We start from the raw sequence: 57,671 nt of genomic DNA on the forward strand, positions 1-57,671 counted from the left end.
ACTTTCTTCTCAGCCATTGATGTTGATCTGTGTTCAGTTCCCGATGTGCTCTTATTCATCGTTTTGCTCCCTTGGTTTGGATGTGTTGGATCCCTGGCACAGTTAATTCCGCCACTTCATAAACTTGTAATCCAGAAAATCAACAAGCAAGAAGAGGACAAACCCCACCAAGCTGAACAGCATAATTCCCGCATACATTTCCGGATAATCCAGTCTTAACCAAGCATCCATGATGAAAAAGCCCATACCATGCTCGGTACCATAAATCTCCGTGAAAAAGAGGACAGATATCGCCGTTCCAAGCGAAATACGAATCGTACTCAGAATGACTGATAGTGCACCCGGCAGTGTCACATGCCAGAATTTCTGCACTGTACTTGCCCCTATACTCGTTAAGACATCATAGGTATTCTCAGGAATAGCCTTCACACCATCCCTAACCGAAATGATAATCTGGAACAAGAGAATCAACATAATCATTAAAATTTTAGATGTTTCACCAAGCCCAAAGAATAACATCACAACCGGAAGCAGAGCAATTTTTGGAACAGGATAGGTTAAGTAAACCACAGGGTCCAGCAGCTTATTCCAAGTCAGCGAACGTCCCATCAGAAGACCAATGAGCAGCCCAATGATTAACGCAAGCACTACACCTGCAAAAATTCTGAACAAGCTATACCCCACATTCAAAGCAATATCCTGTGCACCCAAGTGAAACATAGCGTTATACACTGCGAATGGACTAGGCAAAATCGAATGATTCATAAGCAAATAGGCAATATACCAAACCACATTCATACAAAAGAACACAAATACCAGTCTTATTATGTGATGAATCCGACTTTTTCTCACCATATCTCCTGCATTACCTTTCTGATTCGCTTAGTCTGCTCAAAGAAATCTACACTGTCCCGCTTATCCTCATGCTTCATATGAAACACCAATTGATTATCGATAATTTCCGGCATTTCTTCTTTGTTAGATGGCATGACAATAATTTTCTGTCCCAGCAGAATAGCTTCTTCCACATCATGGGTAACAAATAGGGTAGTCGCGGGATGCGTCAACCAGTTATCCAAAAAGAGAAGCTGCAGCGTTTCCCGCGTAATCGCATCCAGTGCGGAGAATGGCTCGTCCAGCAGCAAAATGGTGGGCAAAATAGCGAATGCTCTAGCGATTGCCACTCTTTGCTGCTGTCCCCCACTGAGAGATAGAGGATAACGATCAGCTAAATCAGAGATTCCCATTGATGAAAGCCACTGATTAATCTGGTTCTCCCGTTCTTGCTTGGTGGTGCTCGCAGTATGCGAGATTTTCATTGCGATTTGAATATTATCATGTACAGTCTTCCATGGGAGAAGCCCATAGTTTTGTGGTACCAGACCGATCAGAGTTTCTTTATCATGCACGGATTCTTCATTAAAAAGTATTTGCCCCTTATAGCTCGGCAGCAAACCTGCGATCGCCCGTAGTAACGTAGATTTCCCGCTGCCAGAGGGTCCGATGATCGTGTAAATCCCATGCTCTGGCAAAGATAAATCCATCTGTCCTAAGGCCAGTTGACCCGTCTTGTACTCTACTTTAAGACCCTTAATGACGAGTCCCTTATTTTTTGAATTGGACATCAGAAATCACATCTTCAGCCGAGATATTTTTGCTAAGCAAACCTTTTTCCCGTGCCCATGCAAATGCAGCTTCTACTTCTTTCACATCCACTTGATTGGCAGGAACATAATCAGGCACCTTAATCTCATCTTTCAACGTTTCTGGATAGCCAACTTCTTTGATCACAAGATCGATATATTCGGATTGATCATGAGATTTCATATACGCTACAGCCTCGTCATAAGCAGCATACATATTCCGAATCGCATCTGCCTTAGCATCAATAGCATTTTGTGGGAAAGCCAATACAAATGGATTCACTCCCGCGGTATGCGTGGAGCTAAGCACGCGCAAGCCTGAGGTTTTACCCATAGTTACAAATGGTTCAGGCAAAATAGCTGCATCCGCCTTATTGTTCTTAAGCAATTCTAAACGGGTAGGGATTTGTGGAACCTCAGTTACCGTAATATCATCCTCCGTCAAACCCGCTTGTTTCAGCATCATCGCCACCGTATATTGTGTGGAAGTATTTTTGGACAAAATCACGGTTTTGCCTTTCAGATCCTTCACATCTTGGATGGCGTCATTCCCAGTCAATAAATCGAATTCACCAAAAGTTGTACTAGTGATCTTCACATCCAGCCCAGCTTCATTGTAGATAGAAATCGCAACTAGATCAGCGCTGATCCCCTCCAGCTTACCAGCTTGAAAAGCGACATCACGATCTTTTGCACTCTTGAACGTTTGAATGTCTAGGTTCACTCCATGTTTCTTATCAAAGCCTTGCTCATGAGCAATCACAAAAGGAATAGCATCAATAGAAGGCAGTAAGCCAAGCGACAAAGTAACAGGTTCTTTTGAAGCCTCTGCTGCGTTTCCCTCTGTCGATGTTGTATTCGTGTTATTCTTTGAACCACAACCTACTGCAAGTACAGCAATGACAACGACCATCATCGACAACATCAACATCTTTTTTAAAGATTTTTTCTTCATAAAACTCTCCTACCTCCATTAATCTTTCTATAGTAGACATGCCTCTATTCTTTGCAATCTGCAAAAGAGCATGCAAAAAGCCCTTAAGCTGTTCCAGGACGCTTCAGGTATTGTAATTTTACATCAGTCATCACAGCTTGTATATTCATAAATTAAAATAGTTAGATTTATCACATACTAAGATGCAAAAAATCCGAACCATCCTGCAAGGAATCTCCCCTGCAAATTGCTCCGGATTTTCGCTACCTACACCTCATAGTTCACTACATAATTCTGTAGCTCTGTATTGTAGAAGCCGATACTATACTCAGTTACCTTACCCAGCTCATCATAAGAATAGCGTGTTCGTTTCAGCAAAGGACACTTCTTTTCCAATAGTAGGATCTCCTCTACCTCAGGCGGAGGGACAGCAACAGAAAATTCATCACGTAGCCTCTCAAGGGAAACACTCCGCTCTTCAAGCAGCTCATACAAGGACTGGGCATTCAAATCAAGTAGATCCAAATCATCCATACCATTTACTAAATAATGCGTGTAATGAACGTATGGATTATCATTGAGAGTGTATATGCGTTCCAAGCGTAAACAATGTTCGCCGAATAAACGGTACGGTTCACTTCCGACCTCATTAAATACTCGCTCCGCCTTCAGCCATTGCTTCCGAATTTGGTGCCCTTCATCCACCAGAATTTCTGTGAATTTTTTCCATTTGGACAGCTTGGAGGATGAGGTATTACGGATCACCTTCGTCCCCTTGCCGCTCCCTTTCTCCAGAAATCCTTCTTGGACAAGCTCCTGAATGGCACCGCGTACTGTGATCTTGCTGACATTGAATTCCTGCTCTAGCTGAGGTTCGGAAGGAATATTTAATCCTATAGGATAGACTCCGTGTAGAATCCGATCCTTTATAATATTTGCGATTTGCAAATATAAAGGCTTATCTTTTCGGGACAAACTCAAGAGGTTCACTACCTTTCTACATCGCCTACGGATAGAGTCATAGCTCGAAGGACATCCGCTTCTGAAGCCATGGGAGTGTCGCCCTCGACAGTATGAGCTAGCATACTAGCGGTAGCGGCAAACTGTACGGTCTGCTCAGGTGTAAATCCTGTTAGCTCGCCATGCACAATTCCGCTCGTATAGGCATCTCCAGCCCCTATTCTATCATAGACGAGAAATCTCAGCGTATCCGAAAAGAAGAAGCTCTGATTCTTATAAAGAAAACCACGCAGTGAATGTGAGTTGTCGCCATGAATACTGCGATGGGTGCCAGCGATCACCGAGATATCGTACTGCTTCGCAACTACCGGAATAAGTTCGAGCAATTGCTCTTCACGTTCAGCTTGTGCAGTACTCATCCCTAAGATATGGATCGCGTCCTTCTCATTCATCATTACGATATCGGCCAGCTGCAGCATCTCCTCGTAATGCGGCTTCGCTAGTGAATATCCTTCCGCTCCCCACAAGGACGGACGATAGTTGCAATCAAAGATCACTGTTCCACCCTGCTGCTTGACCGCTCTAGCTAAAGATTTCATGTGATGACGCACACTTTCGTTCATAGCCAGCGTAATGCCGCAGAAATGGATCACATCGAGACTTCGAGCAATCTCTTCATAATGATATGTTTCCTCAGGAGCCGTGTTGAAGCTGCTCTCCAGACGATTGCTGTAAGTCACCTTGCTTGGACGTGCACCAAATCCATTCTCCAAGAAATACAAGCCTAGATATTCTCCTCCTCGCATAACGAAGTTTGAAGAAATCCCCAGCTTACGCAAATGCGCCGCAGCGGCTTCCCCCAAAGAAGTATTCGGCAAACGGGAAACCAAAGCACCTTCATGCCCGAAGCGTGCCAGTGCAGAGCTGACATTAACCCCGGTGCCAGAGAATGAATAGTTTAAGCTGTTTCCTTGTGATAGCAGCTGAACTCCCGGCACCTGCAGACGCATCATCACTTCTCCGAATGCCCCGATTCGTTTAGGCATATTTATCTGTCAGCCTTTTCATAATTCCAAGTAAATCACGTACATCCTGGATCCGGGTCTGGCCCGATTCTTTATCGATAATGGATGAGTAGACATGCGGAATCACTTGTGGCACCCCTGCTTCAAGCGCAATTTCCAATATTGCCTCGAAATTGTCCATATCAATCCCACCGGTAGGTTCGAGTGCAAACCCTGCCTCAGCACAGGCCTTAGCGACAGAGCGGTATTCCTCTTCACGGCTTAAACCCTCCATCGGGAAATACTTCAGTGCATTACCACCCATATCACGAACTAGCGCTATTGCTGATGCTATAGGTACAATCGCCGCTTCACTCTGCGCAGCGCTGAAAGGTCCTGTAGAAATATTCACATAACCAGCGTGACCGGAAGGGGCGATCATGCTGTTGATCCAGCTGTCCTTCCCGCCAAGATTAGCGCGCGTAGCTCCAACCACCGGGAACACCTGGTTAATATGACTCCCCGGATAATGCTTAGCAATCTCGGCTACAATTGCCGCTTGGCGATTATCTCCTGCACCTAAGCCAATCGATACCGCATCTTCAATCTCTTGACCATACTGCTTCATGGCTGTTACGGCTTCTTCTGCCGTCTTATAATCCTTAGAGAGCACACCGACCAGCACATATCCTTCCGCCGCTTCATAAATCGCTTTAGCATTAGCGATATCTTTTGCGAGTACATTTAATGCGGTGCGGCCCTTATAAAAACGTTGTGAAATCGTCGTCATCTTATTGTCCCCCTATTAATTTACGAATACTGTCTACAATCACGAGCAGATCATCCCCCAGAAGCGGCCGTGGGTCAATATCGAAATATCCCTGCTTCACTCCATAGTCGCGGGTATAGATCGCAATCTCGCCTTGCTGCAACCCCTCTACCAATTCCTTCGCCGTAATACCGGCCTGCTGTGGATCCACCTGAACTCGGCCGCGATAGATGGCACGTCCCGCCTCATCCTGCACAATGGTTACACGAATACCAGGAAGATCATTCAGCACCATCAGTGCCTGCAAAGACGCTTGCTCGATGTCACTTCTGTCTTCCTTCACCATGTATTCCTCCAAAGCTTGCAGCAGACCAAAGGTTGTTTCTTTACCCACTTTCATACTGCGTCCTATTCCATACAATTGGACCTTAACCCATTCCACATAACTACGTTTACCGGCAATGATTCCGGAAGTAGGCCCTTCAATGGCCTTGGACCCACTATAAATCGCCAGGTCAGAGCATTTCACATATTTACAGAGGTCTTCTTCCGCTGCAGCATCAACGATTAGCTGCACCCCTTTACGCTTGGCGATCTCCCATGCTTCTTCAACAGACAACATATTTTTCTGCACCGCATGGTGGGACTTCACATACAGAATAGCAGCAGTCTGCTCACCAATAGCGTCCTCTATATGTTCAGCCCGGCCTTCATTCGCATAGCCTACCTCAATTAGTTTACCTCCACCTAGATAGACCATCGTTTCCACCGGAGCTCCGTACTGTACATTATGACCCTTTAGAATGATGATTTCATTGCGCGGAATGACCTCTTGGTGCAGACGTTCACTGCGGCGGCGGTTACCTTGGGTCACTAGCGCCGCAACGGACAACGCAATACCACTGGAGGCTGAGTTGACGATAATCGCTGCTTCAGCACCGAGAATACGCGCCGTGTAATCTCCGGCTTTATCTACCAAATCCGCTATTTCTACGTAATTCTGTCCACCTTGCTTCATCGCATTCATCACAGTATCAGTAGGAGCCGACACCCCCAGAATGCTCATTCGACCGCTAGCATTAATTACGCGTTTAAGCCCGTATTTCGCATTTAATGAATTCCCCACCTATAACCACTCCTTTTGCGTGAATTACTTTATCCGCCACTCTTTCTTCCCCTTCAGAATCAATAAGCACAGTAGGTTCATGCTGCAAGGTGAACAGGGTCAGGTTAGCAGGATCACCTACCTGTATTCGGCCTAGCTCCGGTCTGCCCAGCCATTCTGCCGCATTTGAAGTAACCGCTGCCATAATCTCATCCAGAGCATAGCCCAAACATAGAAACTTGGAAAGTACATTAGACATGCTAAAGACAGGTCCCTTCATCCGGTTCACTCGATAGATATCCGTGCTAATCGTATTCAGTCCTATGCCGTTACGTTTAGCAGCCTCAGCTACCTTAAAAGAGAAACTTGCTGTTCCATGCCCCACATCTAGATGAACTCCTCGTTCGATAGCCTCAGTCAGTACTTGAAGCGGCTGACCGTCTGCAGCAAACAAATTATTCTCTTTTCCGTTGAGATAATGGGTAACAATATCCTTTTGCTGCAAAAGAGGCATAACCTCTCTGATATCTGGCGGTGCTGAACCGATATGTACCATTAAGGGCAGCCCTGTCTCCAATGATAGGCTTCGTGCAATATGCAGCGGCTCAATTCCGCTAGGCCCGACAACGCTCTTGCTGATCCTAGCCTTTAATCCTACGATCATCTTCCCGTAAGTTCGGATAGACTCCAAAACCTTCTCCTTATCAATCCATTCCAAGTTGGATAACTCATCAATTCTTAGTAGTCCAATCCGCGAGATATTCAAGAACGCCAGCACATTCGTCTTAGCTAGAGATGCGTCCTGAACCAGATCACCTATCCGATCCGCCCCACAGCTACCGGCATCTACTAGAGTTGTCACCCCTTGCCGGACACCGATCTCATCAATCTCATCGCCATACGGATCAAATTCGCGAAAAGCATGCACATGCATATCAATCCAACCACTGGATACGTATGCACCTGAGCCTTCCCACATCTGCCCCCCACGACCCTCACCTGCCGGAGTGATCTCAGCGATTCTTCCATTCTCGATTACAATGTCGATCTCTTCTCCGCTAACTCGTTTCACCTGACGGAGCACGTATCTTTCATCCATTGTTCTCACCTTTTTCCATATAACATTATAATGTTTAAAATACCACGAATAGTACAGGAAGTAAATATAACGTTATAATGTTTATGGATAAAAATAGACGGGACTGTCACAAAATTAGAGCAGCCTACTTATGTGAAGAATTCTTTTTGAGAGTAATTAGGGAAAATCTCCCTGATTATAGCCGATGATTGCTTTAAATGAAAAAAATTAGGGAATTCCTCCCTAAAAATCGGGGTAATATCTATATTCACCACCGAATCAGATAAATTAGAGGGAGATTTTCCCTAATTATTAGTCATATAAGCAAAAATCGCAGAATTTCAGGGAGATTTTCCCTAATTATCTATCAGTTTGGCCATCTCTTGCCCACAATCTACTGAGGTAAGCTGCAAATGACCGAAAACGCAGAGCAGCGATCCTCCAATACAAAGGAGAATCGCTGCTTTCTTAATCTATGAAATTAATAACCCTACATGTATCTTAATAACAGCCTTCTTAATCTTCATACCCGACTGACCCATCCCAGGTCTGTGTACATCATGCGGGAAAAAGACAGCGAACATACCCGGCTTCAAAGTTAACAAAATTTCTTCAGTTGAGGGAGGATAAAGCGCATAATCTGCATCGGCATCGTAAGGCTTAGTAGCCTCGATCTCTTCTTGCAGCGGTGACCAGCCGATCGTTTCTTCACCCTCGATCAGATAATGCACATCAATGTAAGACTCATGCTTTTCAGCAACCTGTTCCTCTAGCGACTTCGCCTCTAGCGCCATAATCGAAACATAGATCTCGTTCCCGCGGATCTCGATTCGCCCGAGATCCGGTTCGTGTTGTAAGATGACTTTCAATTCCTCAATAGCCTCTACAATGACTGAATTCTCATATCTGCTATGCTCTTCCCAAGATGACAATGAACCTAAGATCATAATGTCTCATTCTCCCCACATCTCAATTATCTTACAGAGGTTGTTCAAAAAGTCCGCTTTTGACCACGAAGTAGCCTAAGAAGCTTACTCGACATCGAATATTGAATTCAGGCGAATCTTCCGGTGCTCACGTAGCTTCCACTTCCACTACGCTACGTTCCTCAGTTTCTACCTTCATCCAATCTTCTTGGTGCTGAAAACCATACTTTTTGAGCTCGCACTTATAGGAGCTTTTCACTAACTGCCGCAGCAGTTGTTTCTTTATTGATAATGGACTGCTCGCTAGTTTTTTTGAAATATTCCACATATAAAATATCCAGCAGATAGAGCTGTGAGATCTTAGCAGATAATGAACCGCCCTGCAGAGGGCCCTCATTAGCACCACATAGTAAGGTTAGATCCGAATACGATGTTAAAGGTGACTTTTCAAATCTCGTAATGGACACCACTTTAGCGCCTCGTTCCTTCGCCTTTCTTGCGACCTCAATACTATCCTTCGTTGAGCCGGAATAAGAAATGATTACAGCGACGTCTCGCTCAGACATTAGCGCTGCTGACATCATCTGAAGATGTGAGTCCATCAAACATTCTGTTTTGTTTGTAATGCGCATAAATTTAATTTTGGCTTCCATTGCCGTGATTAGAGAAGAGCCAACGCCGAAGAATAATACACGTTCAGCGTTAATCATATAATCAATAGCTTCATTGATCTTCTTTATATCAATTAAATTATAGGTCTCGTTCAGTGCACTTACATTTGTGGTCAGCACTTTGGAAGCCACTGCTTCAGTCGTGTCGTCCATTAGAATTTGATCCGTAAGCTGCGGGATCTCATTCTCCACAGTGATACTATGAGCTAGTGCAATCTTGAACTCTTGGTACCCTTTATAACTTAAAGATTTGCAAAATCGAAAGATACTTGATTCCCCTACATCGCACGCATCTGCAAGATCAGTAATGGACATGTAGACAACACTTCTCGTGTTCTCCAGGACGTAGTCCGCTACCTTCTTCTCCGTATTCGTCAAATTATTGTACTTGGAATGAATAGAAGTAAAAATACTGATTGTTCGCAAATAAGCCCCTCCTTTACAATGGTTTAATATGCGAATAAAGAGGAAGCTCCTAGCAAGCCTGCCTTATTCCCAAGTGAGGCCTTAACAATTCTTACACCTGCAAAACTCTCCATAATTAAAGACTTTGTCCGTTCTTCTACCCTTTGAACTAAATCTTCTTGCTCCATAACACCACCCCCAATGATTATAGCGGATGGATTAAAAATATGAATAATAGAGGCTAAGCCCGCAGACACCTCAGTTATCCAAGAATCCAAGATCTGTTTCAGAGCTTCGTCCCCGTTGTGTATTTTATCAAAAAGAACCTTCCCGTCTACACATTCGGGATCTGCCTGCTGAGCCATCTTGACTAAAGCGGTGGTTGAAGCATACTTTTCATAAAAAGGCAGTCCCTCCACCGCATCTGACAATGGATGTGTAAGGATATGGCCAAATTCGGCCGCCACTCCATCTGCTCCTTTATAGATTTGGCGGTTCATTACAATTGCACCGCCGATGCCCGTGCCAAACGTCAAGCATAAGAAATTGTTAAAGTTCTGGGCAGCACCATAATGAGCTTCACCTAATGCTGCTGAATTCACATCGTTCTCTACCATAACAGGTTTATGAAAATGATTTGTTACAATTTCCTTAATCTTCATCCCTGTATATCTAGGTATATTTTCGTTAGCATAGACAATAAATCCTTCTTCAGCATTGACTTGACCAGCCGTGCTTATAGCGATGGCATCAAAATCATCATATTCTGCAATTTTCACAAGCAATCTTGCGACTACATGCGGACCGCCCAAATCACTTTCTGTTGCATACTCTTTAAAATTATCAACATTCCCATACTCATCGCAAATACACATTTTGGTGTTGGTACCGCCAATATCTACGGCTACAATTCTCATTCCCATCTACCCTCTCTGGCATTCTACTGAATAGCGCTCACAAACCTTTTTGTAATCTCCATTGGTCTTGTAATCGCTGAGCCAACTACCGCTGAATAGACCCCTAAATCAAACATCGTCTTCAGTTCTTCGGGCGTAGAAACGCCACCTTCAGCTATCACAGGCACAGAGAAGTTGCTTACGATTTGTTTGACTAGCTCGAAGTCTGGGAGTGAACGGTCTTTAGTGTATGCTGTATATCCGCTTAAGGTCGTTCCCACAAGATCAAATCCCAGCTCGACAGCTTTAGCCGCTTCTTCAAATGTAGAGCAGTCTGCCATAAACAGCTGATCTTTGTAGGTCTCTCTTATGTTAGGAAATAGTTCTGAAATGGTAGATCCATCTGGTCTAATTCGGTCCGTCGCATCCATAGCAATGATATCTACGCCTTCGCGGTAAAGCTCATCTACTTCCTTCAGGGTTGGTGTTATAAATACTTCTGAACCTTCATATACCCTCTTGATGATCCCGATGATGGGTAGATTCACTGTTTTCTTGATTTCTTGAATATCAGCTACGCTATTAGCCCGAATGCCGGAGGCACCGCCCAAGTATGCTGCATATGCCATTCTCCCCATAATAAACGGACTATGCAGCGGTTCTTCGGGTAAGGCTTGACTAGAGACGACTAGTTTATGTTTTATCTTTTTAAGTACATTATTTTCAGTATTCATCAGTAACCCACTCCACTTTTTTATTTATTCTTTAACTGCTCCTGCAGTAATCCCATTGGTGAAGAACCGTTGGAATAACATGAACACTAGCAACATCGGAATTGCAGCAATGGTGGCTCCGGCCATTTTATATGCGAAATTAGGATTCAAATCCTGCATTAAGGTCGCAGTACCAACCATTAATGTTTTCATTTTGTTCTCTTGGCCTATAACCAGCTGCCACAAGTAATCATTCCAGACTTGCACGAAATTCAGAATAAATAAGGCTCCAATACCAGGTTTAATAATTGGCACCATGATGCGAGTAAAGATTCTCCATTCATTTGCACCATCTATTCTCCCAGCTTCTCTTAAAGCGTTAGGCGTTAAATCGAAGAATCCTTTTAACAGGAACACTCCAAATGCACCCGCGACGTTCGGCCAAATCATACCGTTATAGGAATTCACCATTCCAAATTGCTGTGTAATCCGGAATAAAGGCACAATCATAATTTCTTTAGGGATCATCAAGCTCGATATGAAGATAATGAAGATGATATCTTTACCTTTAAAATTGATCTTTGAGAAAGCATAAGCTGCCATAGCGCCTACAATAATAACGATAATCGTAGATACACCTGAGACATAAATACTATTAAACGTCCATCTCAAAGCCGGTTGGTTCTGAAACACATCTACATAGTTGGAGAATGTAATCGATTTAGGCCACCAGTCTGGAGGCATCTTCACAACATCTGAACTGTTCTTGAGCGAGCTTGTGAATAACCAATACAATGGAAAAAGATTAAGGAGCGCGAAGAGGACAATGATAACATTCGATATCACATCAAACTTCTCTCTCTTCTTCTTGTTTCTAATTTTCGACATGTTGTATTCCCCCTCACTTCACCTTAATCATGCTTCGCAGCTGAGGCACAGATAATAATAATGTAATCACGAACATGATAACGCCTACCGCAGAAGCTACACCGAGTTGATTGTACTTAAATGCATTATTGTAAAGGTAGTACATCAAGGTTACCGATGAGTTGTTCGGTCCGCCGCCGGTTAATAGCTGGATGACTACAAATATTTTTAGAACAGCAATAATATTGATAATCGTAATATAGGTCGTTGTAGGTCCTACAGAAGGAATGAGGATCTTCGAAATCACTTGCCATCTGCTTGCACCGTCGATTTCTGCTGCTTCAAAAAGCTCTTTAGATACACCAATCATCGAAGCTATATACAGAATAATGGCTTGGCCTACGTTCGTTGCGAAGGTCACAAAGATAACCACCGGCAAAACCGTCTTTGGATTTCCTAGAAGATTGATCGTCCCAAAACCCATATCTTTATAGATAAAAGAAATAAGTCCGTTAGCAGGATTCAACAGGAAGCTCCACACCATACTCATAACAACCATGGATACCATGACCGGAATATAATAGCTTCCTCTTATAAAGGAGACGTACTTAGCGTTCTTATCAAATACAGCCGAGGCAACGAATAGTGCAAAGCCCACGGTAAGTAGAACGATAAAGACTACGAAGATAATCGTATTAAAGGTAGCTTTAAAGAATACCGGATCATTAAACAATGTGGTGTAGTTAGCCAGACCCACAAACTTCTCACTATCATAATTAATTTGGTATAAACTCAGGCGCATCCCTTCTAAGATCGGATAGACAAGAAAGGCTAAGAATACTATCATCTGAGGTAAAATAAACAGATAACCTGTAATATTCTCTTTTAGGTAATTACTACGTAGTTTCATATCGTTTACCTTTCTAATTAACAGCCCTTGGAGCCTCTTCAGACTCTGAAGGCTGTTAATCGTTTATTGTTTACCTGTTCTTAGATTATTGGAAAATGACAGAGCTAGCTTTATTCGTATCAATCACTTTATTACCATTGGTCTGATAATCTTGTACAAACTGTTCTGGTGTCTTTGCTCCCATGTAAAGCGCCTGCAGATCAGGGTACAAAACTTCTCTTAATTGGCTATATCCTGGAACGTTACCCGTGAAGTTGAACAAATATTTTGAATTGGCATCATAAGCAGCAAAGAGTGGATTCTCCGACTTCAGTTCTTCGGCCACCGAGCTTCTCACAGGGATACCATTCTTAGAGGATTTAACTAATTCAGGATCACTTGAAAAGAACTTCACGAAATCTTTAGCGACTTCAGTCTTCTTCGCATCTTTGGACTTAAATACACTAGCACCCACTACATAAGTAAAGGATAGAGGATCTCCGCTTTCAGACGGAATATTAGCAAGACGCATATCAAATTTAGGAGAAGTGCCGGATTCCATATTTGCTTTTGAGCCATTGAACAAGATTGGATTGGTGAAACTGATCGCTAGCTGCTGATTCTGGAACATGGCATTGGCGTCATTGGAGGATACAGATTCTGCACCTGGATTTGTATATCCACCGTCATATAGTTTTTTCAACCATGTAGCAGCTTTAACACCATTCGCATCATTCAGAATAATGTTTCCTTGATCGTCAAAGAACTTATTTCCGAACATTCTTAAGTATGCAAGGTTCCAAGTATCTCCTTGGTTATTCACAGCGTACAGTGCCATTGGATAAGCATTAGAATATTTATCCTTCGGAAGATCATTTTTCAGACCGTCCAAGATTTGTTGATATTCATCCAAGTTCCAAGTCTTAATTTCGGACTCTCCACCGATGAACTTTTCTAAACCAGCCGCTTTAAACATGTCTGCGTTATAGACCAAAGTACCTGGATTATGTTGGAATGGATAGAAGTACACATCTTTTCCGAACGTTACTGCATCCCAGTAATTTTGTGCGATATCACTTTTTGCGTTATCATCGATGATGTCTGTCAAAGGCTCCAACGCACCACGGTGAACATAATCGCCCATAGGGAATACGCTTTCAAAGAAGACATTCGGCGGCGTACCTCCGCTCAAGTTAACATTGAGGAGTTGGTCGCGCTGATCCCCGGCAATGACTTCGACTTGAATGTCGGCATCATATTTGTCGTATTGCGCTTTGAACTTCTCAGCAGCGGCTTTAAGGAAACTATCATAGTCAGCACCGCTTTCGGTTGCATCCACAACACCCTTCCACTGAGGGGTCAGCCATACTTTAATTGCCACTTTTTCCTTGCCTGATGTAGAAGCATTATCGGATTTATTAGAGCTTGCTGCATTGTTACCAGAACATCCTGAAATTAGTGAAATAATTACCATTAATGCAACCATTGTCGAGAGTAAACGTTTCTTCTTCATTAATAATCCTCCCTAAAAGTTTTGTTAGTATTATTTTTTCTGAATCGCTTCGTGTTTTGTAAGCCAGTCCAGAAACAAACCCTAATCTAAAATCCGTTTGACATGATTTTGCACCAGATCAGCCATGTTTCGATGTCCTTGTATATCAAGATGCATGTAGTCAATTTCATTCATCGATACATATTCTCTGGAATCCATAAAGTGGATATCTGTGCCCTTAAGCAACGCTGCAAGATGCTGCGATAGCTCCATAGATTTCTCGCTACAATTACTTCCCATCGGCTTACCAATGGGAGTATGGATATACTCTGCCCCAATAGGGGGAGGAGCGATCACAAGTACTTCTGGAGCTTTTCCCGCGTGTCCTGCCCCGCTCCCTTTAGCTTTAAGAGCAAGTCTAACAATACCTTGAGCGATGTTATATGAAGTGAGTGCAAATCTTTCTTTCGTATCATTCGTTCCAAGCATGATCACAACCAAGTCAAGCGGTGCATGTGACATGAGGCATGGATAGAGATAAGAAATTCCGGCTAACCCTTCAAATAACGGATCCTCACTGACACTCGTTCTACCGGGAAGCCCTTCTTCTATGACACGATAAGAGTCGCCCAGTTCTGTATCCAGAAGCCCTGTCCAACGGATTTCATCCTTAAACCTTTGGTCAGTCTCTGCGTCGTAGCCCCAAGTATTGGAATCGCCAAAGCATACGATCGTTCTCTTCATTGCATTAACCACAATATTTTTCGATCGCTTGATCAATCAATTTCATAATGTCTGCGATTGGACCAGCATCTTCAGCGGCTATCCCTTCAAGTGGTGCTCTTACACTACCAATGTTTACGCCTCTTAATCTCAGAACCTCTTTAATTTCCGCATACATAGAACCCTTGAGGGAACAAAGCGCGATGATGATATCGTTGATATCACTTTGAAGTTGTCCTGCTTCCTCAAACTTGCCGGCAAGAACAAATTTATTAGCTTGCAAGAACAGCTCCGGCATAACAGCATAAGTGCCACCAATACCTGCATCAGCTCCCATAATTCTTCCCGCAACATATTGTTCATCCGGTCCATTAAATACCACTACATCTTTTCCACCCACTCTTTTGAAGCGTTCAATATCCATAGGTGGCATAGAAGAATTCTTAACACCGATAACCTTTTTATTAGCAAGCAGTTTCTCGAATAAAGCTGGGGTTAGTGTATATCCCGTAGTCTGAGGGATGTTGTAAATGATGAACGGTAGAGGAGTTGCCTCCATAATATCGCTCCAATATTTAGTTACTGCGCTATCTGGTAATTTAAAATATATAGGGGGGATTGCGGATAGTGCATCATATCCTAAGCTCGCCGCATGTTTTGCTAATTCGATACTATCTCTTGTAGAAGGCGCACCTACATGAGCGATCAGCGTCATTTTACCTTTCAAGTTGTTAGCTACGTAGCTAAGTACCGCTTTGCGTTCGTCCAGACTCTGGTAGATACATTCTCCAGAACTGCCTCCCACATAAACACCTTGAACACCTTTTTCAAATAAATAATCACATAAGGCATGCGTACGGGATTCCGAAATATTCCCTTGATCGTCATAGCAAGCATAGAAGGCAGGTATAATTCCGTGGAACTTGGTTAGTGTCATTGTTTATTAATCCCCCTTAAGATGTGAGCGGTTTCTGTTCTACATATTCAAGATATCACTTAAATTTAATTCTGTAAATTATTTTCTCTATTTTTTATAAAATAAAATTTATTTCCACCAGAAAAGGTTCATTAATAGAAAAACATTTTCTTTTAAGTGAATTTTCTCAAAAATAAGATCTTATTCCCTATATATAAATAGATTATCGCACTATATATGCGGCCCTAGTTATTATCAGAGTATCACTATCTACCGCTTAAAAGTCAGTTCTCCCATTTGGTGCTTATTGGATAATAAGTATAGCTTTTATGGATAATGTTCTATTTATTTGATCCCGCCAAAAATGTCCTTATCCGGGAGACACTTCTCTTTCAACGGCACACAAAACCTAATTAACACACAATGTTCACTAATAAAACTGTGTTTTTACGGTGGACATATCTTTAAAAAACTAATATCTATGTTATAATGAAAGCGTAATCAAAACAATATAAAATATATTGTTTCTTCGCCAAAGGAGGCTGGAGGAAATGCTAGCAGGTCTTAAGGAACTTAAAAATTGGGTAACGGAAAATTGGAATCCAACGATGAATTCAGGTAATGAGGATTATCAAAAAATGGAATATTCCGTGCAACGTCATTTGCACACTCCAAGATCCCCAAAACCACTTACCTATGAAGAAGAAGCTCGTATCAAGACAGTTAAATTCCATTAATCTCACTACATTTAGATACAGATTGACCCTATAATAGAATCTTGTCCTAAGGCCGCCAGATCCGGAAGTCATTCCAGTAGAGCGGTCTTTTATTATGTCTTGAGATTATGTAACGAAAAACCTTTTCCATATTGACTCAATTACTTGAATCAAATCCATACCAAAAAACCTCCCTCTCCATGACAGCATCCCATCACTTCGAAAGAGGCTTCCTAGTATCATTTTATCTTATACGACATTTCTTCTTTTTTCTGCAAGTCCGAAAGCTTGACCGTCTGACCTGCGTTCAATCTCGAATGTTCCGACGCGAATGCGATCAAATGGCTCTGCAGGGATGCCGTCGCCGAGGTCAAGCCTTGCGATGGATTGCTGTCAAATTGACGCACAATCCGCAGGAATGAGCTCACCATACGGTCATCGCCGCCTCCATGACCATCGCCTTCCACATTGCAGCCAATCTCAACCTTCTCACCCGATACATAGCGGTACAGCGTGAAGGATCCTTTGTCCATATCCCCGATGATCTCGCCTTGTGTTCCCATAATTTGAACCCGACGCGTGCCGCTCTGTGTCAGCCCTGACATGATGAACGATGCATTCGCTCCATTCTCGAACTCCATGTTGACTACCTGGTGATCCACGACATTATTATCGCAGCGATACACGCAGCGACCCCACGGTCCTTCCTTAAGCGCCTTCAAGATTCCCTCTTGCGACAAATCATTCGTCATATAGCGTGCCCAAGGGTGTTCCGGAGGCTGAATATATATTTTCATCGCCGAGAAAGCGCATTCCTTCTCAACCTCACAGCCGTTGATACAGCGATCCGCGGAGCCTTCCGGAGCGTTCTCCGGCCTGAAATGCAGTAATGATCCGTACGAGCTCACGCTTGTACACGGTTGATTCATAAGCCATGAGATGAGATCCAGATCATGGCATGATTTGGCCAGGATCATGGGACTCGTCTCCTCCGAATTGCGCCAATTCCCGCGGACATAACTGTGTGTCATATGCAGGTAGCCCACATTTTCGGTTAATTGAATCGTACCTATCGTTCCGAGTTCACCGTCTTCGATGCATTTTTTGATCCCAGACCAGAACGGGGAATATCGCAGGACATGGGTTACGACGAGCAGTCGCTTATACCGAAGCGAAGCTTGCTCCAATTCGATGCATTCTTCCATGGAAGGAGACATCGGCTTCTCTAGCATGACATGATAGCCTAGCTCCATCGCTTTCATCGCTGGTATATAATGCATCCGATCGAGCGTAGCAATTATCATCACGTCCGCAATTTGACCCTGATCAAATACTTTCTCCCAAGAATTGTAGACATGCTCTGGAGCAATTCTATGAATCTCTGCAAATCGATTTCTACGTTCATCATCCGGCTCAGCTACGGCAACAATCTTTAATTCATTCGGAAACTTCTCCGCGTAGGGCCCATAAATATATCTCCCTCGACTGCCAGCGCCAAGTAATACAGCTGTTAATGTTCTCAAGACTATTCCTCCTCTTGCGCACCTAATGTACTTCCATTGTAAGGCGGTAGGAACGGAGGCAAAAGAGATCGTTACTGACATTTCATATACTTTTATTGACCTTGATTCTGTATATGGGTCCTTGTCATACGGAAATCTTGCGGCGTTGTTTCGTTCTGCTTCTTGAAGAAGCGAATAAATGCAAGCGCTGAGTTGTACCCCAGGGCAGCAGCAATTTCATTCACTTTCATCGATGTGTTGAGCAGCATATTTTTTGCGATCAGGTTACGATAGTCGTTCACATATTTAGATAACCCTATTCCAGTGATTTGCTTATAAAGCCGGGACAAATACGATGGATTCAAGCTCACGTAATCAGCCAGCGCATTTAAGGAAATATCAGTGGAAATATGTTCTTCAATATATCGATGTACCTTATTCACGACCTCTGTCGGCAATTGCGTACCCCGCAGCGCATTCCATTCGAAGAAGCACTCCGCCATTTGCGAGAAGTATTGAATCAGCTCCGACCATGATGCGGAATCTCCATAGCGATATAACTTATCCAAATCCATCAGCGTATTGATGTAATCCCGAATTTCCCCATTCTTATGGATATAGAACAGAAAAATAGCTGAAAGCGAATGATACAGTTCGATCTTCCGCTCATTCGGCGACTCCTTATCATTCCAAATGAACATTAGTTCGGCATACAGCTTGTTGAATTGCTCCCGATGATTATTCTCGAGACAAGACATCAGCAATTGAACACGGGCGTGATAGAAGGCATCGTGGTAGTTCCCACTCAGATCACCGTTCACTTCTCTTTGAATGTCTTTATCAGTCAATATGACCTCATTAAATAATCCATGTCCTTGTACCAGGCCGTATTTGATCGAGTGGAACCGATCAGATATGTTATCCCATGTCGTTGCTTCACTTCCAAGAAGGAAAGAAACCGATAAACTCAGCAACCTCTTGCAATTTCCCTGCACAGTCTCCAGAATACCGCTCGTATACCGATGAGCTCTGATCCAATCCTGATCCCCATATTCGATAGACGATCCATCCGGGATTTTCGGTTGAATCATCCAGACGATTTTGGATAACTCGAATACAACGGAATAACATCTGACCTGCGTGGACAAATACTCATCGCAAATGTTCTGTACGGCGTAAGTCAACAATGCTTTATCCGGCGTCGTGAACATTTCTTTCCATGCGTCTACCCTGCCTATGAGCAAGTAAACCGGCAATGTCGCATCAAGCCGGATATCGATTTCTTTGAACGCCTGCTTTAATTGGCTATCCGATACATGCTTGCCTTGAAAGAGCTCCCACACATACTCTTTTTGCAGGGAGGGCAATGCCAGTCTCATTTTGGATTGCGCTCTAGCGATCATCTGTTCTTGGTTATTTTCTTCTTCAATTTTCTCAATCGCCCGTTCTACGGACTGAATAATTTTCTCATCACTTTCGACCTTCAGAATATAATCGAACCCACCGTACGTAATTGCGCTCTTTGCATAATGAAAATCATTATATCCTGTTAAGAAAATAACTTTGCAGGCCGGCCACTGGGATTTGATTTCCCGAAGCAATTCAATCCCTTCCAGTCCAGGCATCTTAATGTCGGAAATCACGATATCAATACGATGATGAGAAAGTACCTCCAGTGCTTCTTCACCTGAATATGCCTTCATAACCTCGAGTTGCAAATGATCGGTCTCATTGAATAGCTCCAGAAGACCATCGACAATAATGGGAAGATCATCGACGATTAGCAGTCGGTACATGCTGATTCCTCCTCTAGTTCGTGCTCAGATTGATTTTTACTTGAAGTCCACCAAGAGCAGAACGTGACACGGTAATGCCATATTCCTCACCGTACCGCAGTTGTATTCTGCGATGCACATTTATGATTCCGGTTGTTTCCTCCATCCGAATCGTGGATTGACGCAGTCGCTTCTGAAGCTGTTCGATCTCCGCATCGGAGATGCTTCGGCCATTATCTTCGACATAGATGGAGAATACATCGCCCACCCGCTCACAATGAACCCATAGCTCACCCTGCTGAATCATATTGCCCAAGGCATGCTTATAAGCATTTTCGATGATCGGCTGCAGAATCAGCCTCGGCACGAAGAGATCGGGAACATCACCTTCGAACTTGACTTGAATACGATCTCCGTAACATATGGTTTGCATGTCTACATACGTGCGAGAATGATTGACCTCCAGCCCCAGCGGAATATCATCCTCGTCATCGCGAGTAATAAACTGAAAATATTGTCCGATGTACAGGCAGAATTGATAAGCCTTTTCCTTCTGATTCTCAGATTTAATTAACCGGCACAATACAAAAAAACAATTATATAAAAAATGAGGATTAATTTGCGATTGTAATCGTTTCAGCTCGGAACGCTGGTTCCTGATTTGCTGCTCGTAATTTTCCTCGATTAGTGTTTTCAAGGATCGGATCGTATTATTAAAAGCTTGGTACAAATACCCGAACTCATCAGCTCCACGATCGATCACGATCGGTTCCAGCCTATTCTGCTGAACGCGCCGAAAGGAATGCACAAGTTTCATTAATGGCCGATAGATAAATCGTAATAGAAAGTAAGAGAAGAAAACGACAATACCCACAGCTAGCGCGCAAGCCCACCAGAACAATGTTCGATAGATCTCAAGAGAACCCAAAATCGTCTCTTCGGGAATGCACATAATCGAATAGGAATTCCAGAGACTGGAGTATTTATATACCGTAAGAAACCGTTTACCATTATACATAATCGTTTCGTATCCTTCGTTTTTTTGCAATTCCCGCTTATCTGCAGCGAAGGATTTCATTTGTTCCAGCAGTTCCGGATCCATGTTACTCTCGATCTCCCAACCACGTTCCAGATTGAGCAATACGCTCTGTCCACCACGCGAGCTGCCGATTTGAGATAACGTTTCTCTGATTTTGGTAGTCGATAATTCAACCGCTACGATATAAATCGGATTTTTAACGGTATTAATGGGATATTGCATGGAAATAAATAACCGATCGTTCCAGTAAATGAAAGGTTCTTCGTATAATCTCTTGTTTTGCTGCATAGAAGCATATTCCTGCTTATTCATCGAGGTTTCAAATTTATTGCTAAGAATCGTTCGGTCGATAAGAGGGATATACGCCCTTGCTTCTTGAATAAATGGACTTGAGTTCTTCATCAATTCAAGCCGTCTTTGGATATCTAATATTTTTTGCGCACGATCGTAATAACTCATGTAATTGCCTGTAGTTGCTATTTCCATCAAGTCTTTGTCCATCACATAGTTCGGCAAATAACGGCTGATCCGGTCTGCTTCCTTGTCTAGTGAATCCAGATAGAAGCGAGTCGTATTTAGAATTGACTCGGAAATTTCACTCCGAATATTGTCCGAGCCCTTCTCATTAATCAACCAGGTAATCGCCATGAGCGGAAACAAGGCTGCCAGAAAGGCAGCCATTATTTTCTGGAATATAGAGGAATCTTTAATCAAGAATCGGATTTTCATCGTTTGTTCTCCTGCAATGCAATGTCTTAGTTTGAGTGCCCTATTTTATTCTTTGACACTCCCCATCACAATTCCTTTAATGAAGAACCGCTGCAAGAACGGATACACGATTAGAATCGGAAATGCTGCTACGAAAATTTGAGCGGCTCTGCTCGTACGATCGGACAATTTGAGCATTAATTCTGCCCTCTCAGGTTTAATAAAGCGGAAATCCATTTTGATAATGATCGTCTGCAGGAAGGTCTGCAGCGGATAATTCTCGGGATGATTCATGTAAATCATACCGTCAAACCAGCTATTCCAATGCCCCACCATGGTGAAAAGACCTGTCGTTGCCAATGCCGGCAACGATAGCGGCACATATATTTTCCATAAGGTAGTAAATTGACCCGCCCCATCGAGCAGCGAAGATTCCTCAAGTTCTTTGGGCAGACTGCGATAGAAATTCAGCAGCAGAATAACGTTGAACACCGTGACCGCTCCTGGCAGGACCAAAGCCCAGATCGTATCGAGCATCCCAAGGTTCTTCACGGTTAAATAGTTTGGAATAAGCCCGCCACTGAATAAAATCGTGAATACGAAGAACCATGAATAGAAGGTCCGCAGCCGAAATTGGCGAGAATCTTTGGATAATGGATAGGCCGTGATAATCGTCAGGAACATGCTGATTGTCGTTCCCATAAGGACCCGCTGAATCGATACCCAGAATGCACGTAAATATTCAGGTTTTCCAAATACGTTAGCATAAGCAGCCGTTGTGAATTCAACTGGCCACAGGATGACTTTTCCGGCGGATGCTGCCTGCCCGGAGCTGAACGAGAGCGCCAAAATATGAATAATAGGCATGAGGCATAACAAAGATACGGATGCCAGAGAAATGAAATTACATATCAAAAACAATTTCCTTCCGAATGATCTGTTAGTACGCACGATGTATCTCCCTTCTGGATTACCGACGATTGCATTAGAAAATGCGGTAATTCGCTACACGATAGGCTAAGATATAGGACATAGATACGAATACGAAAGAGATGACTGATTTCAGTAGTCCTACGGCCGTAGCGAAACCGAACTGTGCTTGCTCAATCCCCATACGATATACGAAGGTATCGATAATATCCGCGCTCTCATAGACCGGAGGACTGTATAGATTGAAGATTTGATCAAATCCGGCATTCAGTACATTCCCGATACTAAGCGTAAACATGAGAACGATAATAGGAAGCATCCCCGGCAGCGTCACATGTAACGTCTGCTTAAAGCGTCCTGCGCCGTCGATCTCCGCTGCCTCGTACAGTGACGGATTAATACCGGTAAGCGCAGCCAGATAGACAATCGTACCAAATCCGAACTCTTTCCATACATCCGATATGACCATGACATAAGGGAACCATTTATTGTCTCCCAGGAAAAAAACAGGGTCGATACCAAACAAGCCAAGCACTTGATTGAGAATACCGGAAGATGGAGACAATACATCGATTAGAATACCGCTTAACAAGACCCATGATAGAAAATGCGGCAAGTACACGAGTGTCTGGAAGGTCCGTTTGACCCATTCTTTCCGCAGCTCATTCAGCAGTATCGCTATGGTGACCGGAACGACCATGCCTGCTACAATTTTCATCACCGCAATGTATACTGTATTGAAGAATATCCGGCCGATATCGGGGTAATCCATCAGTAACTGAAAGTTTTTAAGACCAATAAATGGTGAGCCGAACAACCCTTTATTCGGTACGTATTTCTGAAAGGCCATCGTAATGCCGGCCATCGGGATATAACTGAAGATGAGGACCAATACGATCCCAGGAACCAACATCAAGTGAAGCGGCCACTCCCTTTTCCACATACGCGTTAATACATTCATGCCATCCACCTCGCTATAGGACTAAAAATGAAGAACTAGGTTAAAGAAAAGAGAGGTCGTTTGTGTCCAACCCCTCGATTCTCCTGCTATCATTGTTTGTTAGTCGCGTACCATTCATTGACTTCTTTGGTCATTTCGTCGCCGCCAAGCTTTTTCCACTCTTCCACGAATTTATCGAATTCATCCACGGATACTTGATTCATCATAATCTTGAAGTATACTTCATCCCGCTTCTTCTTCAGGATTTCTTGTCGATCTGCCATGGTTGGAGTCGGTGCACCGTAGAATTTGTTCTGTAAGTACTGTTTATTGTTCTGAATTTCTGGAACAAGTGAATATGCGCCTTTTGGGCCTGAAATCAGATATTCCCACCACATGTTGATATCGGTACCGTCAACATACTTCATGGCACGCTCGTAACGAGTTTTTTGATCTTTCGTCTCCAAAATGCTCTCGTCTTTATTCTCAATCGCTTTTGGCAATATTTCACCGTTATTATCCTTTTGTTTACCAACACGAAGCGGGCTTAGAAGCCAGTAGTTGTTGCCTTTCTCCTTCAGGTCTTTACCATACTCATACACTTTCTGTTCTGGCGTCGGATGATTATCCACGACAATCCAATGGTTCAGCAATTTAATAACGCCTTCCGGATGCTTCGCTTGCTTGGAGATAACATAATATTCGTCAACACCCAAACCTATCTGCGATAGTGCAGGTTCGCTATCCACCGATGGAATCGGGAATACGCCCCACTCTTGTACGACTTTACCATCCTTTACTGCGCCTTTAGCGAGCTGAGCCGGTACCCAAGACTGGCCGTATACGATACCTGCGTTGTTGTTATAGAGGAGCTCTGCTGCTTTCTCCACATCTTTAACGACGAACTCAGGATCAATTAATCCTTTCTTGAACATTTCCTGCAGCGCCTTAAGTGCGTCTTTCACTTGAGGCTGAATGTCACTGTTGACCAAATTGCCATTTCCGTCTTCCATCCAAAGATTTTCATAAGCATGGTAACTATTCAAGAATGCTATTAGTCCTGTAACAGCTGTGGACTGGTTGTTAAATGGATCTTTGCTAATTACAATTCCATACGGTTTCCCAGTGCCGCCTGGATCTTTTGTTTTGAACGCTTCGGCGATCGTCAAGAGATCTGCCATCGTCTTCGGTTCCGGCAGGTTCAATTTCTTCAGCCAGTCCGTGCGTACATAGAGGAACTGATACTGGTACGGATTATAAGAACTTGGAATCCCCATGAGTTTACCGTCGAAAGTGGCGGTCTTCAGTTGCATTCCGCCATCCATCGACAAGAATTTCTTCGTCTCATCCGTCGCATTCTTGTCATATACGTCCGTGATATCCATAATCATATCCGCTTCGGTCAGCTCTTTCAGCTGTGTAGCATTAACCTTCATGAAGTCCGGAAGATCATTGGAGGCGATGGACATCTTCACTTTTTCCTTGAATTGAACGTCATCGGCGGACACCCATTTATTCGTGAGCTTCACACCGATATCTTTCTCATACGCATCATAGACCGAGTTCTTCTCGAAGCTTTCGCCCTCATCGAATTTGAGATACTGATCGCTTGCCGAAACTGTTGAAACTTCAATCACTTCATTTTTTTGTTCCACAGGTGTCTCAGGCTGCTTCTCCCCTTCATTTGTGGTTTTGCCGCATGCCGTGATAGTTAAACTTAGGATCAATGCGACGACCAGAAGTATTCTACTTTTTTTCTTCATATTACCCCTCCACATAGTCTAAAATAGGTCGTGCATCTGCTTCATGCAGCTTCTCTTCCTAGTTCTAGTATAGGAAAGAGAATGGCCCCCATCTATATACTAGTCTTTACTTTCGTATACACCTCTTGACTACCGTCAGGCTTGCCCCTAGAACGCACAAGAGAGGGGGAGTCTCCCCTAGGTTAGGTTGACTCCCCCTTCGCTTCATTGAAACGTTACCGTGTAACAACTCGAATATTCAGCTCCCACGATATTTGACAAGAGCTGATGCGCCGCTTCTTGCTTCATTTTCAATTCTTCATTTTTCGATAAACCTAAGCGCACGTTCAGATTGATATTCAGCTAGACCTTTTGCGAATTGTTGATCTGGAAATCCTCTATGCTGTAGCTTTAAACCCGCTGAAGTTAATGATATATGGTGATGCAATTGATAAAATAACAGCCTATCCGGATCAAGCTTATCGTTCTTAAGATACCGATAGAAATCCCCAAACCGCATTTCCAAAAAACTATGCTCCTGCTCAATATCAAAAAACATGGCCCCTTCGATATCGATCAAAAAGGGTTCCAGCTTATCATTAACCAATACATGGTCAGGACCCATTTCCCCGTGTATAAATCCGTACTGCTGTCTGGGCTTAATTCTTGATTCTAACTCATGCAACTTGTCGAGCAGTTTACTTTGATTAGACGCGATCTTCTCTATATATTGAGAGGCATAAGCTAGCTGTACTTTCGCATTTTCCATTTGTAAGAAATGACATTGTTCTGAGATGATCTCGTTAGCATTCGCTTTCCCAAAGATACGCCTTTCGTTGGTATGCATAGTAGTAAGCATGTCCCCTAGCCGCTGAAACACTTTATCTTGAACACGTAAATCAGCATGATGAAAATAGTCTTCTGCCTTACGTCCATCTATATATTCAACGAGCGCATAATCAAATGGGTAACGATCTTTTTCCTTATTTAGATCATAAAGTGCAGGGGTCTGAATTCCATGTTGTATTAAGAACTTATTGTTTAATTCAAATAAGTCACTTCCATAGGATCGTTCATTTATATCTTCATTGGCCTTTTCTTCTTCAAAATAATTCATGGAAAGATCCCACACATACAAAACGCAGGAAAATCCATTACTGCATTCCATCTTGTAGACCACCTTTTGTGCGCCACCATGCATTCGCGAAACAGAAGTAACTAAATAACTGGTGCCAAAAACCCGTCCAACATAATCCTGCAAATCAACCTGATCGAGATGACAAGTAACGTCCATTTATAACACTCCATTTATTAGGTTTTGCCGGCTTCACAATAGTAAATAAAATCCAGCCAAAAGTATAGACTTTTTCTTTCTGATCCATTATCATATTGAATTAGGTCTTGAAAAAAATAAGCATACAAAAAGCCTTTGGATTTTAATCCAAAAGGCTTTTTTTGATGAAAAAATCACCTATTCAATCATTGATTTTGCTAATAAAACCATCTGCTTCCTAGACAATCGAAAGCTATCCACCTCAATATAAGTACCATCTTGCACCCAACGCAAACATCCTCCTTGTGTTCCATAATCATACCTTGCTTCAATTCCGTTCAAATAAACAACCTCACCACTCGTATCAAATTTAAAGTCCTCTTCTATAACTGTGGTCGTACTTGTTTTCCTAAGAATATCAATTATTGTTTCAGATCGCTTACTTCGGTACCCTATCGCTTTATGCTGTTCAATCCCAAACAGATACGTACTTCCTGATACATCAAAGTAATGGAGTCTAACCTTTTTAATTAGTTGGTCAGTATCTAGAGGATATGGCTCCTTGATTTCAACCTTCCAATCTGTTAAGCAGTAGTGTGGAGTAAACAGCTTAAAATCCGTTGCACTTTTTAATTGATCTAATCCAATATGCGCGAAAGCTATTTTAGGAATTAACAACGATATTATTGTTAAGAACAAAATTAAAATCCGTTTTTTCATAACCATCATCAGCACCTCCCATGCGTTTATCCGTGTAGGATTCCCATTAATGAGGGCTTTATCAACGTAAAGAAGCTACCCAGTGTGCAGGTAGCTTTCTTGTCTAAAACTCTTATTGAGTAATCGTTTCCTTTAATAGCTTTATGATACAGTTCACTAGACGATCTAAATCTTTCTTCTAACAGGAATCCAAACCTCACATATCGATTCTTCCTGTGTATCATCCATCCAGAAGTATTTTTCCATACATGGACCTTCTACTTGTTCAAATCCTACCGAGGGGAACCATTCTGAGTAAATTCGCCTCCAAACATTTTGGATTTCCAGTCCAATTTCCGAGTCATCTGGAATTGATTCACGGCTATCAAATACCGCATAGGTTTGACCAGGGACATGAAGAGTAACAAGCCCCTCCGTTGCTTCTTTACCTTCAGGCAGATCGGTCCCCATTAAATAACGTTTGGTTCCATCTTCCCTAAAGTCGAAATAATAGCCATACAGTAGTGAGCCTGAGGGTTTCCCAACCAAATCATTAATCCGATCATGTGTCCCATCTTTCCAAATCCCCTCTACAAAAATAGGTATTTCTGTATAGGCATCCTTTTGGATGATAACGTCCTTTCCGATAACCGTTGAAGCCTGTTCTTCCACAATTCGATAGTTCATTTCAGTTTCTCCTTTAATCTGAATTTGAAAGGAGATTCGAGGAAAAGATTTAAGCTTCACATTCTTTTTCTTCGCCATGTGCGGCGTCACCCCATGCATTCGTTGAAAAGCTTTAGCGAATGCTTCTGGGGTCTCATAACCATAATTTAGCGCAATATCGATGACCTTATTATCTGTTCCTGCTAACTCCTCGGCTGCTAGCGTAAGACGCCTGTTTCGTACATATTCAGTAACCGTAAATCCGGTTAAAGCATGAAACATACGTTGAAAATGAAATTTCGATGTCATTGCAGCCGTAGCAATGTCTTCGATCTCAATGGCGGAGTTCAGATTGTGTTCCACGTAATCTATCGCTTGCTGTAGCAGCCTAATCGTCTCCAAGACCTCATCTCCTTTCCATTTCATTGTAGAGAAACCGATAAATCTGTTCCTGACCCGGAATGCTTTGATTTGTCCGAAAAATTCCTGTTATCTATGATAAGGTTCACTTTATCATCTAAAGAGCAAAACAAAAAGCACCCGTTTGGATGCTTTTTGTTTATGGGAGTGATTTTTTCCTACAGTATAAATACTCGTTACTCTATGTCTAAGGAAAAATCAAGACTGATGTTTAGCATGCGCAAGATCATGAGTAATGCCTCAGATCTCGTAGCATTAGCATTTGGTTTAAACAAACCGTCAACAGTTCCCTTTACGATCCCCATATCAGATAACATATTTATCTCAGCCTCTGACCAATGACCGAGAATATCCTTGAACTTAGTCTCTTTTGCTAAATTGGGGTTAATGACTGCAGCAAGCATAGCCGCTATTTCTGCTCTACTAATAGAATTATTCGGTTTAAATGTTCCATCCGAGTAACCGTTGGTAATGCCACTAGCCTTTAATCCGGCTATTGCATCTGATGCCCAATGATCCTTAACATCTTTGAAATTGGATGGGTCTTTAGCTTCTAAACCAAGCGCTTTTAATAGCATGGTCGCAAATTCTGCTCTTGTTACCGTAGCATCCGCATGGAATGAGCCGTCGCTGTACCCCGTAATAATTCCAAGTCTAGTTGCTACTTCGATTGCTTTAGCGTTTGGTGAGTCCTTAGATACATCCTTGAATGCTAGCGCAGGTGTAGATTTTGCCTTTTCTACAATAGCCTTAACAACTTCAAGATCAACCTTTTCGTTGAAGAATGGCGCTGGGGTCGGTGTTGTTGTTGGCGCTGTTGTTGGCGCTGTCGTTGGTGCTGTCGTTGTTGGTTCTGTTGTTGGTGTTGGTGTTGGCGTTGGCGTCGCTGTTGGCGTTGGTGTCGCTGTTGGCGTTGGTGTCGCTGTTGGCGTTGGTGTCGCTGTTGGCGTTGGCGTCGCTGTTGGCGTTGGCGTCGCTGTTGGCGTTGGCGTCGCTGTTGGCGTCGGCGTCGCTGTTGGCGTTGGCGTCGCTGTTGGCGTCGGCGTCGCTGTTGGCGTTGGCGTCGCTGTTGGCGTTGGCGTCGCTGTTGGCGTCGCTGTTGGCGTTGGCGTCGCCGTTGGCGTTGGCGTCGCTGTTGGCGTTGGCGTCGCTGTTGGCGTTGGCGTCGCTGTTGGCGTTGGCGTCGCCGTTGGCGTTGGCGTCGCTGTTGGTGTTGGCGTCGGTATTATCAGTTGATTAAACACTTTAATTTCTTGAAGATCAGGACCCGTGCTGCCATCTTCTCCAACTGCATGGATCACAATCTGAATGTATCGCTTGGAGATCTCTTTCGGAAAAGAGACTGAATCTGTCGTATAGCCATTATATTGTCCATCCGTATGGACAAGGCTAGCGTAAGTCGTGCCTGTGACTGTTTCAAACGGTCCAGTCACGCTGTCGCTGACCTTCACTTCGTAGGATTGCAGATAGACGGTATCGACAACAAGGATTTCATTATATGTCGCGCCTGCATTCATATCTAGTGTGATTGTCCAAGGTGCATCGAATTGACTGCCAATCCAGCCAGTCTCCAATAAATCGTCAGTCAAATGGCCGGTCTGACCGCTGGTGGTTCCTTTATCGACTGTAACCGGTACACCATATGCCAGGTTAGTGCTGTCTTCATTAACGATGATGGTTCTCTTTACCGCGACAGCTTCATTGCCTGCGGTATCAGTGGCATCATAGCGAATGGTATACCGACCCGCAACAGACGTATCGATAGCCGGGAGCTGGACATTGTTCAAGCTGTAAGTGACTTTGGCTGTCAGATCGATGTCGACATTATCAGTTACTATTACACCAGGATCATGGAAGGACGTACCATTCCTAACCAGCACGGTTGAAGCACCGTTAAGCGTAATGACCGGTTTTTCCGTATCGATGGCGGGACTTGAATATTCGTCAAGCTCAGGACTCTGCAAGACCTGCGAGGCGTAGGATGTATAAGCTTTGCCGCTCGGAAGATAAGCGATACCATAGAGACTGTACTGCATATTATTCAGCAATGTCTCGAATTCGGACGCAGCTACAGTACCGTTCGATAAATGATCACTGTTAATGCGATAGACATTATAATTAAATTGTCCAAGTGCATATAGATGGCCGGCAGGACTTATCGTTATACCTAGCACAGGTGTTGGAAGTCCTTGAATGACCGATGTCGCAGCCGTTGCTCCTGGCGCAAGCTTGTAAATGCCTTTACTTGTGTAGTCCGTGAAATAAAGGTTGTCTGTGGCATCAAAAGCCATGCCGTATACAAAATTAAAGCTCGTATTGTAATGTACGGTGCCGCTATTCGCGGGAAGAGGAAAATTGACGAGTGCGCTTTTGTTGATTTTATAAATATTTTTATCATATCCGTCAGTCGTGAAGAACAGATCTCCGGCTTGGTTCAAGGCGACGGTCATAACAACACCTCTATCCAGCACTTTCGTGACCGCTCCCGTCTCGACCGAAATGCGATAGATGCCGCCCGGATCTCGCTGAGCTACATAAATATAGCCGTCATGGTAAGCGAGTGCTCTTGCATTTTGAATCGAAGCACTTATAAATTCGCTAGGAGATAGAGAATCGGGAGCCTCCGAAGCCTTGGCTGCGGGAAGGCTTACAAATAGAATTATCAATGTCATTAATAAAGATAAAAAACGTTTCATAAAGGAGATCCCTCCTCTTTCAAGTTGTAAAATAGATTAATGCTACTCTAGCAAACCGTGCTGAGCTGCCCTCATGCAACCACAGCTTGGCTTGCAGAAAATCATAATCCCCATAGTTTCTGGCGACAGAGCATGGGGATTATACGGTCTCCCCTGTATACTTTTCTAGCGCTTCATATAGCCCCCTTTTATGTGCGCGTTTAACGATTAGACCAAAGATACTACGCTGTATCCAGAGTGGAATGCCAGCGATGAGCGTATTTTGTAGTAATAACACTAAAGCGGTGTGTGCAAGCAATTTAGGATTACCTTTTGCATCAGTTAAACCATCCTCCATTAGCCCGTAATGAATACGAACAGACTGCTCGAACTGACTTGGTGGTGTTAATCGTACACGGAATACAACCGGATCATCGTCATTATTCGTAAAAGTATGTGGTGTCTTCATCGGGGCAATACGACGTTCGCCCGCTACTAGAATGTGGTTTGTTTTGCCTAATGTTACCGTGAGCTTGCCAGAAATCACTTCAAATTCTTCTTCAAAACGATCATGAATATGTAGTGGAGGACCCTTGCCATGTGGGGGGAGTGCAACTTCAATTAATAAGTATTCACCCTTCGTATCCTTTGCTGTTTCTATAAACGTAATTTGTTCACCCGTAACTCGATTAGTTACCGTTTGTTCCACACACGCTCACTCCTTGGGTTAATCATTTATAAAATGAACTAAAAGGCCAAGCTGCCACTTTAAGCCTCAATTCTTTCAATAATAGAGAATAAATAAATTGTCGAATAGTGAGTGCTGTCATCACTTTGTCATATGACAATATGGATTTTTATGTAATAAACAAGAATAACCACTCAAAGTAAGCGACATAGTGCACGCTTCACACAGAACCGCGGGCATACAGCAATGAATTGCAATTTAATAGGGCACCCCTTGGATGCCCTGTTATCTATTAATCGTAGATGAAACTTTAAAGAACTTTTTTTCTGTTCAATGTCTTCCAATGAGATTGAAGTAATATTGTTGCTTTAATAACTCTTTTGAGCGATCATCTTCATTAGAATCGTTACCGCCTCTGCTCTTGTTGCCTTATCATTAGGAGCGAATTCGTTATTGCCTTTACCGGATACAAGGCTAAGATTCTTCAATGCCGCTACCTGCCCCTTTGCCCAATTTGGAATTTGAGCGTCATCCACAAAGCTGGTTACAGCACTGTCTTCCACCTTCAATGCTAATGCTTTGACGATCATCACAGCCATCTCTGTGCGTGTAATTTCTGCGTCTGGATGGAAACTGCCATCCGAATAGCCTTTAACAATGCCTAATTGTACAGCTTGCTCTACCGCTTGCTGCGCCCATATGCCAATCTTCACCGAATCGGTAAACTTCAACTTCTCAGCATCTATTTGCGGCTTCAACGCCTTCATTAACATAACTACAAATTCCTCACGGGTTACGACGCCATTAGGTTTGAACATGCCATTCACATAACCGTTCACGATTCCGCTCTGTGCTGCTTTAATAATCTCAGACGCTGCCCAGTGACCCGTTATATCGCTAAATGTCAGTTGATCCGATCCTGACTGTTCCTTCTCTTTGCTTACAACCATCACAGCAAACTTTGTAAAGTGATCGACTCCCACAGTGATCTTATTGCCGTCTACCTTGCCGCCGTCAATTTGCACCCACACTTTCTTCACTTCGTCATAGTAGAATACAACTGGTCGCTGCTCCTTCTTCAAACCTGCCTCATCGAAAACATAGGTCAGTGTTACTGATTTGGTAAAATTATTCGTAACGTTTTTCAATATTTCGTAAACCGGACTGATTAGAACTTGTCGATCAGATAGAAGATCTTTCGTGTCGGTCAATCTCTCTATCGTGATTATTAATTCTTTATCTGAAGCACCTGCCGGAATGACAACAGTCACCTCCCCCGGCAGACTCAATTCCCCTGTGCTTCCTACTGGCACCACTAATGTGCCATTCGTTGAGGTCACTTTTCCACCACTATTACCTGTATTACTTGAACTGCCACCTTCACTGATCACTGCTGTCTCCCGCGTCAATGTTACCGTGTAAGTCTTCGTCGCCTTACCATCTGCCGCCGTTACCTCTATAGTAATTAGGTTTACTCCTTCAGCTAATGGAATCGCATCCGAAGCTGCTCCGCTCGTTACCGTCGTGCCATTTACCTTAACCGACGCTCCGGCTTCCGCTACCGTCGGCGTTACCGTAATGCTACTCACACTATTCGCCACGCTCGCTGTGTAGCTGGTTGTACCCGATGCAAACGTCGGTGTTAAGCTCCCTCTCGACAGCGTCAAGCTACTTATATCAGCGTTCGTGCTCAGCACTGGCGCCTCCCGTATCAATGTTACCGTATAAGTCTTCGTCGCCTTACCATCTGCCGCCGTAACCTCTATAATAATTGAGTTTGCTCCTTCAGCTAATGGAATCGCACCCGAAGCTGCTCCGCTCGTTACCGTCGTGCCATTTACCTTAACCGACGCTCCGGCTTCCGCTACCGTCGGCGTTACCGTAATGCTACTCACACTATTCGCCACGCTCGCTGTGTAGCTGGTCGTACCCGATGCAAACGTAGGAGTTAAGCTCCCACTCGACAGCATCAAGCTACCTATGTCTGCGTTAGTGCTATCCCCGAATTTCATAAGACGGTCAGCTACAAACGGAATCATCCAAACATTTTCCCCGTCATATACGCCGCCCATAAACGCATTATTATCTTTCTTAAAACCACTAGGCCAACTGTTGTATCCCGTCATATCCCCTGTCGCGGCATTGACCTTCATTAACATGTTAGCGGATTGTGGAACCAGCCATATATTCGTACCATCATACACGCCGCCGGCAAAGCTTTCGCTCCCTTTTGTAAAGCCGCCAGGCCATCCGTTGTATCCGGTCATGACTCCAGTGGTCGTATTGAATTTAACCAGATGAGTTGCATTATTCGGTATCAACCAAATATTAATGCCATCGAAGACACTTCCAGCAAATGCGTTTGCACTTTTGGTGAACCCGCTAGGCCAATTGTTGAATCCAGTCATGTCTCCGGTTGCTGGATCAACCTTGATTAAACGATCGGCCCCACTCGGAATCAACCATAAACTTGTGCCATCGAAAACAGAACCTTGAAACGGATAACTGCCAAGAACTGTCCCGCTTGGCCAACTATTATAACTGGTCATTGCTCCTGTCGTTGTATCAACCTTTACTAAACGACTACCGGAATAGGGGGTGAGCCATATATTAGTACCGTCAAAAGTGCCTCCAATATATAGCTCGCTACCTCTCGATCCGTCAGGCCAACTGCTATAACCTGTCATTACACCTGTAGTCGCGTTTACTTTGATGACCCGATCTGCACTATATGGAATTAGCCATATGTTAGTTCCGTCATAAACTCCGCCGGCAAAAGCATTACTTCCCTTAGTAAACCCGGCGGGCCAATTGCTATATCCTGTCATTTCTCCAGTTGACGGATTAACCTTCATCAATCGGTCGGCATTGTAGGGTATCATCCAAATACTTGTACCGTCATAAACGCCGCCGACAAAGGCAGATAATCCCTTTGAAAACCCACTTGGCCAGGCTTGGTATCCCGTAAAAGCGGTCCCCAGCACTTCGTTTCCAGGAATGGAGCCACTATATCCGAACCCGTCCTGATTAGAGATATTTGCAGCCGCTGCAACGGCCGATATGCCGCCAATACCTGCCCCATACTTCCCCGGAAGTACACCTATTAAAAAAAGAATAATCAAAACCATAATTGCCAATTTGCTGCGTAGCCTTATCACTGTTCTTCCGTCCTTTCGCTTAGAGAATCGGTTGTTTTTTGGAAACCTTAACGTAATGCCACCAACCTATCCATGCTTAATCAAGCCGTTATCCTATCTCGATGTTATCTTGTACTATTGTTACATCCGATATGGTGATCAGTCTGTAACCCCGACTACAATTTACAAACGAATGGAGTCAAGGATATTTTTCTAGCGAAATTTCCATAATGGATTCTTACCTCCACGCAAATAAAAACTGGAACCCGTTATCGGAATCCCAGTTTTTTGGTAGAGAATACTTATTAGAGGACGTTCTAGCATCAAATATTAATTGACATATAATTCTTTCCTTCAACAAAACCTAGACTTTCATACATCGGTTTAGCCATATCAGACGAATGTAGCAGGATTTTTCTAATTCCTTGTGCCTTCAAATCGTCTATTGCTTCACTAACAAGTTTGGATACAATACCCTGGCGACGATAATTAGGGATTGTGAAAACATTAGTCATATATGCAACCCATACAACGAGTGACTTATCCGATAATGAGGAATCAAAGTAGTTTCTAAAAGTTTCATCCATGCTACTATTGTCCTCATGAGATAGCAGTATCTTGCGAAATTCAATTAACTGCGGTATATCCGTTGCAATAGCTTTTCGAAACAGCACGATTGACTTCCTTCCTATTCAAAACATAGATTTTAAATATTGTGCTGCAACGTAGCGAATGATGTTGCCCTTGCAATAGCGAACAGCTCGCAAGCAATGTTGGACTGAACGTTTATTTCATTCAGTATTCGCGCGCTGCATCGAACCACTGTTGAGCCATCTCCTCTGCTATTGGCTGACCAATCAGGTGATCAGACTGACTGAGTTGCCACACCGCTTCACCAAGGTCTTCACGTTCAGTGGTTTCAATGCCTTTGAGGTTGTTGAAGCGCACGGTGAAAGCGGTAATAGCTGCCTCGGCTTCGGCGAAACTACGGGCCTCGGACAAAGTTGCCTGTGCAATGTTGTAAGCTTCATTAGCCAGCTTGGCCAGACGTTTAGGCCACGACGAAAACGGGCGGCCGAACTCAGTCGTCCACCACTCAGCCTTTCGTAATTTGCTCACTGAAGCATGGTCGGTCCAAGGGCGGGTTACAGCGCGAGTTTTCATTTGCTGTTTTAGACGCTTGCCAGCAATTTCTTCCACATTATAGGCGATAAATCTAGTAAGCAACGGCCACACGTTCAAGGTCGGCAAGCCACCCAGATCAGGCATGAAGCGCAGCTCCAAATTCGTTAACTGGGTATGATGAGCCATTAAGTCCAGGTCGCAAAAGTTTCCCCACAAACTCAGTGAGGTTAGGTTTGGGAACCGGTTTAGAAACTCCAGCGAAATCGGCTGACCTAACGGCGTATTCTGTAGCGTCAGGCTCGTTACCTTGTGCAGCTCACCCATGTCAGGCAGCAAGAAAGGAGTATCATTCTTGCGTCGGCCGGTGCGCGGCGCTAGTGTCAGAGAAGATGGCATATCTCCTATGGCCGAGAAGCGTGATAGGTCGCCGGATACACTCAGGCGGAAATGCCGCTTCGGAAGTCTCAAGCTCAGAGAGCTCCCGGACTGATCCAACTCGATATGTAAGCCATACAAATTGGACTGAGTGGCATCCGCCACCGTGTCTGCAGAGAGGAGCGGAGTCCACGTCATCTCTTCAATGGGACGTTTCTGTGCCCAGTCAAAGAAGCCTTGGTCACTGCCTGTATAATGCAGAAATCGCGGCCAAGGAGAGCCCGCCGGGGTGGCAAAGACATCAAATACGGTCCAATCAATATGCGTATCAGGTGAGACATGAAGGTCTGCCTTCTTCCCCAATTGCGACGGTCCAATGGATAGACTGCCCACACCGGGCTTAATGACAAGAGTATGACTAAGTGGACCTGTCAGGTCGATAGGATAACCACCAACTTCTCTAACTGAACCAGCTGAAGGACTAGCTTGGCTATCATTTGGCATTTCTATCATCCTTTCCTCTGAAGCATATTCAGACCTAACTATTCACGCCTGACTCTATCTTCTGAGCAATAAATTGTTTGAATCTTGTAAAATACCGCTCTGATGCTTCCCAGCGCCTAAGATCCAAATAGGGCATGTCCTGCTTGCCATATTGATCGGGCGGCTGATAATACCGGGAAACATAAGTTCCATTATCCAGTGTATAAAAATAATATGCTCCATCCGGTGTCTTGATTTCAATCCGACCATGCAGGAGGTCTCCGTCCTCGTCCGTATGCGCTTGACGGAAACTGTAGCATTTGGAGCCGTCCCAGAACCCGTCATCCACCTCTTCTTCCTCTTCCGAATATAATTCCTGAATTACGGGGTGTTGCAAAATATCTTCCACATACTGTACCTCAATGTTTCGTAAATAAAGCTCAGCCATATTCGCGCAGGTCAGCAACATCGTCCAGCAATCGCTAATCTCTGCTAGTTGTTCCTGAGACTCTTCTGAAATGTCCTCCCACTCAGAGCCTTCATCTATGGTTCTCCTCAACAAACCGACAGAATGATCTTGCTCCAGCCAAATATAATAGTGATGCCGGTTATCATTCATATACACGCTAAGATCCCGCTCTTCTCCGTCAGCATCTATATGCTCCAGTTGAACTTTGAAAAAAACGTCTTGCTCCCAAAATCTAAAAGACGGCTTGTCACTCGGCATTAAAATACACTGCGTCAACTTCAATATATTTTCCTCATTGATCGTGTTGTGGGTGAAATATAAATGAACAGCTTTCTTGTTAGTCGGGGATTCATTTATTTTTTTCAGTACGGAACGCCCTTCTTTAATTATGTTCACTAGTGTGCCAAAGGAAAAGTCGGCTTCCTCTTCCTCCTCTTCTACATCCAGAAAAACTTCATCGATTAACACCTCATGAATATCCACCGGAAGCTCCTGAAATACGCCGTCCCCTTCCCACACATTTACTAAGCAGGGAATCGATTTCTGTCCGTCAACTTTGATGCTGTACTCATCATCCTGAACTAAAGCCGCAGCGCTGAGATCACCTTTCACAATCGTTTCCCCATGATTGTAGGAGCCGCACAATATTTCCTCAATCATCAGATTGCCCGAAACATAAATTTCCTGACCGCCTACAGCTATATTTTTCGCACTCATATTACCGGTCACCATAAGTCCAATAGCACCGTCTGTTTCTTTGTTATAGAGATTGTCTACAGTAAAATTCCCATCTATAAAAATGATAATTACCTCTTTTTGTTGCGGAAAAGCCTGCTCCCAATCCAGATTAAGAGAAGGCAGTGTTAAATCCCCTTCATAATAAGCGGCAAGCCGCTCGTCACTGAAATCCTGGTAAAACTTCGCCCACCATGAGCCTTCCGGAAATTTATCTGCTAGTTGACTAATAGGAATGAATCGGAAAAGATTGCTCATAACATTATTTTCCCTTCATCTTTAAAATTTCCATTATTTTCTCATATGTAAAAATTAGGGTCAATCTTAACTTTAGGATTGATTCATCAAATAATCTACGGAGCGAAATCATAGGCACTACCAAATACATCAAAAAGAGCAACCCTTACATGAAGTATGGGTTGCTCTTACTTTTATGAAAAGAGATATCTTACCTGTATGTGCTACGATCCAGCTTATGATTATTTTTAGATCAATCAAGCTCCGCGTCTGCACATTCCGCCTCGAGCCTTGCAATGACCTCTAAGCGGGCTTGATCCGTGAAGCGAAGCACCTCATTTTCCTGTACGATTATCCCTTCCCGAATCCGCCCATCCAGCCAGTCGCTGATCCATCCGGGAGCATACCCGCCTTGACCGAACTCGCCGCCAAAAGCGATTATTGTCTCATATACATCCAGATATTGTTGACGGCTCGTATTCGGATAAGCCCTTGTGTACAGCCAGAACTGCACATCGTACATCAGAGTAGAAAGCTCATCCGCATGAAAGGAAAAGTGTCCTTTCTCTTGAACGATTCGGGTACAGACTTTTCGGATCTTCTGCTCAAGCTGGTCCACCTCAGGCACACGACTACACAGCTCCGCGAGCAAAGGTGAGAACTTGCCTACGGCTACTTTTCGCAGATCCTCTTCTTTATCTTCTTGAGAGGTATCATATTCCTCCTCACTCACCAGACCGCGGATAAACGTCTCGAAGTCTTGCGCCAGGAACGTAATCTCATAATCGTCTTCCTGATCCACATGAATCACCTCGGGTTCACCGTCCCTCCCGCAGTTCCGGTAATCCAGCATCACAACATCATGGCCTGCCGAAGGGCAGTCACAAATCACCACCCCGATGTCAGGATACCCCCACTCCTCAATCATGAACGGGCTTCCGAGATCGCCGCAGATTGAATAGCTTTTCTCGCGCCCAATGCCCATAATGCCTGTAATCGCAATATGATCCTCAGCCCATGAGGTCGCGTCCTCCGTCGGGTAACAAGTATTGTAAGGAACTCCCCCATTGTGCTGCTTCATCAGACGGATATAGGAGGCAGGAAGCTTGTAACCAAGCTCTTCTTCTACAGAAGCAATCAGTTCATCCGTAGGCGGATCAGAGACATATTCTCTTATTGCATAATCGCTATCGTCCCAAAATTCGGTGAAATCCATCCCTTCAAAAGGAGTTGCAGCCGTCCTCGAATCATTATGCGAATCTTTAATCACCCGTCTGGCTGCGGCGTGTTGTTCTTTGCGTAGCTTGCGCTGGCTAAAGTTCAGTAACATGGCCGTATTCTCGTTGTCAGGATCGAGATCATTGGCGATACCCAGCACTCTCACTGCTTCCTCATATCGGTTCAGATAATAGTAGGAATACCCTACACGAAAATGCCACAACGGGTCATCCTGCCCCTGTTCTGCAATCATCGCAAACTGTTCAAGCGCTTCTTCATAATGACCCAGATTGTTATACGCTCTTGCCAGACTGCTGATCGCCTCGTAATCTCTGTCCTCTGGTGAAATCTCCATCAAGGTATCAACTATCTTCTGATGTTCATCATCTTCATGCCACTGTGCCAGCTGTGCAATTCGCTCTTTATCCATGTCTACCTCCCCAAGCAAATAATCAAGTTGCTAGAATATAGAAATATAGTTTTCCCTATTCTACCAGATAGGAAGTAGGTATTGAAAATTGAAATAAGGCCTAATTATTGGTACAGCCATATCCCTGAAACCGTCATGATTGCTGGCAGTGCAGACTCGTCCACCGCCACATTGTCGTACCAGCCACCCACCGCAAGGTTAAGCACTAGATAAAAGGGTTCATCAAAGGGCATCACGCCCGGCTCCTGGCGACGCTCAGCAAAGCAATGGCCATCTACCAGCCATCGAATTGAACTTGCATCCCATTCCAGTGCATAATCACGGAATTCATTAATCGTCCCGTTTTCAAACTGGTACGAAAACTCCTCGACGATTTGATGTTCCCAATCCTTTCCGTAGTGCAGCGTTCCGGATATTTGCTGGGGTAAGCGGCCTTTGGCTTCCATGATATCAATCTCGCCGGAAGCTGGCCAATGCCCGTAAACTTGTTCCTGCGGAAGCAGCCAAATGGCAGGCCATATCCCTTGCCCTAACGGCAGCCTTGCACGCACGACTAACTTACCATAGCAAAAGGAAAAACGGTCCTTTGTATCCAAACGGGCCGAGGTATATCCAAAATGCCGCCCATCCTTTTCAATGGATTCGCTGCGCGCACACAAGTTTAAGCCAAATTCATCGATATATAGGTTGCTGGAATGATCCGTGTAATACTGCTGCTCACCGTTGCCCCAACCTGGGTCTATTGGATTACCATTGTTATCTAGCAAGTCGTTGCCATGGCGAATATTCCATAACTTCAGATCAGTATTACTAGCTAAGAAATTTTGTTCCCATACAAGCTTGTTCATCCTTTGCACACTCCCCTCATTTAATCACAGCATACTTAAATTTTGCGGCTGGTCAAACAAATCTAAAGAATTGGGATAGGGTCAATAATCCTGGGCTTTTTTTCCTATACGCTTTTTCATACGATGAAATAGAAAGGGGGCACGGAACATGTTCCAATACAGAACGGAACAAATGAAAGCGCTTGTTAAACAGTGGCAATTGCAAAGCATGGTTATCCCGGGAATCCTCTGGATGTTTATCTTTTGTTATATCCCCATGTTTTGGCTCATTATTGCATTTATGGACTACAGCATCGCCAAACCCTTACTAGAATCACCGTTTATAGGGCTGAAGCATTTTCACGATTTTATGACAGATGAGCGTTTTTGGCGTTCGATCCGCAATACCCTGGGGATGAGCAGTATTAAGCTGATCTTGGGTTTCCCCATTCCTATCTTGTTTGCCTTAATGCTTAATGAAATACGGAGTCTTCGATTTAAGCGTACGGTACAAACCATTTCTTACCTGCCGCACTTTATTGCCTGGACGATTTTTGGTGGCATTGCACTCAATTGGCTCGGTGAAGGCGGTGTGATCAATCAGCTGATGATGGCAATCGGGTTTCAGGAACGCGAAATTCTGTTTAACAGCGACCCTAAGTACTTTTGGTGGATTACCTATTTCACCGATATTTTGAAGGAAACGGGTTGGAGCGCCATTATCTACATAGCGGCAATATCCGGTATTGATCCGGGACTGTACGAAGCAGCCGAGCTGGATGGCGCAAATCGGCGGCAGCGAATGTGGCATATCACCATTCAGAGCATACGCCCCACCATCGCTATTTTGTTCATCCTCGCTGTCAGCGGGATACTCGGCAGTAACTTTGAGCAGATCTTTATGTTGAAGAACAACATGAACATGAAGATGGCGGAAAGCCTGGACTTGTATATCTATAATATGGGGTTGGTCTCCGGGCGCCATTCTTTCTCAACAGCCGTCCTGTTTGCCCGCTCTATTGTGGCGCTAGGTTTGTTGTTTTTGGCCAATCACACATCCAAAAAACTAACCGGTGACAGCATTTTTTAAAAGGGAGAGGACAGAGGTATGGAAAGACGCAAGAGGTTTCGGCAAATCGGAGTATTTGAGGTCTGCAATACCCTGCTGATGCTGGCGGTTTGTTTTTTAACACTGTACCCGATGTGGTTTGTATTTATTAACTCACTTAATGCGCCGCAGCAAGCATCACTGGGCACCGTCAACTGGTTTCCCAAAGAATTATCGCTGGCCAGCTATAGTGTTGTGTTCAATGATAAGACGATGATGAACGGTTTTTACATCACCACCCTGCGCACGGTACTTGGGACAGCGATCCATGTATTCTTTACCGCCGTTATAGCTTATGGAATGAGCAAGTCTAATCTAATCGGCCGCAAAGTGTATCTCAAAATCGCATTGATTACAATGCTGTTCTCAGGCGGTCTAATCCCTACGTTTATTCTGATGACAAAGCTGGGCTTATATGATAATTTTTGGGTATTTATTATTCCTTCCATGTACACTTTTTTTAATATGGTCATTTTTATGAGCTTCTTCCGCACCATTCCTGACAGCCTGGAGGAATCTGCGAAGGTTGACGGCGCTTCAGACTATGGCGTCTTGTTCAGAATTGTATTGCCCAACAGTATGGCTGTCATTGCAACCATATCGCTTTTTTCAGCCGTTTATCATTGGAATGATTATTACCAGGGCGTTATCTACATCCGCTCGCAGGAATTACTGCCACTGCAGACCATGTTGTACAAAATTATTGCAGAGAACTCCATGTCTTTCATGCAGCAGCAAGCTATGGCACAATTCGGCGCTAGGTTGCCTGGCAACTCTATCAAATTTGCATCCATGATGGTAGCCACACTGCCAATTCTAGTTGTCTACCCCTTTATCCAGCGCTATCTGGTCAAAGGTGTGATGATTGGCGCCATTAAGGGATAAGTGTACGCGTATAGAAACGGGAATCCAAAAATTCAGAAGCAGCAGAGAAAGGATGATTATGTCATGAAACGCAATCTCATTAAGCCAGGTTTGACCCTCGTTCTGGCTATAACTCTGACGCTAGGCATGGCCGCATGTAGCAACAATTCAGCCAACAACAAAGCAACACCACAACCAACGGACAGTACATCACCGCCGCCGAATGAAGCAACACTCAATCCCGATGAACCGGCATGGAAACTCGACACCAGCCCTGTGGATCTGACCTGGTTCGTTGGTGCTAACTGGTATGCCCACACCTGGGGAGAAAGCTTGACCTCCAAGTATGTAACAGAAAAAACAGGTGTTAACATCAAGCTAGAAGTACCCTCCGGCGAAGCGAACGAGCATATTACTTTGATGATGACCTCCGGCAAGCTGCCCGATTTGATCTCGATGGGTTCGTGGGAAACGGCTGTTAAAAAGCTATGGGAAGGCGATCATGTCTATGCCTTGAATGAATTGGCAGATAAGTATGATCCCTACTTCTTCAAGGTGGCTGGAGACGGCACACTGAAATGGTATCGCCAAGAAAATGGTAATACCTATGGTGTACCGAATGATTCATATAGCCCCAACCTGATGCATGAAACCGGCATGACGGCCGCCAACCAGACTTTTCTGGTTCGGAAGGATCTGTATGAGGAAATGGGCAGCCCGGACCTGAGCACACCAGAGGGTTTTCTGAATGCATTGCAATTGTTGAAGGATAAATATTCACAGTATAAAGGTCAGCCGATCAGCCCCTTCTTTGCACAAGGGAATGTCCCTTACGGGATGACCGAATATTTGCAGAACCTGCTGGCCGTTCCGCATGAGAAAGACGGTAAAGTATACGACCGCATTACCGATCCCGATTATATCGCCTGGCTGAAAACCTTCCGTACGGCTTACGAGCGCGGGCTGATTAATGTAGATTTCCTGGTGGATTCCGATACTCAGGTAGAGGAAAAAACGAACAACGCACGTTATTTCATGATGGTCCGGGAGTGGACTGGTATGTCGGCTGTCAATCCTATGCTGGCTGCAAGTGGAAACCCCGATTCTTATTACATCGCAGTCGATGGGCCAAAGAACAGCAAGGGCGACAGTCCTAAGCTATTCCCCGGCAACATGGACGGCTGGATGGTGACGATGATTAGCAAATCCACCGAAAATCCTGAACGGGCCATCCGCTTTTTGAGCTATCTGGCCAGCGAAGAAGGCCAACGTGATATATTCCTTGGCAAAGAAGGCGAAACATGGGAAATGGTGGACGGCAAGCCGCAGCTGAAGCCTGAAATGGTAAATTTGCTCGAAACTGATATTGAGAAAATGGAGAAAGAATATGGCATCATGGACACCTATTGGATGATGCGAAACCCTGTAATCATCAACCAGTGGAGACCAGAGAAAGCTCCTGTCATTAAGCAAATGGAAGACTTCGCTAATAAACGGGCTGATATTGATAGCGGTATCTACAAGGGCTTAGATCCACAGGGTGATTCTGATGTATCGGTAGCCTGGTCGCGTATTTCTCAAAATTGGGAGGAAGTTCTCCCTGAGCTGATTACGGCCAAGAATGAGGCTGACTTTGATAAAATCTTTGAAAACTTCCTTGACCGCCGCGAGAATTACAGCTTCGGCAAGGTGATGGAATACCGCCAGGCTGAACTGGATGTGCGAAAATCCAAAATGGCAGAGTAATAATCCCCGTATAAAGATTGCTGCCGGTCACCGAAATGGTGGCCGGTATTCCCTTTTTCACTAGTTATAACCATTTGGAAAAACAGCCTAGTTACCTACCAGGCGGTTTGTAATATATGGTATATTACAAGGGTAGGAGGCTGCTTAAATGAAGTATCTGCTGACTAAAATGAAGAGGCTTTACCGAAATTCACGCATTTCGAAAAAATTGTTTCTGGCCTTTAGCATGATGATTGCCGTTCCTGCGATTGTAGTATCTTTTTTATTTATTCGCATGCAGGAAAGCCAGCTATACAAGGACGCTATGGCCACCGGCAGCAGCCATGTCTCACGGCTTAACGAACAGCTGCGCAGCAGAATGGGCGTTATTGAGAACGCTTCCTCTACTGCGCTGAATCAAAAGGCATTTGTAGATTTTATTCACTCCAATATGCGCGGGGATGGCCTGCGTCTCGTAAAATTTAGACAAAATCAATTTGAGCAAATGCATAATATCATTCAGAGCCACGAGATGATCAGTGAGCTCAGTTTCTATGTCGATAATCCAAATCTATTTGAGATTTGGCCTGAAATCTACCATTATGACAAGTTTTGGCCGCAGGACTACTGGGTGACCCTTCGGGAGGAAGGTGGTGCGGCATTCCGCCTATTTGCTTTTAAGGATGGCGAGCATACGCTATCTTATTACCGACTGGTACGCCTACAAGGGCAGCAGCAGAAACTCCCTACCATTATGGAAATTCGCGCCCAGCATAGCGTCTTTTTCAGTGACCTGCTTGAGGATAGCGGGGGAGATTTCTTTTCTGTAGTGATGGACGGAAGCAACCCTTCCCGCTCTGTTTACAATCCTGATCATCTCTTTTCTCAAAATGCCGGGGAGGATTTGGATAAAATTCTGGGCAGCATTCATCAACAGCTGGATGTGCTTCAGCAAAGTAGCCCCAGCCCCATTAAGGTTGAGGTCGGCAACCATACTTACTACGCATTGTATCGGTACATCGCCCCCTTGAACGCCTATGTCGTAGATATTGCCTCTCATCAGGCACTGATGAAGGGTCCGCGGAGCTGGTATCTACTCGTTGTAGCGATCACACTATGTGTACTGCTCCTGATGCTGCTGCTCGTTTCACATACTACCCGGCGTATATTCAGACGGCTGGACAGGGTTCTGGCTTCTATGCGTAAGGTGCGGCAAGGACAATTGGATGCAAAAATCGAAACCGGTCTCGGTGCGAACGAAACCGGTGATGAAATTGATGAGGTGGCCGTCAGCTACAATAACATGTTAGACGAGATCAAGCATCTGATGACTCAGGTGGTAGATAAGCAACTGGTTGCCAAAAATGCTCAACTTCACTCGCTGCATTCGCAGATCAATTCGCATTTTTTATATAACGCACTGGAATCTATTCGTATGCTCGCGGAGGTTCAGCGACAGCCTGCGATCGCCGACGCGTTGGTGTCTCTAGGTTCCCAACTGCGTTACAGCATGCAGTGGCGCAGCGATACGGTTGCCCTTAGCGAAGAACTTGCCAACATACACAGCTATATCCGCTTCATAAATTTTATGGAAGGCGGCAACATTGTATTGATGGCTGATCTCCCCCAGGAGGTGCTGCGTTATACAATTCCTAAAATGTGCATGCAGCCCATCGTCGAAAATGCCGTTCATCACGCGGCGCCTTCAGGCGGCAGTGTAAATATCCAAATTACCGTATCAGTAGAGAATGAAAGCCTTCTGCTAATAAAAATACGAGATGATGGTGCAGGTGTTAACCCAGAGATGCTGTACAATTTGCAAGCTGTGCTACTAGGCGATATGGATTCGCCGATTGTCACCAGCAAGAACGGACTGGGCCTGGAGAACGTGCATAAACGCATACAACTTCATTATGGCAAGAGCTGCGGTCTTTGGATTGACAGTATGCAGGGTGCCTATACCTGTGTGACCATACGTTTGCCTTGGGAAAATGTGAATCTTGGAGGATGGTAGAGTATGATCAATATTCTGATAGTCGATGATCAAAAGCATATTCGCGATGGACTTCAGGCCATGCTGCCCCAATTTCCCCTGCAGCTGGACAACATTTACTGTGCCGTAAACGGCATCGAGGCTTTGGGAATATTACGTCAACACAACATTCAACTGGTGATTACTGATATCCGAATGCCTGATATGGATGGGCTAACACTGATGGCCCGGAGCAAAGCGGAACGCATCGAGGTGGAATACCTGATTATTAGCGGCTTCAGTGATTTTGCTTATGCTCAAAAAGCCATCGAACTCGGGGCAAAGGGCTACCTGCTTAAGCCCGTAAAACGTGAAGATTTACAAACCGCGGTAGAACATGTAGCGCATGAAATAAAAACCCGGCAGGCGCTCTCGCGCAATATGGAGCATATCTCCCGTCGTGCTCAAGAGACCGACCGCAAAGAACTGAGTATGTATATGCAGGGCGCGGTGAGCGATGAGTCGTGGGTCCTCCAGACCCAGCAGCAGAATCCAAAGTTATGGAGTAATTACCGCCTATGCCTGCTGCGGGAGGAACTATGGATTAACCAACCGGGGGCTAATAGTAGCCACAGCATGGAATCTATTGCCTATCGTGTATATGGCAGACAAGGTTGCATATGCCTGCAACACCGCCCGTATCTGATCCTCGCGGTGGATGCGTCCGTAGATACGGGCGCCTTTCCGTCCGCTCTTAAGACAGGACAGATTGATGCCATCACTGCCATGACCAGCCCGCAGCAAGGGTTGAAGGCACTGCCCCTCAGCTATACACAAGCGCTTGAGCTCTACCGCCACAGTTACCTTTTTCCTGAAAAGAGCTGCATTCTACCTACGCATATTGTAAGGCTGGAACAGCAGTGGGAGCTTCCCTATGAGGAGCTGTATGCCCTGTTCCAATTAGTCGGTAGCAAGAATAGCGGTGCAATTACCCAAGGTATTTCTATGATATTTCACAAAGATACGCTGCAACGCTATCACATCCACTACACTCAGCAGCTATGCCGTTCCATCGTGCAAATGCTGGAGGAATACGTACGTGTCATCCGCCCATACATGGGAGAAGAAGCGCTGGACATCGAATGTTTGCGTAATCTATTCGACTATCCGGGCATTCGCGATTATATTCAGGCGTTGCAACAACAACTGCTTCGGCTGAACCAATTCTATTACGAATATAAGTGCAGCTACCGAAACTCGCAGGATTTAAATGAAGCCATTCGTTTTATACACGAAAGTTATCATAAACCACTGGACCTCGCGATGGTATCCAACCACGTGTCGCTTAATTATGCCTATTTTTCTAATCTGTTCAAGAAGAATATCGGCAAAGGCTTTGCAGAATACCTGCGCGACGTGCGCCTGGATAAAGCTCGACGGCTGCTGGCTGAGACCGATCATAAAATCGTAGAGGTAGCCACCATGGTAGGGTATGAAAGCTATAAAAGCTTTACACGTGCCTTCCGGGATGTCATGGACATGCAACCCACAGAGTACCGCCAAATGATTCGCCGGAAGCATGACAGAGAAGACAATTACCAGGACACAGCGCTATAAATAATCAAAAGCCAAAAAATTGGGTTATAACAAAAATAATTGTACCTTTTAGCTGATTATTATATTCGATAGAATAGAGTTGTTCCTAAATGAAAGCGGTTTCGTTTTCTATTATTTGATTAAAGGAGGGCAAGTATGAAGCGAATTCACAATACGGAGAGTGGTTTTAAGCAGAAGGTATTCAGTTTGTTCTTAGCGGTAGTGCTGTTGGCTGGTGTTGGTCTATTGCCGACTTCGAAGGTGCAAGCAGCAGTAACCACAGTTACCTCTATGTCTTACTTTTCAGCGGCAGACGGACCTGTCATCTCAAAATCAGGGGTTGGACACGCTAGCTATGGATTCGTCATGCCTACATTCAATGGTGGCTCCGCTACCTGGAATGATGTTTCCGATGATGTCGGTGTAAAAGTGAAAGTTGCTGGCAGTTGGGTTGATATAGACAGTGCCGGCGGCTATACCTACAACCAAAACTGGGGACACTGGAGTGACGGCGGCTTGAATGGCTATTGGTTCACGCTCTCCGCAACCACTGAAATTCAGTTGTACTCCAAAGCTAACGGGGTAACACTGGATTACACCCTAGTATTTCAGAACATAAACAAGACAACTATCACCGCTATGGCGCCTACACAAGGGCCGCAGATTACGGCAGGTTTCACCGGTAGTGCCGGCTTTACTTATCCTACCTTCAACAACGATTCGACGGTAACGTATGAAGCAGTGGCTGACGATTTGAAGGTATATGTAAAACCTGTAAACAGCAGTACCTGGATTGATATTGACAATAACGCAGCCAGCGGCTGGATCTATGATAACAACTTCGGACAATTCACTGAAGGGGGCGGCGGCTACTGGTTTACCGTAACGGAGTCTATCCATGTAAAATTAGAATCGAAGACCTCTTCAGCTAACGTCATTTACACTCTCACCTTTAATAAACCTGTAAGAACTTCATACGTCCTCACTCCCTATGAGGGAACGACCTTTACCGCAGATGCGAAAGGCGTCATAGGTGTACCGCTGCCCAAGATTGATGGGGGAGCACCTATTGGCACCGAGCTCAGAAATTACGTTTACCAGATTAACATCAACGGACAATGGGTGGCTATGAGTGATTCCAGTCAGAGCGGATTTGTATACGCCGGTAACGGCTATAACAACATGTCCGATGCCAACCAATGGGGATATTGGGCTGACTATATCTATGGGCTTTGGTTCCAGCCCGTACAAGAGGATGTGCAGATTCGTATCGGCTATCCATTGAATGGACAGACGGGCGGAAATGTGGGCAACAATTACGTCAACTACACCTTTATTGGCAATCCCGATGCCCCGCGTCCGGATGTATCCGATCATGATGACATTGCTATCGGAACACCAAACGACCCAGCCATTGAAGGCATGAATCTCATCTGGCAGGATGAATTTAACGGAACCACGCTCGATACGAATAAATGGAGCTATGAGCAGGGTTATTATATCACTGACGATCCCAATAGTTGGGGTTGGGGCAACGCGGAACTTCAGCACTATACAGACAGTGCACAAAATATATTTGTACAGGACGGAAAGCTAAACATCCGAGCATTGCACGATTCCAAATCCTTTCCGCAGGACCCAAACCGGTATGCACAATATTCCTCCGGTAAAATTAACACCAAAGATCAGTTGTCCTTCCAGTACGGAAGAGTAGACATTCGTGCCAAGCTGCCTACAGGTAATGGCGTCTGGCCAGCACTCTGGATGCTTCCGAAAGATTCCGCCTATGGTGCATGGGCCGCATCCGGCGAAATTGATATTATGGAAGCCAAAGGACGCTTGCCTGGCACGACCAGCGGCGCCATACACTTTGGTGGTCAATGGCCGGTGAACAGATATATTGCGGGTGAGTATCACTTCTCTGAAGGCCAGACCTTCGCCAATGATTATCATGTGTACTCCATGGTCTGGGAAGAAGATAATATGAAATGGTATGTAGATGGAAAGTTCTTCTTTAAAGTGAGCAGAGATCAATGGTATTCCGTAGCTGCACCGAACAATCCGAATGCCCCATTCGATCAGCCCTTCTACATCATTATGAATTTGGCGATCGGCGGATATTTTGACAACGGTCATACCCCGGACCCATCCGATATCCCTGCAACAATGCAGGTCGATTATGTACGTGTCTATAAAGAAGGCAACAGCCAGAATCCGGGTAACGAAGTACCGGTTACCGGTGTAACCCTGAATCAGACCACTGCACAGATGGAAGTCGGACAGACTGTACAGTTGAACGCCAATGTAGCCCCGTCTAATGCAACGAATAAGCAGGTCACTTGGGCCGTGTCGAACGCCAGCGTCGCTTCCGTGAATCCGAACGGTCTCGTGACGGGAATCGTTCCGGGCACGACAACCGTAACGGCTACAACAGCCAACGGCAATAAAACAGCCACTTCCACCATCACTGTTGTACCGGCATCATCATCCGGTGTTATCATTGTTGGCGATGAGGTGCGTGGCTTGAAGAAAATAGGCGACGACCTGCTGTTCTATGTGAACGGCGCAACCTTTGCCGACTTACACTATAAGCTAAATAACGGTGGGCAGCTGAACGTAGCCATGACCCCGGCAGGGAACGGTAACTATACCTACCCTGTAAATAACCTGCAACAAGGGGATACCATCGAGTACTCCTTCACCTATAATCCGGGGCAAGGGGCCGTCGATTCTCCGACACTCACCTATATCCATGGGGTAACCCAAGGAACACCGGAGTAATCTAGATGAACCCTAGGCAAAATGCATAAACACGAATAGGCGAAGAGGAAGTGTTGGAACTTCCCTCTCGCCTATATTGTTGTTTCTGTCATGCTGTTCTCCTCGGTGGAAGATCGGCTAGCTAGCCTCATGATTATGAGCCGCCTATTCAAAAAAGAAAGTGCGAAAAAGCCGGTTCATCACCGGAAGCTTTTCTCACCTTCGCTCTCTTGTCTAAATCAACGCGTCGAAATGTCCCTCCGAGTTCACCGTCGCCGTCCGGGGATCGGTCAAACCGATGCCCTTGAGGCCTCCCTTCCACTCATTCCGCCAGAGGGAGGGGTGATCTTGTAGCGGAGAAGCCGGTACAAAATTTACGGGGCTGCTACTCCCGCTTTTCTGTACGAGTTGGGACTCCAGCAGCCGGATTTGCCGCTGCAGCTGCTCCCGGCGATAAGGAGTCTGCATCTCGCTTCCTTGTGCTGCATTCACTTTATCCAGTTCCATCATCAGCCGGTTCCGCTGTTTTTCCAGGGAACTGACCTCACTCTGTGTACCGCCGTAGGCCGCAATGGCCTGTAACGGACGGATGCCTGCTACTGTCAGTGCTGCCATGATCCTTCACTCCGTTTCCTTGGCTTCCACTCCAAATTCAACCAAATTTGAAAGTTCTAATCATCTTTATTACCCGCCAATCCTCTTCATGACAACATCACAGCCTCAATTGGAAAATAATCGTCGTATAGTCACATTTGGCCGCTTGTTTCGACCATACCAAAGACCCACCGAAGGCTGGCTAAAGTCCCTTTATTGCCCCCTTACTCGTCCTTCAACCCCCACTGATACAAAAATGACAGACACTACTGTTAGGACAAACGTCCATACCAAGATAATGAGGTCCAGCTCGAAATATATAATAATGAGAATGGTCCACTAATTGACTCATCAATAGCTGTTTCCGCTTCAAGTCCGTTATAATGACAATCGATTGGTTCAACGTCATATTTAATTCAATCTTCGGTAGAAATAATTCCCCCTCATAATACATTGATTAAAATTGCATTCCGTCCTCCCGATCAGTGCCTCTTTAGGATATATAAAACAATAATAAATTTTAGATACTTTCTTGTTAGTTTCTATTGATGTAATATAACGTGTTCATGATCAGTAGATTCCTTTCAATTAACAAGTATAAGAGATGGAAATAAGGGCTAATTTAAGACCATCTGTTATGCAAGGGGCTCAGCATATGACATATGGAGAAATTCTATTTCGTACGGCAACGTCTTTCGTTGCTCTACTCTTATTGACACGTCTGCTCGGTAAAAAACAAGTCGGGCATCTAACGTTCTTCAATTATGTAACAGGAATCACCTTCGGCTCCACCACTGCGGAGATTATCGTCAACAGACAAATCACGCTGCTGCAAGGAATATCTAGCTTGATCTTATGGTCGCTCTTGGCGTTCATCGTTGCTTGGATCGGATTGCGCTCCGTCAGAGCACGTGAGATTCTCGATGGCCAACCTACGATTCTCGTCAAACAAGGCAAAATTCTGGAAAAGGCATTGGCTAAGCAGCACCTCAACATCGACGATTTAAGCATGCTGCTTCGGAACAAGGATGTCTTCTCCCCCACAGATGTCGAAGTTGCTATTTTGGAACCTGACGGTCAACTCAGCGTGTTAAAAAAAGAAGAAATGCTGCCTGCAACAAAAAAGGATGTAAAAGCAACCGTTATGCCTATTCACAATATCCCGACTGAGCTTATCGTTGATGGTAAAATCGTAGAAAAAAACCTTACTAAAATAGATGTTTCCAAAGTCTGGCTCAACCAGCAACTAAAGAAAGCCAACATTCATTCTTTTGATCAAGTATTTTACGCAGAGCTCCAATTGGACGGATCGTTATATATCGACAAATACCAGGATTCGATTCCATAAAAAGACCCGATAGCGACAACTTGAGTTCGTCCGACCTTCAACAACTTTAGAAATGCCCCTCTACAACCAAAAAAAGAAGGGCTTTTACTTCTGCAAGTAAAAGTTCCTTCTTTAGGTACCATATCATGCCTCGCCGCAAAACGTCCCCTTATTTAGGGTCCCCTTCTCGATGCTGTCTGCCTTAGAAGCAGGTGAACGAGCGAATCCGATTCAAATCAATACCGAAGTACCCCCAGAAGAGACCGAACCATCTGAACCCTGCAACAGAATTACGCCCCACGAATACCGGGAAGAACCAGAATTGCTCGCCGTTGTTCAGCCAAATGTATGTGTTGCGGAACAGACAGCCTCTGATCGCACCAGGGTCGATGGCAAATGCAGTGGCCGACATTTGCGGTACGAATTGCGGTGGAGGTGCCGTCGGCGCTTGAACGCCTCCCGGTGCAGCTCCTGGAGGTCCCGGAGTCCCAGGAAATCCACCTGGTCCACCCGGTCCTCCTGGTCCTCCTGGTCCTCCTGGTCCACCCGGAAACCCTGGGAATTGGCCGCTTCCCGGCGTTGGAAAAAATCCCATATGTGATCGCTCCTTTCAATGAGTAGGCACAATCATCATATGCATTCGCGGAAAGAGTGTTTGGGCGAATGCCAATAAATAATCCACGCCCAGCCGAAGCTGAACAGTAATGAAATTTAGCCACCTAAAAGCCTTTTTCACCTGCTTCGGCTCATAAATATGGACGAATATCCACTTATACTGATTCCTAATTTGACTTAGAATTACCGTAGAAGATTGAAAAAGGCTGTGATTCTAATGTTAATCAAAAGAGACAAATGGTTGCAATATCGCATCCTTCGCAAAGGTTCCTCTCTCGCCGGACGGCTGCCAGAGACACAGTTGCTTAAGAAGAACGCATTAACGAATATGCTGCTTCACTATCAAAGCGTCGTATTGAAACCCCACAACGGGAATTACGGAAGGGATATCCTGTTCACTAAAAGAAACGGTGCAAACGCCTATCGTATTCATAACGAAAAGAAAGCACGACTGGGAGAGCGTTACCCAAAGCTTAGACAAGTCGGGTTCGATATAGGCATCGACAGGAACTGCCGGATTTGGATCATTGAAGGCAATTATCAACCGGACTTACGCCCATTCCGGCTCCTGAAAGATTCTTCAATGCACCGCAGAATATTATGGTATAAGAAACATTAAAACGAAAAAAAGACGACCAGCCTCTTATCTTTGGCCTGTCGTTTTTTCATGTTTGGTGCCTATCCTTGATAATACCCCGCTTGCAATTTTACTTGCGTCTTTTGTTACTTACAACACGCGTCACTTGGAACTTATTAACCCCTACCTGTATAATGGCAAACTGGCTGTAAGAAGTGCCGAAAGACGTATAAGGTTCCGCTTGAATATTTCCACTAGGCGTTCTAACCGTTGCAGTGATTCTAGTCACCAAACAGACTCCACGGCTAGAAGCTTTCCAAGTCTCGTCACGCTGAACATTATAATTGTCATCACTACATAAGATGGATGCATATTCAACTTTTCCAAATGCATTAAACGATGTGGAGTTAAAGATCTGTACGGGGTCATAACCGCCAGCTTTTCTATTTCCCATCCCCAAAACCTCCCTTATTATCGATATTATTCATTAAATGCAATTGCATCGTTTTATTAAGGTATAAAGGTGGACAAGAAAAAAAATACATTTATCCGATGGTCACAAGGATACGACAGCTATACAAGGAAAAAAGTAGCCGTGAAAGCGAATGTCGGACTGTCAAATTTCTGCTACTTGCGGTGTGTCTCACCATATGGGTTAAATGCTCTTGGTTAGCCATTCATAGAAAAGGATTTCATGAACCCTTAATCAGGTTGGTTGCCCATGGTGATCTCGAATACGGCTCTCAATGCCGAGTGCAACCTGGCATGAAAATGCAAGCAGGAGTATTTATTTTTTCTTCCGGGCTCGGTATTGCTGCGGCGTTACGCCGACTACCCGTTTAAACAGGTTGGAGAAGCTGCCCAGACTGGTGTATCCCACCTGCTCTGCAATATCGGTAATCTTAAGCTCGGTTTCCTCCAGTAATTGCTTGGCCTTCTGCAGACGTTCCTGAATAATGACATCCGATATCGACAGTCCAGTCTCTTTCTTGAACAGCCGGGACAGATAAGCGGGGTTCAGATAAACATAGGCGGCCAATTCATCACGAGTAATCTCTTCACTCAGCCGGGAGCGGATATATTGTCTGATCTTGGTGACCACGGCTGAGGACATATTATGGCTTTTCTGCAATAACTGCATTGCGGCTTTCAGGCAATCTATTGCCCAGTTCTGCAAAGTGGAGGAATGCTTCGGGTAATTCTCCTTGTCCATCAGCGATTTCAACTCGGAAGAGGCGTGGGCGGATAAGCCTTTTTTGGCCAGTACAGTATGCAGAATGAAAAGAATGCCGTGGACAAGCTGCCGGTGCAGCTCACGGGTCCAGCGGTCTGCACCGATACTCACGAACCACAGCTTCACCCGGCGCTCCAGCTCCTCCAACTCGCCCAGTTCCAGGATGGTCGCCCACTCCCCGAAGATATGCATTGGAGCGGCCAGAGGCATGGTGCCAAGCGGTTGATCATAAGCCGGATCATTCGGGCCGAACACCTGACGGGAATGCTTCAGATTCCGCTGTTCCCGTTCAGTGACGTATGTGTAGGCGCTCATCATCTCGTGCAGCAATACGCCCGGGCTGATATAGACAGACAAGGAGCAATGCAGGAGCTGCTCGCAGGTGTTCAAGAAGGTCTGGCAGTTCTGCTCCAGTGTGTGTCGAACCGCATTCATGTCGCCCCTCACGTAGACAATTGCCAGGTTATGGCCTACCTGATCCTGCAGCACAGCCCCTCCCAGCCCGCTCAGCAGCAGTTCTTCCGCCAGATTTCGTAGCGCATATTCCATGATGGTCTCATCCCGTGCGCTCAGATTCTCCTTCCATTGCTCCAGGCCGAGCAGAGCGAGAAAGTAGCGGTCTCCTGGCTGCAGATCCAGATTGTAGGTATTCGCCGAAATAGTGAGCGATTCCAGGACGGGCGCGGCCCGCTGGCTGAGAATATCCTGCCAGAACCTTTCTACCAGCAGGGGAAGCTGATGCTCCCACTTTTGTCGGTACTCGTGGATGAGCGCCTCGAATTGCTGCTGCTCCCTCTGCTTGCTGATTTCTGAGAGCGCCTCATGAGATATCTTCATTAATTCTTCATAGTCCACCGGCTTGAGCAAATAATGGAATGCACCATGGTAAAGAGCGCGCTGTGCATACTCGAAATCGGCATGGCAAGTCAGCATAATTGTCAGCGTGCCGGGAGAATACTGCTTCACCCAGGCGAGCAGCTCCAGCCCACTTCTTCCGGGCATCTCAATATCGCAGATAAGCAAATCTATGGCTTGCTGCTCCAGGCAGGCAACCGCCTGATCCACATTCTCCGCCAGCCGGACCTCCTCTACCTGCAGCGCGCTCCAATTCACGCCCTGCTTCAGACCTAGCAAGGCGAAATATTGGTCATCAACGATTAGAACTCTGTACATATGAACTTCACAGCTCCCTTTGAGCGGGCAGTCTTATCTCCACCACCGCCCCCCCGTCAGGGATATTATGGAAGGTAAGCCTTGCCCGGTTGTTGTAAAACATCAGCATGCGTCTGTATACATTCCATATTCCCAGATGGTGGTCTGTAGGCTTCTGCTCATACAAACCAAGATTGAGCATCTCCAATTGAAGTGCGGAGAAGCCCGGCCCGGAATCCCGGACCTGAATGGCAATGCAGGCATCGCTGTTCTCCCCGGCTTCTTCCCGGACCGTGATCACAACCTCGAATGGCTTGGCGTTGTTGACGAATCCATGCTTGATCGCGTTCTCGACGAATGGCTGAATCAGCAGCGGCGGAATGAGGTTGGATTCAAGCTCCTTCGGCAGATGGACTTGATAGGACAGCTTGTCCGGATACATGACCATCTGAATCTCAATGTAGTTTTGAATATGTTTTAGCTCGCTGAGGAGGGGAATCCAGGTACTATTGGTATTCATAATGAATCTGAAATGGGAGACCAGATGGCTTATCATTTTTTTGATCAGCGAATACTTCTGCAGCTCCACCAGATGAAAGACGATATTCAAGGAATTCATAAAAAAATGCGGGTTGATCTGCGCCTGAAGATGCTTGAGCTCCGCTTGCTGCACCTTCATTTGCTCTTCATACACATCAATCTTGAGATTGCCGATATGCTCGGCCATCTGGTTGAATTGCCGGGTGATGATCTGGAACTCCCTGCTGTTGCCTTCCTTCAGCCGGTGCTCCAGATGCCCCTTCCCCAGAATACGCATCCCGCTGGTCAAATGCTGGATCGGCTTGAACACAAGCCGACTCAGCAGAGCCAGAAGGATAGCCATAATGATAATAATGGCTATGGGAATGGTCTTGATGATCCTCTGGAAGATCGGCAGCTCATCCAGAATAGATTTCTCGTCCAATAGAATAAAGACATTCAGATTGGAGTATTGCGAAGGCTTGTCAATCAGCAGATAATTATTGCCGTTACTGAGACGAATCGATGCATCCACGGGATGGGCAGGATTATTGAGCTGTCTACGGATACGTGTAAGATCCTCCCCGGCGAATTGGCCCCATAACAGCTTACCGTCATTGCTAATCATGCCGATCTGCTCACTACCTCCTGTAGACTCCAGTTGGGTCAGGGGCTGTGCCAAAGCGTCAATGCTGATCAGAACACCCATCAGGAGCCGCCCGCTCTTGTCCGGCAGCACCTTGAATAGCAGCGGCTCTCCTCCGATGGTGACGGTCTCCCACTTCAGGGAAGCTGGAAGACTGGAAGCATTCAAGCGCGTGGACAATC

The 57,671-nt window shown here is 44.9% G+C and carries 49 protein-coding genes (2 of these 49 only partly in view); 9 read left to right on the top strand and 40 right to left on the bottom strand.

Annotated elements, in window-relative coordinates; translation table 11 throughout:
* The 18 genes from R50345_RS24110 to R50345_RS24195 form a co-directional block, all read right to left on the bottom strand.
* Positions 1 to 17, bottom strand: the 5' end (the start) of a protein-coding gene (locus tag R50345_RS24110) for a low temperature requirement protein A (protein WP_042132430.1). It extends 1,072 nt beyond the left edge of the window; the window shows 17 of its 1,089 coding nt (coding positions 1-17); its start codon is at positions 15 to 17; the stop codon falls past the left edge of the window.
* Positions 18 to 102: 85 nt separating this feature from the next.
* Positions 103 to 765 (bottom strand): ABC transporter permease, encoded by a 663-nt coding sequence (locus R50345_RS24115; protein ID WP_231573910.1) that lies wholly within the window; start codon positions 763 to 765, stop codon positions 103 to 105.
* A gap of 83 nt (positions 766 to 848) precedes the next feature.
* Entirely contained in the window at positions 849 to 1,625 is a 777-nt protein-coding gene (locus R50345_RS24120) for an ABC transporter ATP-binding protein (protein WP_042130730.1), read from the bottom strand.
* Entirely contained in the window at positions 1,606 to 2,598 is a 993-nt protein-coding gene (locus R50345_RS24125; RefSeq protein WP_042130732.1) for an ABC transporter substrate-binding protein, read from the bottom strand. Before R50345_RS24125 ends, R50345_RS24120 begins: the two co-directional genes overlap by 20 nt.
* A 246-nt stretch (positions 2,599 to 2,844) precedes the next feature.
* On the bottom strand, positions 2,845 to 3,558 hold the full coding sequence (locus R50345_RS24130) for a GntR family transcriptional regulator (RefSeq protein ID WP_042130734.1): 714 nt from the start codon (positions 3,556 to 3,558) through the stop codon (positions 2,845 to 2,847).
* 8 nt (positions 3,559 to 3,566) lie between these two features.
* Positions 3,567 to 4,583, bottom strand: coding sequence for a sugar kinase (locus R50345_RS24135; protein ID WP_042130735.1), 1,017 nt, complete (start codon positions 4,581 to 4,583; stop codon positions 3,567 to 3,569).
* Positions 4,576 to 5,331, bottom strand: coding sequence for a 2-dehydro-3-deoxy-phosphogluconate aldolase (dagF, locus tag R50345_RS24140; protein ID WP_042130737.1), 756 nt, complete (start codon positions 5,329 to 5,331; stop codon positions 4,576 to 4,578). The genes R50345_RS24135 and dagF overlap by 8 nt, the downstream gene beginning before the upstream one ends.
* A gap of 1 nt (position 5,332) precedes the next feature.
* Positions 5,333 to 6,436, bottom strand: a complete 1,104-nt coding sequence (locus tag R50345_RS24145; RefSeq protein WP_081954173.1) for a DgaE family pyridoxal phosphate-dependent ammonia lyase — start codon at positions 6,434 to 6,436, stop codon at positions 5,333 to 5,335.
* Complete coding sequence (locus R50345_RS24150) at positions 6,402 to 7,514, bottom strand: amidohydrolase/deacetylase family metallohydrolase (protein WP_042130739.1); 1,113 nt, start codon at positions 7,512 to 7,514, stop codon at positions 6,402 to 6,404. The genes R50345_RS24145 and R50345_RS24150 overlap by 35 nt, the downstream gene beginning before the upstream one ends.
* Before the next feature lie 452 nt (positions 7,515 to 7,966).
* On the bottom strand, positions 7,967 to 8,440 hold the full coding sequence (locus R50345_RS24155) for a NanQ anomerase/TabA/YiaL family protein (protein WP_042130741.1): 474 nt from the start codon (positions 8,438 to 8,440) through the stop codon (positions 7,967 to 7,969).
* A 221-nt stretch (positions 8,441 to 8,661) separates the two neighbouring features.
* Positions 8,662 to 9,516, bottom strand: a complete 855-nt coding sequence (locus R50345_RS24160) for a MurR/RpiR family transcriptional regulator (protein WP_042130742.1) — start codon at positions 9,514 to 9,516, stop codon at positions 8,662 to 8,664.
* 23 nt (positions 9,517 to 9,539) lie between these two features.
* Entirely contained in the window at positions 9,540 to 10,412 is an 873-nt protein-coding gene (locus R50345_RS24165; RefSeq protein ID WP_042130744.1) for an ROK family protein, read from the bottom strand.
* A gap of 23 nt (positions 10,413 to 10,435) precedes the next feature.
* Positions 10,436 to 11,125, bottom strand: coding sequence for an N-acetylmannosamine-6-phosphate 2-epimerase (locus tag R50345_RS24170; protein WP_042130746.1), 690 nt, complete (start codon positions 11,123 to 11,125; stop codon positions 10,436 to 10,438).
* 24 nt (positions 11,126 to 11,149) lie between these two features.
* Positions 11,150 to 11,992, bottom strand: coding sequence for a carbohydrate ABC transporter permease (locus R50345_RS24175; protein ID WP_081390001.1), 843 nt, complete (start codon positions 11,990 to 11,992; stop codon positions 11,150 to 11,152).
* A 13-nt stretch (positions 11,993 to 12,005) separates the two neighbouring features.
* Positions 12,006 to 12,881 carry a carbohydrate ABC transporter permease gene (locus R50345_RS24180; RefSeq protein WP_042130747.1) on the bottom strand — a complete coding sequence of 292 codons (876 nt, stop codon included), beginning with the start codon at positions 12,879 to 12,881 and terminating at the stop codon, positions 12,006 to 12,008.
* Positions 12,882 to 12,966: 85 nt separating this feature from the next.
* Positions 12,967 to 14,373, bottom strand: coding sequence for an ABC transporter substrate-binding protein (locus R50345_RS24185; RefSeq protein WP_042130748.1), 1,407 nt, complete (start codon positions 14,371 to 14,373; stop codon positions 12,967 to 12,969).
* A gap of 81 nt (positions 14,374 to 14,454) precedes the next feature.
* The gene (locus R50345_RS24190) at positions 14,455 to 15,096 is read right to left on the bottom strand and encodes an SGNH/GDSL hydrolase family protein (RefSeq protein ID WP_042130749.1); all 642 of its coding nucleotides are present in this window, start codon (positions 15,094 to 15,096) and stop codon (positions 14,455 to 14,457) included.
* Positions 15,097 to 15,100: 4 nt separating this feature from the next.
* On the bottom strand, positions 15,101 to 16,012 hold the full coding sequence (locus R50345_RS24195) for a dihydrodipicolinate synthase family protein (RefSeq protein WP_042130751.1): 912 nt from the start codon (positions 16,010 to 16,012) through the stop codon (positions 15,101 to 15,103).
* 530 nt (positions 16,013 to 16,542) lie between these two features.
* Between R50345_RS24195 and R50345_RS24200 the strand changes: the two genes are divergently transcribed.
* Positions 16,543 to 16,728, top strand: a complete 186-nt coding sequence (locus R50345_RS24200; RefSeq protein WP_042130754.1) for a hypothetical protein — start codon at positions 16,543 to 16,545, stop codon at positions 16,726 to 16,728.
* Positions 16,729 to 16,946: 218 nt separating this feature from the next.
* On the opposite strand, the gene R50345_RS24205 is transcribed toward R50345_RS24200, so the two are convergent.
* The 17 genes from R50345_RS24205 to R50345_RS24285 all read right to left on the bottom strand — a co-directional run bounded on the left by R50345_RS24205 (position 16,947) and on the right by R50345_RS24285 (position 40,821).
* The gene (locus tag R50345_RS24205; RefSeq protein WP_042130755.1) at positions 16,947 to 18,230 is read right to left on the bottom strand and encodes a Gfo/Idh/MocA family protein; all 1,284 of its coding nucleotides are present in this window, start codon (positions 18,228 to 18,230) and stop codon (positions 16,947 to 16,949) included.
* 92 nt (positions 18,231 to 18,322) lie between these two features.
* Positions 18,323 to 20,005, bottom strand: coding sequence for a response regulator (locus R50345_RS24210; RefSeq protein ID WP_042130756.1), 1,683 nt, complete (start codon positions 20,003 to 20,005; stop codon positions 18,323 to 18,325).
* Positions 20,006 to 20,018: 13 nt separating this feature from the next.
* On the bottom strand, positions 20,019 to 21,752 hold the full coding sequence (locus R50345_RS24215) for a sensor histidine kinase (protein WP_042130758.1): 1,734 nt from the start codon (positions 21,750 to 21,752) through the stop codon (positions 20,019 to 20,021).
* 45 nt (positions 21,753 to 21,797) lie between these two features.
* Complete coding sequence (locus tag R50345_RS24220; protein WP_042130759.1) at positions 21,798 to 22,682, bottom strand: carbohydrate ABC transporter permease; 885 nt, start codon at positions 22,680 to 22,682, stop codon at positions 21,798 to 21,800.
* A gap of 34 nt (positions 22,683 to 22,716) precedes the next feature.
* Positions 22,717 to 23,622 (bottom strand): ABC transporter permease, encoded by a 906-nt coding sequence (locus R50345_RS24225; protein WP_197069713.1) that lies wholly within the window; start codon positions 23,620 to 23,622, stop codon positions 22,717 to 22,719.
* Positions 23,623 to 23,711: 89 nt separating this feature from the next.
* A complete protein-coding gene (locus tag R50345_RS24230; protein WP_042130761.1) occupies positions 23,712 to 25,364 on the bottom strand; it encodes an extracellular solute-binding protein in 1,653 nt (550 codons plus the stop codon).
* Positions 25,365 to 25,662: 298 nt separating this feature from the next.
* Positions 25,663 to 26,637, bottom strand: a complete 975-nt coding sequence (locus R50345_RS24235; protein ID WP_042130763.1) for a phosphotransferase — start codon at positions 26,635 to 26,637, stop codon at positions 25,663 to 25,665.
* Between the two features lie 177 nt (positions 26,638 to 26,814).
* Positions 26,815 to 27,345, bottom strand: a complete 531-nt coding sequence (locus R50345_RS24240) for a hypothetical protein (protein ID WP_139328604.1) — start codon at positions 27,343 to 27,345, stop codon at positions 26,815 to 26,817.
* A 156-nt stretch (positions 27,346 to 27,501) separates the two neighbouring features.
* The gene (locus R50345_RS24245) at positions 27,502 to 28,407 is read right to left on the bottom strand and encodes an AraC family transcriptional regulator (protein ID WP_081390003.1); all 906 of its coding nucleotides are present in this window, start codon (positions 28,405 to 28,407) and stop codon (positions 27,502 to 27,504) included.
* A gap of 170 nt (positions 28,408 to 28,577) precedes the next feature.
* Positions 28,578 to 31,097: an S-layer homology domain-containing protein gene (locus R50345_RS30465; protein ID WP_052414717.1), complete on the bottom strand. Its 2,520-nt coding sequence runs from the start codon at positions 31,095 to 31,097 to the stop codon at positions 28,578 to 28,580.
* A 139-nt stretch (positions 31,098 to 31,236) separates the two neighbouring features.
* Positions 31,237 to 31,785 (bottom strand): cupin domain-containing protein, encoded by a 549-nt coding sequence (locus R50345_RS24255; RefSeq protein ID WP_042130764.1) that lies wholly within the window; start codon positions 31,783 to 31,785, stop codon positions 31,237 to 31,239.
* Between the two features lie 347 nt (positions 31,786 to 32,132).
* On the bottom strand, positions 32,133 to 34,922 hold the full coding sequence (locus R50345_RS24260) for a cadherin-like beta sandwich domain-containing protein (protein ID WP_042130766.1): 2,790 nt from the start codon (positions 34,920 to 34,922) through the stop codon (positions 32,133 to 32,135).
* A 302-nt stretch (positions 34,923 to 35,224) separates the two neighbouring features.
* Entirely contained in the window at positions 35,225 to 35,575 is a 351-nt protein-coding gene (locus tag R50345_RS30470) for a GNAT family N-acetyltransferase (protein ID WP_052414718.1), read from the bottom strand.
* A 121-nt stretch (positions 35,576 to 35,696) separates the two neighbouring features.
* Positions 35,697 to 36,905, bottom strand: coding sequence for a hypothetical protein (locus tag R50345_RS24270; protein WP_042130767.1), 1,209 nt, complete (start codon positions 36,903 to 36,905; stop codon positions 35,697 to 35,699).
* A gap of 34 nt (positions 36,906 to 36,939) precedes the next feature.
* Positions 36,940 to 38,346 carry a hypothetical protein gene (locus R50345_RS24275; protein ID WP_042130768.1) on the bottom strand — a complete coding sequence of 469 codons (1,407 nt, stop codon included), beginning with the start codon at positions 38,344 to 38,346 and terminating at the stop codon, positions 36,940 to 36,942.
* A gap of 232 nt (positions 38,347 to 38,578) precedes the next feature.
* Entirely contained in the window at positions 38,579 to 39,973 is a 1,395-nt protein-coding gene (locus tag R50345_RS24280) for an SMI1/KNR4 family protein (RefSeq protein ID WP_042130770.1), read from the bottom strand.
* Positions 39,974 to 40,077: 104 nt separating this feature from the next.
* Positions 40,078 to 40,821 carry a glycoside hydrolase family 16 protein gene (locus tag R50345_RS24285; RefSeq protein ID WP_052414719.1) on the bottom strand — a complete coding sequence of 248 codons (744 nt, stop codon included), beginning with the start codon at positions 40,819 to 40,821 and terminating at the stop codon, positions 40,078 to 40,080.
* A 148-nt stretch (positions 40,822 to 40,969) separates the two neighbouring features.
* On the opposite strand from R50345_RS24285, the gene R50345_RS24290 reads away from it, so the two are divergent.
* The 6 genes from R50345_RS24290 to R50345_RS24315 all read left to right on the top strand — a co-directional run bounded on the left by R50345_RS24290 (position 40,970) and on the right by R50345_RS24315 (position 50,846).
* Positions 40,970 to 41,890 (top strand): ABC transporter permease, encoded by a 921-nt coding sequence (locus R50345_RS24290; RefSeq protein ID WP_042130771.1) that lies wholly within the window; start codon positions 40,970 to 40,972, stop codon positions 41,888 to 41,890.
* An 18-nt stretch (positions 41,891 to 41,908) separates the two neighbouring features.
* Positions 41,909 to 42,793: a carbohydrate ABC transporter permease gene (locus tag R50345_RS24295; protein ID WP_042130773.1), complete on the top strand. Its 885-nt coding sequence runs from the start codon at positions 41,909 to 41,911 to the stop codon at positions 42,791 to 42,793.
* A gap of 63 nt (positions 42,794 to 42,856) precedes the next feature.
* Positions 42,857 to 44,518: an extracellular solute-binding protein gene (locus R50345_RS24300; RefSeq protein ID WP_042130774.1), complete on the top strand. Its 1,662-nt coding sequence runs from the start codon at positions 42,857 to 42,859 to the stop codon at positions 44,516 to 44,518.
* Positions 44,519 to 44,666: 148 nt separating this feature from the next.
* Positions 44,667 to 46,511, top strand: a complete 1,845-nt coding sequence (locus tag R50345_RS24305; RefSeq protein ID WP_042130775.1) for a sensor histidine kinase — start codon at positions 44,667 to 44,669, stop codon at positions 46,509 to 46,511.
* Between the two features lie 3 nt (positions 46,512 to 46,514).
* A complete protein-coding gene (locus tag R50345_RS24310; protein ID WP_042130777.1) occupies positions 46,515 to 48,086 on the top strand; it encodes a response regulator transcription factor in 1,572 nt (523 codons plus the stop codon).
* A gap of 135 nt (positions 48,087 to 48,221) precedes the next feature.
* A complete protein-coding gene (locus R50345_RS24315; RefSeq protein WP_042130778.1) occupies positions 48,222 to 50,846 on the top strand; it encodes a family 16 glycosylhydrolase in 2,625 nt (874 codons plus the stop codon).
* Positions 50,847 to 51,059: 213 nt separating this feature from the next.
* Here R50345_RS24315 and R50345_RS24320 read toward each other — a convergent pair whose 3' ends face one another.
* Positions 51,060 to 51,440, bottom strand: coding sequence for a hypothetical protein (locus tag R50345_RS24320; protein ID WP_042130780.1), 381 nt, complete (start codon positions 51,438 to 51,440; stop codon positions 51,060 to 51,062).
* Between the two features lie 634 nt (positions 51,441 to 52,074).
* On the opposite strand from R50345_RS24320, the gene R50345_RS24325 reads away from it, so the two are divergent.
* A complete protein-coding gene (locus R50345_RS24325; RefSeq protein WP_042130781.1) occupies positions 52,075 to 52,767 on the top strand; it encodes a DUF421 domain-containing protein in 693 nt (230 codons plus the stop codon).
* Between the two features lie 181 nt (positions 52,768 to 52,948).
* Here R50345_RS24325 and R50345_RS24330 read toward each other — a convergent pair whose 3' ends face one another.
* Positions 52,949 to 53,341 carry a hypothetical protein gene (locus R50345_RS24330; RefSeq protein ID WP_042130783.1) on the bottom strand — a complete coding sequence of 131 codons (393 nt, stop codon included), beginning with the start codon at positions 53,339 to 53,341 and terminating at the stop codon, positions 52,949 to 52,951.
* 216 nt (positions 53,342 to 53,557) lie between these two features.
* On the opposite strand from R50345_RS24330, the gene R50345_RS24335 reads away from it, so the two are divergent.
* A complete protein-coding gene (locus tag R50345_RS24335; protein WP_231573911.1) occupies positions 53,558 to 53,980 on the top strand; it encodes a YheC/YheD family protein in 423 nt (140 codons plus the stop codon).
* An 88-nt stretch (positions 53,981 to 54,068) separates the two neighbouring features.
* Here R50345_RS24335 and R50345_RS24340 read toward each other — a convergent pair whose 3' ends face one another.
* From R50345_RS24340 to R50345_RS24350, 3 genes are all read right to left on the bottom strand, one after another.
* The gene (locus tag R50345_RS24340) at positions 54,069 to 54,392 is read right to left on the bottom strand and encodes a hypothetical protein (RefSeq protein ID WP_042130786.1); all 324 of its coding nucleotides are present in this window, start codon (positions 54,390 to 54,392) and stop codon (positions 54,069 to 54,071) included.
* Between the two features lie 333 nt (positions 54,393 to 54,725).
* Positions 54,726 to 56,345 (bottom strand): response regulator, encoded by a 1,620-nt coding sequence (locus R50345_RS24345; protein WP_042130787.1) that lies wholly within the window; start codon positions 56,343 to 56,345, stop codon positions 54,726 to 54,728.
* A gap of 7 nt (positions 56,346 to 56,352) precedes the next feature.
* Positions 56,353 to 57,671, bottom strand: partial view of a sensor histidine kinase gene (locus R50345_RS24350; protein WP_042130789.1) — the 3' portion only. Its footprint extends 418 nt past the window's final position; only the last 1,319 of its 1,737 coding nucleotides appear in the window; its start codon lies off the right edge, out of view; it ends in the stop codon at positions 56,353 to 56,355.

The organism is Paenibacillus sp. FSL R5-0345, from assembly GCF_000758585.1.
Taxonomy (GTDB): domain Bacteria; phylum Bacillota; class Bacilli; order Paenibacillales; family Paenibacillaceae; genus Paenibacillus_AQ.

Excerpts from the sequence above, each read along its gene's own strand:
- R50345_RS24115 (WP_231573910.1), bottom strand. The coding sequence starts at position 765 with ATGAATCATTCGATTTTGCCTAGTCCATTCGCAGTGTATAACGCTATG.
- R50345_RS24120 (WP_042130730.1), bottom strand. The coding sequence starts at position 1,625 with ATGTCCAATTCAAAAAATAAGGGACTCGTCATTAAGGGTCTTAAAGTA.
- R50345_RS24125 (WP_042130732.1), bottom strand. The coding sequence starts at position 2,598 with ATGAAGAAAAAATCTTTAAAAAAGATGTTGATGTTGTCGATGATGGTC.
- R50345_RS24135 (WP_042130735.1), bottom strand. The coding sequence starts at position 4,583 with ATGCCTAAACGAATCGGGGCATTCGGAGAAGTGATGATGCGTCTGCAG.
- dagF (WP_042130737.1), bottom strand. The coding sequence starts at position 5,331 with ATGACGACGATTTCACAACGTTTTTATAAGGGCCGCACCGCATTAAAT.
- R50345_RS24150 (WP_042130739.1), bottom strand. The coding sequence starts at position 7,514 with ATGGATGAAAGATACGTGCTCCGTCAGGTGAAACGAGTTAGCGGAGAA.
- R50345_RS24155 (WP_042130741.1), bottom strand. The coding sequence starts at position 8,440 with ATGATCTTAGGTTCATTGTCATCTTGGGAAGAGCATAGCAGATATGAG.
- R50345_RS24165 (WP_042130744.1), bottom strand. The coding sequence starts at position 10,412 with ATGAGAATTGTAGCCGTAGATATTGGCGGTACCAACACCAAAATGTGT.
- R50345_RS24170 (WP_042130746.1), bottom strand. The coding sequence starts at position 11,125 with ATGAATACTGAAAATAATGTACTTAAAAAGATAAAACATAAACTAGTC.
- R50345_RS24175 (WP_081390001.1), bottom strand. The coding sequence starts at position 11,992 with ATGTCGAAAATTAGAAACAAGAAGAAGAGAGAGAAGTTTGATGTGATA.
- R50345_RS24180 (WP_042130747.1), bottom strand. The coding sequence starts at position 12,881 with ATGAAACTACGTAGTAATTACCTAAAAGAGAATATTACAGGTTATCTG.
- R50345_RS24185 (WP_042130748.1), bottom strand. The coding sequence starts at position 14,373 with ATGAAGAAGAAACGTTTACTCTCGACAATGGTTGCATTAATGGTAATT.
- R50345_RS24190 (WP_042130749.1), bottom strand. The coding sequence starts at position 15,096 with ATGAAGAGAACGATCGTATGCTTTGGCGATTCCAATACTTGGGGCTAC.
- R50345_RS24195 (WP_042130751.1), bottom strand. The coding sequence starts at position 16,012 with ATGACACTAACCAAGTTCCACGGAATTATACCTGCCTTCTATGCTTGC.
- R50345_RS24200 (WP_042130754.1), top strand. The coding sequence starts at position 16,543 with ATGCTAGCAGGTCTTAAGGAACTTAAAAATTGGGTAACGGAAAATTGG.
- R50345_RS24210 (WP_042130756.1), bottom strand. The coding sequence starts at position 20,005 with ATGTACCGACTGCTAATCGTCGATGATCTTCCCATTATTGTCGATGGT.
- R50345_RS24215 (WP_042130758.1), bottom strand. The coding sequence starts at position 21,752 with ATGAAAATCCGATTCTTGATTAAAGATTCCTCTATATTCCAGAAAATA.
- R50345_RS24225 (WP_197069713.1), bottom strand. The coding sequence starts at position 23,622 with ATGAATGTATTAACGCGTATGTGGAAAAGGGAGTGGCCGCTTCACTTG.
- R50345_RS24230 (WP_042130761.1), bottom strand. The coding sequence starts at position 25,364 with ATGAAGAAAAAAAGTAGAATACTTCTGGTCGTCGCATTGATCCTAAGT.
- R50345_RS24235 (WP_042130763.1), bottom strand. The coding sequence starts at position 26,637 with ATGGACGTTACTTGTCATCTCGATCAGGTTGATTTGCAGGATTATGTT.
- R50345_RS24240 (WP_139328604.1), bottom strand. The coding sequence starts at position 27,345 with ATGATGGTTATGAAAAAACGGATTTTAATTTTGTTCTTAACAATAATA.
- R50345_RS24245 (WP_081390003.1), bottom strand. The coding sequence starts at position 28,407 with ATGAAATGGAAAGGAGATGAGGTCTTGGAGACGATTAGGCTGCTACAG.
- R50345_RS30465 (WP_052414717.1), bottom strand. The coding sequence starts at position 31,097 with ATGAAACGTTTTTTATCTTTATTAATGACATTGATAATTCTATTTGTA.
- R50345_RS24270 (WP_042130767.1), bottom strand. The coding sequence starts at position 36,905 with ATGCCAAATGATAGCCAAGCTAGTCCTTCAGCTGGTTCAGTTAGAGAA.
- R50345_RS24275 (WP_042130768.1), bottom strand. The coding sequence starts at position 38,346 with ATGAGCAATCTTTTCCGATTCATTCCTATTAGTCAACTAGCAGATAAA.
- R50345_RS24280 (WP_042130770.1), bottom strand. The coding sequence starts at position 39,973 with ATGGATAAAGAGCGAATTGCACAGCTGGCACAGTGGCATGAAGATGAT.
- R50345_RS24285 (WP_052414719.1), bottom strand. The coding sequence starts at position 40,821 with ATGAACAAGCTTGTATGGGAACAAAATTTCTTAGCTAGTAATACTGAT.
- R50345_RS24290 (WP_042130771.1), top strand. The coding sequence starts at position 40,970 with ATGTTCCAATACAGAACGGAACAAATGAAAGCGCTTGTTAAACAGTGG.
- R50345_RS24295 (WP_042130773.1), top strand. The coding sequence starts at position 41,909 with ATGGAAAGACGCAAGAGGTTTCGGCAAATCGGAGTATTTGAGGTCTGC.
- R50345_RS24300 (WP_042130774.1), top strand. The coding sequence starts at position 42,857 with ATGAAACGCAATCTCATTAAGCCAGGTTTGACCCTCGTTCTGGCTATA.
- R50345_RS24305 (WP_042130775.1), top strand. The coding sequence starts at position 44,667 with ATGAAGTATCTGCTGACTAAAATGAAGAGGCTTTACCGAAATTCACGC.
- R50345_RS24310 (WP_042130777.1), top strand. The coding sequence starts at position 46,515 with ATGATCAATATTCTGATAGTCGATGATCAAAAGCATATTCGCGATGGA.
- R50345_RS24315 (WP_042130778.1), top strand. The coding sequence starts at position 48,222 with ATGAAGCGAATTCACAATACGGAGAGTGGTTTTAAGCAGAAGGTATTC.
- R50345_RS24320 (WP_042130780.1), bottom strand. The coding sequence starts at position 51,440 with ATGGCAGCACTGACAGTAGCAGGCATCCGTCCGTTACAGGCCATTGCG.
- R50345_RS24325 (WP_042130781.1), top strand. The coding sequence starts at position 52,075 with ATGACATATGGAGAAATTCTATTTCGTACGGCAACGTCTTTCGTTGCT.
- R50345_RS24330 (WP_042130783.1), bottom strand. The coding sequence starts at position 53,341 with ATGGGATTTTTTCCAACGCCGGGAAGCGGCCAATTCCCAGGGTTTCCG.
- R50345_RS24340 (WP_042130786.1), bottom strand. The coding sequence starts at position 54,392 with ATGGGAAATAGAAAAGCTGGCGGTTATGACCCCGTACAGATCTTTAAC.
- R50345_RS24345 (WP_042130787.1), bottom strand. The coding sequence starts at position 56,345 with ATGTACAGAGTTCTAATCGTTGATGACCAATATTTCGCCTTGCTAGGT.